49 protein-coding genes (2 of these 49 running past the window's edge) are annotated in these 57671 nt (G+C 38.3%); 26 read left to right on the forward strand and 23 right to left on the reverse strand.

Annotated features, from left to right (window positions below):
* The 22 genes from EGN73_RS03765 to EGN73_RS03870 form a co-directional block, all read left to right on the forward strand.
* A protein-coding gene (locus tag EGN73_RS03765; RefSeq protein ID WP_219287144.1) for a leucine-rich repeat domain-containing protein crosses the window boundary here: on the forward strand, positions 1–1046 show its 3' portion. Its footprint begins 232 nt before the window's first position; 1046 of the gene's 1278 nt are visible here — the last part of the coding sequence; the start codon falls outside the window, past its left edge; its stop codon occupies positions 1044–1046.
* Between the two features lie 12 nt (positions 1047–1058).
* Complete coding sequence (locus EGN73_RS03770) at positions 1059–1280, forward strand: hypothetical protein (RefSeq protein WP_219287145.1); 222 nt, start codon at positions 1059–1061, stop codon at positions 1278–1280.
* 566 nt (positions 1281–1846) lie between these two features.
* A complete protein-coding gene (locus EGN73_RS03775) occupies positions 1847–2395 on the forward strand; it encodes a DinB family protein (protein WP_219287146.1) in 549 nt (182 codons plus the stop codon).
* 80 nt (positions 2396–2475) lie between these two features.
* The gene (locus tag EGN73_RS03780) at positions 2476–2643 is read left to right on the forward strand and encodes a hypothetical protein (protein ID WP_016254637.1); all 168 of its coding nucleotides are present in this window, start codon (positions 2476–2478) and stop codon (positions 2641–2643) included.
* A 697-nt stretch (positions 2644–3340) separates the two neighbouring features.
* Positions 3341–3796 (forward strand): DUF6326 family protein, encoded by a 456-nt coding sequence (locus EGN73_RS03785; protein ID WP_219287147.1) that lies wholly within the window; start codon positions 3341–3343, stop codon positions 3794–3796.
* A gap of 624 nt (positions 3797–4420) precedes the next feature.
* Positions 4421–4612, forward strand: a complete 192-nt coding sequence (locus EGN73_RS03790; protein WP_219287148.1) for a hypothetical protein — start codon at positions 4421–4423, stop codon at positions 4610–4612.
* A 21-nt stretch (positions 4613–4633) separates the two neighbouring features.
* Positions 4634–5146: a GNAT family N-acetyltransferase gene (locus EGN73_RS03795; RefSeq protein WP_219287149.1), complete on the forward strand. Its 513-nt coding sequence runs from the start codon at positions 4634–4636 to the stop codon at positions 5144–5146.
* A 651-nt stretch (positions 5147–5797) separates the two neighbouring features.
* The gene (locus EGN73_RS03800) at positions 5798–6178 is read left to right on the forward strand and encodes a hypothetical protein (protein ID WP_219287150.1); all 381 of its coding nucleotides are present in this window, start codon (positions 5798–5800) and stop codon (positions 6176–6178) included.
* Between the two features lie 470 nt (positions 6179–6648).
* Positions 6649–8505, forward strand: a complete 1857-nt coding sequence (locus tag EGN73_RS03805; protein ID WP_219287151.1) for a transglutaminase-like domain-containing protein — start codon at positions 6649–6651, stop codon at positions 8503–8505.
* 57 nt (positions 8506–8562) lie between these two features.
* Positions 8563–9048 carry an RNA polymerase sigma factor gene (locus tag EGN73_RS03810; RefSeq protein WP_219287152.1) on the forward strand — a complete coding sequence of 162 codons (486 nt, stop codon included), beginning with the start codon at positions 8563–8565 and terminating at the stop codon, positions 9046–9048.
* The gene (locus EGN73_RS03815) at positions 9038–9604 is read left to right on the forward strand and encodes a hypothetical protein (protein ID WP_219287153.1); all 567 of its coding nucleotides are present in this window, start codon (positions 9038–9040) and stop codon (positions 9602–9604) included. Before EGN73_RS03810 ends, EGN73_RS03815 begins: the two co-directional genes overlap by 11 nt.
* A gap of 133 nt (positions 9605–9737) precedes the next feature.
* Positions 9738–10451 (forward strand): Crp/Fnr family transcriptional regulator, encoded by a 714-nt coding sequence (locus EGN73_RS03820; protein ID WP_219287154.1) that lies wholly within the window; start codon positions 9738–9740, stop codon positions 10449–10451.
* 189 nt (positions 10452–10640) lie between these two features.
* Positions 10641–11909 carry an alginate export family protein gene (locus tag EGN73_RS03825; RefSeq protein WP_219287155.1) on the forward strand — a complete coding sequence of 423 codons (1269 nt, stop codon included), beginning with the start codon at positions 10641–10643 and terminating at the stop codon, positions 11907–11909.
* Between the two features lie 37 nt (positions 11910–11946).
* Positions 11947–13332 carry a CmpA/NrtA family ABC transporter substrate-binding protein gene (locus EGN73_RS03830; RefSeq protein WP_219287156.1) on the forward strand — a complete coding sequence of 462 codons (1386 nt, stop codon included), beginning with the start codon at positions 11947–11949 and terminating at the stop codon, positions 13330–13332.
* Positions 13333–13435: 103 nt separating this feature from the next.
* Entirely contained in the window at positions 13436–14527 is a 1092-nt protein-coding gene (locus EGN73_RS03835) for an ABC transporter permease (protein ID WP_219287157.1), read from the forward strand.
* Positions 14528–15409, forward strand: a complete 882-nt coding sequence (locus tag EGN73_RS03840; RefSeq protein WP_246611463.1) for an ABC transporter ATP-binding protein — start codon at positions 14528–14530, stop codon at positions 15407–15409.
* Positions 15410–15419: 10 nt separating this feature from the next.
* Positions 15420–16235, forward strand: a complete 816-nt coding sequence (locus tag EGN73_RS03845) for an ABC transporter ATP-binding protein (RefSeq protein ID WP_219287158.1) — start codon at positions 15420–15422, stop codon at positions 16233–16235.
* 248 nt (positions 16236–16483) lie between these two features.
* Positions 16484–16906, forward strand: coding sequence for a 3-hydroxyacyl-ACP dehydratase FabZ family protein (locus tag EGN73_RS03850; protein WP_219287159.1), 423 nt, complete (start codon positions 16484–16486; stop codon positions 16904–16906).
* Positions 16907–17118: 212 nt separating this feature from the next.
* Positions 17119–18213 carry an MBL fold metallo-hydrolase gene (locus EGN73_RS03855; RefSeq protein ID WP_219287160.1) on the forward strand — a complete coding sequence of 365 codons (1095 nt, stop codon included), beginning with the start codon at positions 17119–17121 and terminating at the stop codon, positions 18211–18213.
* 2 nt (positions 18214–18215) lie between these two features.
* Positions 18216–19022 (forward strand): helix-turn-helix domain-containing protein, encoded by an 807-nt coding sequence (locus EGN73_RS03860; protein WP_246611464.1) that lies wholly within the window; start codon positions 18216–18218, stop codon positions 19020–19022.
* 324 nt (positions 19023–19346) lie between these two features.
* Positions 19347–19580 (forward strand): HTH domain-containing protein, encoded by a 234-nt coding sequence (locus EGN73_RS22810; protein ID WP_219287161.1) that lies wholly within the window; start codon positions 19347–19349, stop codon positions 19578–19580.
* Positions 19581–19694: 114 nt separating this feature from the next.
* Positions 19695–21752, forward strand: coding sequence for a hypothetical protein (locus EGN73_RS03870; protein WP_219287162.1), 2058 nt, complete (start codon positions 19695–19697; stop codon positions 21750–21752).
* A gap of 91 nt (positions 21753–21843) precedes the next feature.
* Here EGN73_RS03870 and EGN73_RS03875 read toward each other — a convergent pair whose 3' ends face one another.
* The 19 genes from EGN73_RS03875 to EGN73_RS03965 form a co-directional block, all read right to left on the reverse strand.
* Positions 21844–23691, reverse strand: a complete 1848-nt coding sequence (locus EGN73_RS03875; RefSeq protein ID WP_219287163.1) for an O-antigen ligase family protein — start codon at positions 23689–23691, stop codon at positions 21844–21846.
* A gap of 185 nt (positions 23692–23876) precedes the next feature.
* A complete protein-coding gene (locus EGN73_RS03880; protein ID WP_219287164.1) occupies positions 23877–24446 on the reverse strand; it encodes a hypothetical protein in 570 nt (189 codons plus the stop codon).
* Complete coding sequence (locus EGN73_RS03885) at positions 24443–25489, reverse strand: BF3164 family lipoprotein (RefSeq protein WP_219287165.1); 1047 nt, start codon at positions 25487–25489, stop codon at positions 24443–24445. Before EGN73_RS03885 ends, EGN73_RS03880 begins: the two co-directional genes overlap by 4 nt.
* Before the next feature lie 165 nt (positions 25490–25654).
* Positions 25655–25942, reverse strand: a complete 288-nt coding sequence (locus EGN73_RS03890) for a hypothetical protein (protein WP_219287166.1) — start codon at positions 25940–25942, stop codon at positions 25655–25657.
* A gap of 336 nt (positions 25943–26278) precedes the next feature.
* Complete coding sequence (locus EGN73_RS03895) at positions 26279–27772, reverse strand: hypothetical protein (protein ID WP_219287167.1); 1494 nt, start codon at positions 27770–27772, stop codon at positions 26279–26281.
* A gap of 7 nt (positions 27773–27779) precedes the next feature.
* Entirely contained in the window at positions 27780–28949 is a 1170-nt protein-coding gene (locus tag EGN73_RS03900; RefSeq protein ID WP_219287168.1) for a hypothetical protein, read from the reverse strand.
* A gap of 71 nt (positions 28950–29020) precedes the next feature.
* Entirely contained in the window at positions 29021–29338 is a 318-nt protein-coding gene (locus EGN73_RS03905) for a hypothetical protein (protein WP_219287169.1), read from the reverse strand.
* 334 nt (positions 29339–29672) lie between these two features.
* Entirely contained in the window at positions 29673–30827 is a 1155-nt protein-coding gene (locus EGN73_RS03910; RefSeq protein ID WP_219287170.1) for a hypothetical protein, read from the reverse strand.
* On the reverse strand, positions 30824–31945 hold the full coding sequence (locus tag EGN73_RS03915) for a DUF4221 family protein (RefSeq protein ID WP_219287171.1): 1122 nt from the start codon (positions 31943–31945) through the stop codon (positions 30824–30826). Before EGN73_RS03915 ends, EGN73_RS03910 begins: the two co-directional genes overlap by 4 nt.
* A gap of 233 nt (positions 31946–32178) precedes the next feature.
* Positions 32179–32487, reverse strand: a complete 309-nt coding sequence (locus EGN73_RS03920; RefSeq protein ID WP_219287172.1) for a hypothetical protein — start codon at positions 32485–32487, stop codon at positions 32179–32181.
* Between the two features lie 725 nt (positions 32488–33212).
* Entirely contained in the window at positions 33213–34433 is a 1221-nt protein-coding gene (locus EGN73_RS03925) for a 6-bladed beta-propeller (protein ID WP_219287173.1), read from the reverse strand.
* Between the two features lie 216 nt (positions 34434–34649).
* Positions 34650–35012, reverse strand: coding sequence for a hypothetical protein (locus tag EGN73_RS03930; RefSeq protein ID WP_219287174.1), 363 nt, complete (start codon positions 35010–35012; stop codon positions 34650–34652).
* 1 nt (position 35013) lies between these two features.
* Positions 35014–36216 (reverse strand): 6-bladed beta-propeller, encoded by a 1203-nt coding sequence (locus EGN73_RS03935; RefSeq protein ID WP_219287175.1) that lies wholly within the window; start codon positions 36214–36216, stop codon positions 35014–35016.
* Positions 36217–36298: 82 nt separating this feature from the next.
* Positions 36299–36571: a hypothetical protein gene (locus EGN73_RS03940; protein ID WP_219287176.1), complete on the reverse strand. Its 273-nt coding sequence runs from the start codon at positions 36569–36571 to the stop codon at positions 36299–36301.
* Between the two features lie 1009 nt (positions 36572–37580).
* Positions 37581–37817 carry an HTH domain-containing protein gene (locus tag EGN73_RS03945; RefSeq protein ID WP_219287177.1) on the reverse strand — a complete coding sequence of 79 codons (237 nt, stop codon included), beginning with the start codon at positions 37815–37817 and terminating at the stop codon, positions 37581–37583.
* A 562-nt stretch (positions 37818–38379) separates the two neighbouring features.
* A complete protein-coding gene (locus EGN73_RS03950; RefSeq protein ID WP_219287178.1) occupies positions 38380–38733 on the reverse strand; it encodes a hypothetical protein in 354 nt (117 codons plus the stop codon).
* A 56-nt stretch (positions 38734–38789) separates the two neighbouring features.
* Complete coding sequence (locus tag EGN73_RS03955; RefSeq protein ID WP_219287179.1) at positions 38790–40577, reverse strand: O-antigen ligase family protein; 1788 nt, start codon at positions 40575–40577, stop codon at positions 38790–38792.
* A 265-nt stretch (positions 40578–40842) separates the two neighbouring features.
* Entirely contained in the window at positions 40843–41892 is a 1050-nt protein-coding gene (locus tag EGN73_RS03960; protein ID WP_219287180.1) for a BF3164 family lipoprotein, read from the reverse strand.
* A 1248-nt stretch (positions 41893–43140) separates the two neighbouring features.
* Positions 43141–44406: a 6-bladed beta-propeller gene (locus tag EGN73_RS03965; protein WP_219287181.1), complete on the reverse strand. Its 1266-nt coding sequence runs from the start codon at positions 44404–44406 to the stop codon at positions 43141–43143.
* Between the two features lie 369 nt (positions 44407–44775).
* Here EGN73_RS03965 and EGN73_RS03970 point away from each other — a divergent pair, with 369 nt between their 5' ends.
* Positions 44776–44952 (forward strand): hypothetical protein, encoded by a 177-nt coding sequence (locus EGN73_RS03970; RefSeq protein ID WP_219287182.1) that lies wholly within the window; start codon positions 44776–44778, stop codon positions 44950–44952.
* Between the two features lie 260 nt (positions 44953–45212).
* On the opposite strand, the gene EGN73_RS03975 is transcribed toward EGN73_RS03970, so the two are convergent.
* The 4 genes from EGN73_RS03975 to EGN73_RS03990 all read right to left on the reverse strand — a co-directional run bounded on the left by EGN73_RS03975 (position 45213) and on the right by EGN73_RS03990 (position 51201).
* Positions 45213–46376, reverse strand: a complete 1164-nt coding sequence (locus EGN73_RS03975) for a 6-bladed beta-propeller (RefSeq protein WP_219287183.1) — start codon at positions 46374–46376, stop codon at positions 45213–45215.
* Positions 46377–46393: 17 nt separating this feature from the next.
* The gene (locus EGN73_RS03980; protein WP_219287184.1) at positions 46394–46717 is read right to left on the reverse strand and encodes a hypothetical protein; all 324 of its coding nucleotides are present in this window, start codon (positions 46715–46717) and stop codon (positions 46394–46396) included.
* 830 nt (positions 46718–47547) lie between these two features.
* Positions 47548–48789 (reverse strand): DUF4374 domain-containing protein, encoded by a 1242-nt coding sequence (locus EGN73_RS03985; protein WP_219287185.1) that lies wholly within the window; start codon positions 48787–48789, stop codon positions 47548–47550.
* A gap of 36 nt (positions 48790–48825) precedes the next feature.
* Positions 48826–51201 (reverse strand): TonB-dependent receptor, encoded by a 2376-nt coding sequence (locus tag EGN73_RS03990; protein WP_219287186.1) that lies wholly within the window; start codon positions 51199–51201, stop codon positions 48826–48828.
* 502 nt (positions 51202–51703) lie between these two features.
* Between EGN73_RS03990 and EGN73_RS03995 the strand changes: the two genes are divergently transcribed.
* The 3 genes from EGN73_RS03995 to EGN73_RS04005 form a co-directional block, all read left to right on the forward strand.
* Positions 51704–54133, forward strand: coding sequence for a TonB-dependent receptor (locus tag EGN73_RS03995; protein WP_219287187.1), 2430 nt, complete (start codon positions 51704–51706; stop codon positions 54131–54133).
* A gap of 68 nt (positions 54134–54201) precedes the next feature.
* Positions 54202–56577 (forward strand): TonB-dependent receptor, encoded by a 2376-nt coding sequence (locus EGN73_RS04000; RefSeq protein ID WP_219287188.1) that lies wholly within the window; start codon positions 54202–54204, stop codon positions 56575–56577.
* 164 nt (positions 56578–56741) lie between these two features.
* Positions 56742–57671 carry the 5' end (the start) of a TonB-dependent receptor gene (locus EGN73_RS04005; protein ID WP_219287189.1) on the forward strand. 1425 nt of this gene lie beyond the right edge of the window, so only the first 930 of its 2355 coding nucleotides appear in the window; it begins with the start codon at positions 56742–56744; its stop codon lies off the right edge, out of view.

Raw genomic sequence — 57671 nt, forward strand, 5'->3', positions numbered from 1 at the left:
TTCCAAACTTGACAAAGTTGCCAGAGTCGATAGGTAAATTAGAAAACCTTAGAAATCTTTCTATAACAACTGAAAATTCTTTATTAGAAATTCCTGAAAGTATTGGAAACCTTTCCAAGTTACAATCTCTGATAATTTGGGGTGGAAATTTTGGGCATTTCCCAGAAAGTTTAGGGAAACTTTCAAGCCTTCGTCACCTTCAAATCTGGGAATCAAATCTAGTTGGATTACCTCAGAGCATTGAATATTTAAAAACACTTAGGGAATTGGGAATTTACAGGTCAAATTTGGAAAGTTTACCTTCTCAAATGGGTGGGATGGAAAACCTCCAACAGCTAATTATTCACGAATGCAAATTGGAATCTGTACCAGCTGAATTTGGATTGTTGAAAAGCCTTAAAAGTGCTGACTTTTGGAAAAATACAATAGCCTCTTTTCCTATTGACCTATCTGGAATGGAATCTCTTGAGCGCCTGGATTTATCAAATAATAATTTGATTGAATTCGGAGCAGACCTCAGTCCGCTACCCAATTTAAAGACAATTATTTTGAACCATAATAACCTTTCGCAGTACCCTGTTGGCATTAAAGATTCCAAAGCCCTAATCGAAATTGCATTGGCATACAATCCAATTCCGGAAATTCCCCAAAACATCTTGACAAATACAGAATTACGAAATATTGTTCTTTCGGGAACCGCAATTAATACATTGCCGGATTTGAGTTCATTGTCCCGCTTGATATCCCTAAGTCTAAATGATATCGAGGGCTTGGAATTGAATGACCATATCTTTGAAAATAAGAATTTGGGATCTCTTTATATCAATAATATTGGTTTAAAAGAACTCAGCCCTAAGATTGGGGAGCTTTCAAAACTCAATACACTATGGGCAACTAATAACAAATTGACCACATTACCTGAATCCATCCAAAATCTTCAAAACATACAAACATTGGTTCTGGAGAACAATAACTTTGATTGTGAAGAAATAAATCGGATAAGGTCACTTGTGAATACTCAAGTGGCTTACGCTTCTTGTAATTAGTAATTAATATTTTTGTTACCCTTTATTTCTAAATTAGAGGTAGGTCAACAAATCATCTATAATGACTTGAAGGACGAGTTTGATGAACTAGGTGAACTAACGGGGGGCTTGAATAAAAAGAATTGGCTGCTGCAACTTCAAGGGAAACTGATTTCAATTGGTTTAGGTAATTTAAGTGAAGAAGTAGTAAAAATCATAGAGGAGACATTTGGAGGCAACCAAATAACACAATGATTTATTTAATCTGGACGATACTTCTTTCACCAATTTTATGGTTGGTCAGTCTTGTTATTTTAAGTAAATGGAGACATTTCTGGAAATTCTTCTGGATCAATGTTGTAATCATTTTAATTTATCTCATAGTTCTCATTAACCCTGAAATTTCTAGCTTTGGTCACGATGAATACGGCTTAAAAAGGTTTGTCCATATAATAATGGCATTCTTCTTACACATTATTCTCGGTGGAATTTTTGCCTTCTATAAGGGAAGAGGCTTAAATGAAAGCCCGTAATTAACGTACTGGTTTCATAATAAGGAATAGCTAAAATGCTTCAGGCGATTCGTTGCACTGGATTTCATCTGCTGCAAGACTGGTATATTCAGGTCTTATTTCATTGGAGGATTCTTTTACAATCTCACTTTGGTTTTCCAGGATATTTCCATAATTTAATTTATTCTGATTTGATAAATCCTTAACTTTAAGGATACATTACTACATGTAGCCGCTGGTTTTTCACCTCTTTATTTGATCCCTGCTTTAGTCAGGAAGGCGGCCAATCCTTAATATTCCCCAGTCGAAATGAAACACCTCATTGCTTACCTACCGTTATTTTTGCTATTGTTCAGTTGTGAACCAAAAGGCCATTCTGAAAACGAAAGAGCTGAAGCTTTTTTTGACCATAGAACTGCCATTTTGGAAACCTCTGAGCGATCAAAGGATTACACCTTGACCATTTTAGACCAAACCCCTGATAGCCTTTTTGGATACAGGCCAACCGAGGAGATGTTTTATTTTTCACAGCATTTTATTCATAGTGCCGAATTTGCCTGCGATGTATTGGGAGGCACCCTTGGTTTTGAAAGTCCCTACAAGGATTACCGTCCTGCCCCAAACCTTTCAAAGGAAGACACCAAAGCCGAAATATTGCGAATGTATGCCTTCATTGAAGAAATTGTAAACGAAATGTCTCCTGGGGATTTTGAAAAAGAGGTGGAATTTGGAGGTGAAAGCATGGCCGCTTGGAGGGTGTTTCAGATCGTGGAAAACCACAAAGTCCACCACAGAGGATACAGTATCGTGTACCTGAGACTCAACGGCATAGCCGTAAAAGGATATCTTGGAGCTTAAAAGGAGCAAGGCTGTGGCTTTGGGAGTTTCTCTATTGCTCAAATAATCTTTCAAATATTCCTCAATCTTTAATTTGAAGTATGTGTAAAGAAAAATTAATCACGGGGATAAAAGTCGCTCAACAAATGAGTAAGGCAAGGAATATTCTAAATAGTCAGGTAATTCCAAGAGAAGAGTTATTCCAAATTCGTAAAAAAGAGGGCAAATTAAGTCAGGAGCTTATTACAGCTTTAAAGACAAATGCCTGATTTTACAATTATAATATGATCCAATGGAGCAGGCAAATAAACCTTTGCAAATTGAAAAAGAAAAGTTGGTACTTATGATGGTTAAAGCTCCCCCATATTTCGGTCACAGGTTGCCTGAAATTTGAAAACCAATCTGGTTAAAATTAATAATCCGAACATTATCTGACCCGAATTTCTTGATCTAGGATCATTTATAATATTCTGCAGCATAGACTTTCCAGAATTTGACCTCAATTCGGCCCATACTGTAAGCTCCTCCCCATCTCCCCTACCTCAAAGCTACAGCTAAGCTACATCAAAGCCGGGGATACTGGGACTTTTGGGTGGAGAGTTAATATTGGGAGGTGAATATCTTGAAACCCTATAACCGAATCTAAAAAATGCTGATTGCTTATTTTTCAAAAATCCAGATACATATATAATCAATTCACCTGTGCGTACCTGCACAGTGGTTTGAGCAGTTTCGAACAGTGTTTGTCAGAGACCCGAGTGATTGGTATTCTCAAAGGCTTTCTCTTGCCTTGGCACCAAAATAGATATCCTATATCAAAATAATGATTCAAACCCTCCAAAAAATGAATTGGCAACGTTTTCTTCACATCAAATACTTAAAATGACTTTACATTGCAAAAAAAGCGGAACATGCCAAATTCTGTTTTTTATAATCGACCAAAAAACAAAAACCAAACTACAGCACATGACACAGATCAAACCTAAGAATTCTTACCAATTAGAAAACGATAAAATTAATATTAAAATAAAGCTGGCTGCACTTTGGACAACTTTAATGTTTCTTTATATCTATGCTGATTATTTTCAACTTAAAACTCCGGGGACAATTGAAAATATAATGAACCTTAAGACGCCAGTTGGACCTACTACTCCAGGCTTATTGATTATTTTCTCAGTCCTTTTAATTATTCCTTCTTTAATGATTTTTCTTTCTATTTTTTTTAAGCCACAATTAAGTAAGTGGCTTAATATCATATTCAGTTTAATCTATGGAGCCATTTCTATTCTCATTATTGTTTCTGGAATGGGTGATAAATGGCAAGCATTTTTTGTGCTCTATAATGTAATTGAAGTTTTTATTTTTATTATGATAATTTGGCAAGCCTGGAATTGGCCAAAGACGGAAAAATACGAAAAGTAGCCAGGTAGATGGGAAACACTCAAGACAATCAGCACGAGGCTTCTTTCTGATTTATTTAGGCTAAATTACCAAGTAAAGGGCTCAACTAGATTTGGAGGGAGGAATGTATAGGTTTGAAAGTGTAGCTTTGGCTGTGTCTGATGAGATTTGAAACATTTACGATTTATCATCAGCTATTGATGAATTAGAGAAGTAAATTAGCTTTTAGTAAATAGTGTACGAATAATTCCAAGCTGTAGGGTTTTGTTAGCTTGGTCCTGTAGATACGTTCTTTTGTTTAAGCCATGCAGCGTCCAAAAAAATCTATCAGAAAAAAAGAAGAACACAGGCAAACTTTCCCAATGAAAAAAGTGAAATAAAGAGCGGACGCACCGTCGAGGACTTATTTATGTAACATGTAGCTTTTAAAGGCATTTATAATTTCAATAGCCAAAAGAGGGCTTCAGGTGATTCATTGCATCTTATTTCACCTATTGTTGGACTGGTTTCGCCCGGTCCTACTTCTTTAGTGGAGCCTTGGGATCCAAGTGACAAGATAAGGTATATACTTCCAAGATCTGACATTGACCTTCCATGAATCTTTCACACTTCTACTTTTTCTTGATTTGATAAACCTTCCATTTAGTGCCAAAAGCTCCGGAATCAGGGGCTTTAAAGATTTGTATCGGTGATATTACCCTTTACAGGGTATTTTTTGGGAAAGAGGAAATGGGTAGGTTTGGGAATTCAGATATAGACGCCATCATGGCATCTATCACTCCGAATCGGTATGCGAGACGCTTTAGTGGCGTGAAAGAAAATGTTGTATACCTTTAACCATTACACAGGCAACGAATTATGAACATTAGACGAGCCGACAAACGAACCGACTACGACAAAATTTGGGACATTTTTAAAAATGTAATCTCAACTGGCGATACTTATGTTTTTGACCCTAACACGTCAAAAGACAGTTTGCTTAAACACTGGTTTGCTGACTATATGGACACATTTGTAGTGATAGACAATGACGAAATTTTAGGGACATACATTATCAAACCCAACCAAATTGATTTGGGCGACCATATCGCTAATTGCAGCTATATGGTAAATCCAAAACATCACGGACAGGGAACGGGCAAACTACTTTGTGAACACTCCATAAGATACGCAAAGGACAAAGGATATTTAGGCATACAATTCAACATTGTGGTAAGCACAAATGAAGCCGCTGTTAAATTGTGGCAGAAATTCGGGTTTGACATAATCGGCACCACACCAAAAGGGTTTCGCCACAAGGATTTCGGCCTTGTTGATACTTACATAATGTTTAAAGACTTACAAACGAATGAAAAGAAAAGCGGCATATAACATTTAGGCAATTAGGGAAAATCCATTATAAATAATCCCACATAGATACATTGATGGATCAGGGATTATTATAGATAATGTATTTGGTTTTTTAATGGCAACTACCGATTTACGGGACAAGTTATGAATGCATAGCATTTGTCTAGTGACTGTCGTATGTACCTATGGCGTATTAGCTGACATCCGCAGGGTGAAGGGCTTGCTAAGTGAATAGTATGCTGACTGGTGAATTTTTGGAAGTGGTTGTTTTAGTTTTTCTGGATTCGATAAATCTTCCATTGAGTGCCAAAAGATCCGGAATATCTCCCCTCCTATTTTAGGGGGTCAATATCAGCCGCAATATCCAGCATTAGTCAGAATTAGAAAATCCAGTCGCATATTCTAGAATATTTACTGTTCCGCTATGCTCAACATTAAAAGAGCTTTCACTTCTCCTCCACTCAAAGGTCAATAGCTTGAATTATGTTTCATATCATTTAAAGCAGCTTTAAGCTGACCTTATAACTATAAAAGTTGTAGTAACAAATTATTCTTAATATCATTGTAGTAAGCTTAAAGCTGGCATTTGAACAATGAGAAATAAAAACATACTCAACTCAATCAAACTTTAACCTATTTTATAAGGTTTTCAGAGATAAAAACAAATATCATATGCTTCTTGAATTAAAAATCATAAAAAAACTAGGACCAATTAACAGTTTTATTATTTCTTTATTTTTGGCAGCTACACTAATTATTTCTGCAACATCTTGTGTCCAAAATGAAACTGAACCATTGTTAGGAGATATATTAGTTGAAGTAACAAGAACTAATAGTGATTTAGAAGGTGTTGGTTACAGAGTATATTCTGAAGCATATCTTTCCGCAACGTCTAATTTCCCTCCTTTATTAACAGGAACCATATCCAACAGAAGAATAGAAATAAAAGGAATTAATCCAGGTAATTATATATTAGAATTGAATGCTGGAACAAGGTGGAGAATATTTCTTCAAGCAACAGCAGGACAAGAACGACGTTTTGTTATAAATTAGATGGTAATAAGATAAAAGAAAAATAAAGTACGATTGCCTAATAATGGTACTGTCTTAAATACCAAGAAATTTTTAAAGCTTTTTAAAAAAATTACAATAGCGAAAATAGGGCTTCAGGTGATACTTTGCAGATAAGCATATTGATTTTTAGCTGATACTCCAATCATTCCCTCCCCTTCTCCCCTACCTCAAAGCTAAACCAAAGCCGGGGATACTGGGACTTTTGGGTGGGGAGTTAACATTGGGAGAGATATATCCGACACGCTTTACCTGATCTTAAATGTTTTCATAGATTCCTGGATTTAAGACACATAATCCTGTAAATCAACGCAATAAATATATTTTTGGGTATCCCACGTGTATAAAGAGATAAAATTGTCAAGAAAAAAATTTGAATTTGCTGTAAGGATTAGGTTCCTCCTATCACTAATGAAATAAAACAAAATCTAAAACATTTTAATCAAAGTGATATGAAAAACATAAATCTACAAATTCTATTGTTTTTTTCTCTTTTAGTGTTCAATCCAGCCAAGGGGCAAATGAGTGAAAGATGGTATGAAGTGTCCATCGCAGGAAGCCCTGTAGGCTATATGCTCGAAAAGAACGAAGTATCTGGCGACGAAAACACTTCCTTTATAGATATGAATATCAGTATTGGGAGATTGGGCAGCAGCGTCAATATGGAAACCCGGACTACTCAAGTTGAGACGGGAGGGAAACTCAAATCCATATATTCTGAATTGTATTTTTCCAATGAGAAGAAAGTGGAATCTGTACAGGTGCTGGAAGACCATCTGATAATCGGAACCCAAGGAAGTTCCCGTACAATACCACTTGACACTGAGCTTACAGGAACCAAACTATTGGAGGATTTAATCATTGATCAAATAATGAACGGCCAGGAAAGCATTAAATACACCATTTATTTAGTGGAAATGGGGATGTTTATGAATGGGCAAATTGATTTTAAAGGTACTGAAAAGATAAAAGTCAATGGGTCGGAATTTGATGCCATTTTGTTGGAGGAACGTTTCAAAGAATTGCCTTATGTAAAAAAGAAGTGGCTTAACCGGGAGGGAAAGCTCCTGAAAAGTGAAGAGCCCAATCCTTTTGGTGAAATGATTGTCACTTGGAGTACCAAAGAAAAGGCATTGAGCGCATTGAATAACAGTGTTGACCTTCCTGAAGAACAATATGGTAACTCTATGGCATATTCAAATTACAGGTTGTCCCAGCCTCGCAACATTTCCTCAATAAAGCTTAAGATTACCCATAAAAGACCTGAATTTGGATTTCCTGATTTTTCAGGGGACTACCAACATGTTGTAAGCAGTTCTGATGAGGAAATTGTCCTACAAATAAATAAAGGTGAATTTGGAGATAAGAGATCCAAACAAGCTGATCTTAATGAGTATTTAGCCCCTAATGCCTATACGGATAATAGCGATGAATTGATAATTGAAAAGACCAGGGAGGCAATAGGGAATGAAAAAGATGATTGGAAAAAAGCCGTTTTGATTACAGAATGGGTAAGGGAAAACATGAGCTTCGATGCAGGTATTGCCCTGGCAGATTCCAGAGAGGTAATCAGAGATCTGAAAGGTACATGCGTGAGTTATGCCATACTTACGACTACCATGAGTAAGGCTGCCGGTTTGCCTGCCCGCTTCCTGATGGGCTATGTATATGTAGATGGAGCTTGGGGTGGTCATGCTTGGTCTGAGGTCAACATAAATGGGCAATGGATTCCTATTGATGCAGCCATTCCAAACGATACCAATATAGCAGATCCGGCACGTTTCTTTATGGTCCGCTCTTCACTGAAAGACGGTATAGGATCAGCCAATATTGCCGGTATGCAGTTATATGGAAATATCGGTGTAAAAATATTGGAGTATAGTTTTGAAGCCGAAAAACATATAGCCTCAGAAAAAGCCTACATTTTGGATAAGGGTACATACACTAACCCTGGGATTCATTTCAAAATGAAGCAAATATTAGGGTATCACTTTTCTGATTTAGATAAGTTTTATCCAGAAAATACCATTTTGAAGCAAATTAACGGTTCCTCAGAAATTGCTGTAAATCATTGGACTTATGGTACAGTAGAGGATGCCCAAGGCAGCATTAAAAGAATACACAGGCTCGCCGAAAATGGCAATAGCCCAAAAGCTTTTAAAACAAAAGAGTATGAAGGCTTAAAACTTACAGGAACTGATTCAACTATGGCTATTTTGAAAGTGAATTCAAAATCATTTTTCACCTTGACAGCTACAGGGCCAAATCATCAAGAGCTTTTGTTAAAAGCACTGGAGGCAATTAATTAATCAGATAAGGAAAAGCTAAAAACACCTATTCGGCAATTGGATAGGTGTTATATTTCTATGAGTTTGCAAGATAGGTTTTTAGAAGAAATTAAGTCCAATCATCGGATCATCCGTAAGGTCTGTTTGGTATATGCCAGGACCAAAGATGATCAGGAAGACTTGTTTCAAGAATGTTTGTACAATGCCTGGAAAGCATTTCCCGGATTTAGAGGAGATGCGAAATTTTCATCCTGGCTCTATAGGGTTTCGCTCAATACGGCATTGTACCATAAACGAAAAAGCCAATCTGCTTATTTGGAAGTAGATTTTGATTTGGCGCAGTATCCATTCGTTGAACAAAAGGAAGAGGACAGCATGGCACAGCTATATCAGGCCATAGCAGTACTCAATGCAGTTGAGAAATCTATTATTTTACTTTACTTGGAAGATTTGTCGTATAGAGAAATAGGTGAGATAACTGGCTTTTCAGAAACCAATGTTGGAGCCAAATTGAGCCGAATTAAAGGAAAACTTAAAACTATTATCATCAAAAATGGATCTTGATCAATTAAAAGACGTCTGGAAAAAAGCTGAGCTACAAGCTGCAACAGATTCTGAGGAAGAGCTAAGACTTAAGTTGCAGAAAGTAACAAGTACGGAAAGTAAACTTAGAAAATATTTCCGCTTTGAAATTACTATTGCCTTATGTGCCATTGTTTTGATTTTGGCAATCATTTACTTCTCCGATGATTTAGAACCCTTCATTTACAAGTTATTTTCAATTGTTTTCTTAGGTAGTATACCAGTAACAATCAGACTGTATCTGAGTATGAAGCGGATTATTGGCATTAAATACACTGCTCAATTGAAGGAAAGTATTACCGCAGCCAGAGACCACCTTAAAACTACTATTACACTTTATTATGCATCGATAATGGTTACTGTAACCGCATTAGTTATAATGAGTTGGTTTGACAATTTCTTTTTGCAACTTCCTTTAGCATGGAAGGTTGGTGTCATGGGCTACCTTTTCATTTTTCTTATAGGTTCAATAAGGTTAGTAAATAAGTATTACGGAAGCAGACTTAAAGAACTTCAAGCTTTATTGAGAGATATGTAATTGGAATCGAAAAATGCCCCGGGCGTATTTGGGTGTCTATTAACCTAAGTTTACCAACATTATTTTTATCCGATCGGAAATTGTTTTTACGTAATTAAATACGTATTATTACGTAATTTTAGTTGTTTCAATTATGAATTCCTATAAGCCACATTGTAATAGCTGTTACAATGAACAGTGTGTGATCAAAAAAAACAGGCTGAACGGCAACATGCCGGAATACCTTGAGAATAAAAACACAATGCATTGTAAAAAGGGGCAAAACTTTATTTTAGAGGGAGCTCCGGTCCAAGGTTTGTATTTTGTCCATAGCGGTAAGGTCAAGGTTGCCAAAACAGGATTCAACGGAAAGGAACAAATTGTCCGATTTGCCAAAGATGGAGAGATCATAGGCCACAGGGGGTTTGGAGTAGGAAATTTTTATCAGATCTCTGCGGTAGCCATGGAAGATACGGTATTGTGCCATTTTTCTACCACGCTGCTTCATGAAATGCTCCAAAACACACCTGCGCTCACTTTTGACCTGATGTTGTTTTATGCAGAGGAACTTAACCGGTCCGAGACCAAGGTCAGAAAATTTGCACAAATGACCGTAAGAGAAAGGGTGATTGATTCCCTATTATATATCTACCGGAAATTCGGCCAAAGCAAGAACCTATTTGAAATACAGTTGACGAGAAAGGAAATCGCAGATTTTGCCGGAACTACTGAAGAGCAGGTAATCCGGATTATTTCTGCTTTGAAAAAGGAAAAGCTGATCTTCACACAAGGCAAAAAAATTGGCATTGAAAACGTAGGAATACTGAAAAAAGAAATAGCAGAGCATCATTTTTTCCTTGATAGTTAAACTTCCAAAATTGAACTGAGAGCCACTTTTTTAGCAAACCCTGCGTTATAGCAGGTTTTTTTATGGGGTAAAAGACGGAATTAACCTGTGTAAATCCATGAGACACTTAATCTACAGTACGTAGATTTGTGCAACATGTAAGTAATATTACTTACTAAATTTTATCTCAAACCATCCAACCTATACACCATGAAAAAATTACTTTACTTATCTATGCTGCTTGTTGGCCTTATAGGGAATAAGGTATCTGCACAAGTAACAATTTCTGCGGAGGTGAGACCCCGTACCGAATTCAGAAACGGTTTCAAGACTCTGAGGGAAAAGTCTTACGACCCTGTCTTGTTTACAGAGCAAAGGTCCAGGATATACATGGATTATGCTTCAGAGAATTTCAGAATGATGGTGTCTTTTCAGGACATTAGAATTTGGGGCGAAAGCCCACAGATTTTCAAAACAGAATTAGGGAAAACATTTATAAATGAAGCCTGGGGCCAATACTATTTCAATCCCGAGTTTTCACTTAAGGTTGGTCGCCAGATGATTTCCTATGACAATGAGCGGATCTTGGGTGGCCTGGAATGGGCCCAACAGGGTCGAAGACATGATGCTGTATTGTTTATTTATGAAAAAGCTGAATCTAGGACCAAGCTTCATGTCGGTGCAGCCTACAACCAGGACAGCGATGTGCCGGAACCCAGGTTTTATCAGGCACCCGGAGCATCATTTTATAATGTAGCAGGCAATTATAAGACCTTCCAGTATGCTTGGTACAATAAATTGATGGATAATGGTAGCCTTTCCCTCATTGCGATGAATGTAGGCATTCAAAATGCCGACTCCACAGTTTCTTTTAAGCAGACATGGGGTGCCCATGGATTTCAAAACATAGCCGGTGTCAAATTCGGGGGAGATTTTTTCTACCAGACAGGAAAGCAGGGATCGAGGGATGTCCGGGCCATGCTGGCCGGCATCAATGCTACTGTAATAACAAAATTGACCCCCCTGACATTGGGAGTTGAATACATCTCAGGGGACAAAGACCCAACGGATTCAAGAATTACTGCCTTTAGTCCTGATTTTGGTACCAACCATGCCCACAACGGCTTTATGGATTACTTTTTTGTCGGACCAGAAAACGCCTCTGTAGGAGTCACTGATTTTTATTTAAAATCAAGCTTTCCACTCGCCGGTGGTGTCCTGAACCTCAATATTCATGAGTTTTTGACTGGATCAAGCCAGTTTGACCAAGAAGGGGTCAAACTGAACAGGACCATGGGGACAGAGGTAGATTTGGTATTTGTAAAACAGCTTAAAGGTGGTGTCACCTGGCATTTGGGTTATTCCCAGATGTTTGCCACCGAAACCATGATGGCGCTGAGAGGTGGTGATAAAAGTCTCATTCATAATTGGGCCTGGACTATGATCACCTTCAAGCCAACGCTTTTTTCAACCAAATAACCCTAGACTTTCAACATCATAATTTAATCATAAACCTATGAACATCACGAAATTTATTGCTGTCCACTGCTCACTTATAGCCATTGGCGTATCACTCTGGAGTTGTGGCCCAGGTCAGACCCAAGGTTCAAATGAAGTACAGCAGACATCAGACTCCAAAACCATACTATTGGACATCGAAAAGCCCCAGTTGACCTTTGGATTTATCAAATTGACCGATATGGCACCATTGGCCATAGCCAAGGAATTGGGTTACTTTGAGGATGAGGGACTTTTTGTATCGGTAGAGGCCCAGTCCAACTGGAAGAATATCCTGGACCGGGTAATTGATGGTCAATTGGACGGCGCCCACATGTTGGCAGGACAGCCCATTGCGGCAGGTGCAGGTTTTGGTAGACAAGCTGAGCTGGTGACACCTTTCTCCATGGACCTCAACGGTAACGGGATCACGGTCTCCAACGATGTATGGAGCAAGATGAAACCACACATTCCTACCAACAGTGATGGAAAACCCGCCCATCCTATCAAGGCTGATGCCCTGGCACCGGTAATCAAGGAATACAGGGAATCCGGCAAAGCTTTCAAAATGGGAGTGGTGTTTCCGGTTTCTACCCACAATTATGAAATCAGATATTGGTTAGCTGCTGGCGGGATCAATCCGGGCTTCTATACGGCTGATAATATCCAGGGACAAGTGGATGCTGATGTTTTACTTTCTGTCACGCCTCCACCTCAGATGCCGGCCACACTGGAAGCAGGTACCATCTACGGATACTGTGTAGGTGAGCCCTGGAACCAGCAGGCGGTATTCAAAGGCATAGGTGTTCCGGTTGCCACCAACCACGACATCTGGCAAAACAACCCCGAAAAGGTATTTGTAATGACCAAAAGCTTCGTGGAGCAATATCCCAATACCGCAATTGCGGTAACCAAAGCTTTGATCAGGGCCGGAAAATGGCTGGACACTCCGGGCAACAGGCCCTCTGCGGTTGGCATACTTTCCAAGCCTGAGTACGTAGGGGCAGATTCCGTGGTCATCGCCAATTCCATGACAGGAACATTTGAGTACGAAAAAGGCGACAAAAGACCCTCCCCGGATTTCAACGTGTTCTTCCGCTACCACGCCACCTATCCTTTCTATTCGGATGGAATCTGGTTCCTTACCCAGATGAGAAGGTGGGGGCAGATACCGGAAAGCAAACCGGCAGATTGGTATTCACAGACCATCAAGGACATCTACAGACCGGATATCTGGATGCAAGCCGCTGAAATTTTGGTCAAAGAAGGCTATTTGGATGCCTCCGAGGTACCCGCTACTGATGGGTACAAGGCACCGACGGCAGAATTTATTGACGGGATCACTTATGATGGTAAAGACCCAATAGGATACATCAATGGTTTCAAAATAGGTAATAAAGACTAGACTGTAGGGAGGTTAGTCGGGGTGCGGGCAGGGTTTCTGTACGTCCCCACTTTCCCAAAAGCATAACAAAGAATATATCATTAAAGATAAAAAGAGAGAGAAAATGAAAGAGAAAACCATTCGCACATTGAAGTCCATAGGGCTGGGCTTTTTGGAGCCTTTGATCCGGGCAGTAAGTGGTGAGGAGCCCAAGAAGAACCTGGGTACATTTGTTAAGGGAACCATGTTTCCTATTGCTTCCATATTTCTGTTCATTGCCATATGGCATTTTTCGGCGACGGCCCTTTTTAATAAAGAGGCAAATGTAAAAATTGAGAAGGCCAGAACAGAACAGGGAGAAGAAGCGGCATTGGCCATGAAAGCCTGTATCGTTTCCGGTGATGTGAGCTGTCAGCCCAATACGCTCCCCTCTCCTGTACAGGTACTGGCTGCTTATAAGACCTTGTGGAGAGACCATGTTGAAATCTCCCAAAAGAAGGATGAGTTCAAGGAAAAAGTCGCTTCTACCAATGCCAAAAGGGCAGATCAGGGCCTTGGTCCGATCAAATACACCGGTAGGCCGTCCTTTTTGGACCAGATTATTACCAGTTTAAAGACAGTGGCTGCCGGATTTCTATTGGCACTGTTGGTTGCCGTACCTATTGGTATCATCATCGGATTGAGTGATACCCTCCGCAATTCCTTCAACTGGCTGATACAGATCCTCAAACCCGTATCTCCGGTAGTTTGGCTCTTGTTGGTCTTTATGATAGTCAAGACCGTCATCACAGATCCCAATATGGACAAGTCTTTTATCATCTCCTTCATCAGTGTGGGACTTTGTGCCATGTGGGCTACTTTGATCAATACCAGTATGGGAGTGTCCTCCGTGGACAAGGATTATATCAACGTGTCCAAAGTACTGAACCTGAGCATTGGCCAGAATATTTTCAAAATCATCCTTCCTGCCTCTTTTCCTTTGATATTTACAGGCTTGAGGATCACGGTATCGGTAGCATGGATGGTATTGATCGCCATAGAGCTATTGGCCCAAAGTCCGGGATTGGGCTCATTTGTATGGGAGGAATTCCAAAATGGTGCGAATGACTCTAATGCCAAGATTATCGTAGCCATGTTTATCATCGGTATCATCGGATTTTTGCTGGACAGGATCATGCTTACGGTACAGAACTTAATGACCTTCAAAAAAGCATAGATGATGGCACTACTTGAAATAAAGAATGTATCAAAATCCTATGGCAGTGGGTCTTCCAAAGTGGATGTATTGACGGATATCAACCTTTCGGTGAATGAAGGTGAGTTTGTGGCCATCGTAGGTTTCTCGGGAAGCGGCAAGACCACCCTGATCAATATGATTAGTGGCCTGCAATTTCCCGATAAGGGAGTGGTATTGCTTCACGGAAACCCTATCACCGGACCGGGACCGGACAGAGGTGTGATTTTTCAGAACTACTCCCTTTTGCCCTGGCTGACGGTATATAAAAATATCAAGTTGGCGGTGGACGAGGTGTTTCCGAAAATGACCCGTAAAGACAAGGATAAGCATATTAAAAAATACATAGCCATGGTGAACCTCAGCCATGCCATAGAAAAGATGCCTTCAGAACTATCCGGAGGCATGAGACAGCGTGTGTCTGTAGCCAGGGCCTTGGCCATGGATCCGGAAGTGCTCTTGATGGATGAACCATTGAGTGCCCTGGATGCACTTACCCGAGGCACCTTACAAGAAGAAATAGTCAAAATCTGGAGCCAGGACAAAAAGACGGCAATACTCATCACCAACGATGTGGATGAGGGAATCCTTATGGCTGATAGGATTATTCCACTTACGCCAGGCCCCAATGCCACGCTCGGACCAGAGTTTAAAATAAACTTTGAGCGTCCCAGGATTTTGACAGAAATCAACAGGGATCCTGAATACAAGCGGTTGAGAAATGAAATCCTGGATTACCTCATGGAGGTAGGTGCTACCAGGAGACAAGTCAGTGACCAGAAATACCTCCTGCCAAACATACAGCCTACATTACCAAGCAAAAGCTTGTTTGGAAAAAGAAAAAAATTGGTATCCAACTCCTAAAACCTAAAAAATGGAAGCTTTATTGAAAGAAGAACATTATACCCCTCATTTGGAGGGCAAGCCTAATATGTTGGTCTGCAAAAACCTGAAAAAGGTCTACCCTACCCCAAAAGGGGAATATGTAGTATTGGACGACCTGCAGCTCAAGATCAGACAAGGGGAGTTTGTCTCTATCATCGGACATTCGGGCTGTGGAAAATCCACTTTACTGACCATGATCGCAGGTCTAAATCCTATCAGTGGTGGCAACATCCAGGTAGATGGCGCTCCAATTATTGGTGCAGGGCCAGACAGGGCTGTGGTATTTCAGTCCCCCAGCTTATTACCTTGGTTGACAGCATTGGAAAATGTCATGATCGGTGTGAAACAGGTTTTTCCAAAAGCCACAAAGGCTGAAAAAATAGAAATCTGCAAATACTACCTGGACAAGGTAGGCCTGGGAAATGATTTTGATAAAAGGGCCACTTCCCTTTCACAAGGGATGCAGCAGCGGGTGGGGATTGCCAGGGCATTTGCCCTCAAGCCAAAAATACTGTTATTGGATGAACCCTTCGGCATGTTGGATTCGCTGACCAGAGGGGAGCTTCAGGATGTCTTGCTGGAGATCTGGCAAAAAGAGAAGATTACAGCAGTGGCCATCACCCACGATGTGGACGAGTCCATATTCCTGGCAGACCGGGTCATCATGATGACCAGCGGACCTCATGCCAAAATCGGTGACGAACTGTTCATTCCCTTCAAAAGACCCAGGAACCGAAGGGATGTATTGGAACATCCGGAATATTATGATTACAGGGGCTATTTGATTGATTTTCTCAATCACTAATTATACAAATTTATTTCCAGAAGCATCAATTTCCAGCATAAATACCATTAGCTGAATGGGTTACTATTTATAGCATTTTCAGGATGAAAAACTAACTTCATAAAAGGCAATTCGATTATCTCACTATTGAGGATGCAATATATAGTTATGTGCAAGAAAACGGATACACATCTTTTTTTATTAACTTTATCGAATATAGCTTGTAGAGAAACCTGTTTTTTCATTGGTACAGCATTAAACCTTAAGACATGAAGCCGGAAAAAATTAAAATAGCTGAATTAATACCACATAGAGAGCCGTTTTTGTTTGTAGAAGACATCCTTTCAGCAAATGAAGATGAAATTATTGGTATTAAAACATTCGATAAGGGAGACGATTGGTTAAGAGGAAGTTTTCCTGGTTCAGGTATTGTTCCTGGAATGATTCTGTTGGAATCCATGGCCCAATGCGGAGGAGCGGGAATTAAATTAATGGAATTGGCAGATGGTATTTTTGCGCTGACAACCATAGAATACCTCACTTTTTATGCAGCCGCAGAATTTGACCAGGAAATTAAATATGTTATCCAAAACCTCAGAATCAGCCGAAGCCTCATTAGGCAAAGTGGTATTGCTTACATGAATGGCACAAAGCTATTTGAGGCAAAATGGATGAGTGTCAAGGTAGCTTGAAATTATAAAGGTATTTTTTTTCAATTTTAGAAACTTACATTAAATAACCCCGATGAGACCTAATGCAAGACAAACTTGGTTCTAAAAATATTCTGAAAGCTATACATGACCCTCACAACAAACAAATTTGAACTTTTCAACAAAGTTTGGTATTGTGGCATGATATATCTTTGCTGGAGATGAATCAATTCCTGAATATTTTAAAAAGTGTTATGATCTTATTTTTGAGTAGTCTCCTTCTCCTGGCAGTAGGTGGTTTGCTATTTTTGCAGCATCCCAGGTTTGGCAAGGCCCCTAGTGGCGATCGCCTGGAAAAAATCCGGCAATCTCCACAATTCAAAAACGGTAAATTTGAAAACTTCAGTCCCACGCCCATGCTTTCGGAAGGTTATTCCATGGCAGGGATTATTATTGACCAATATTTCAAAAGCCATCCCAATCGGGAACCAAAAGCAATAATCCCTTCTACTAAAACCGATCTTTTAACATTATCTCCTGAAGAAAATGTACTGGTTTGGTTTGGACATTCCTCCTATTTTATGCAGTTGGAAGGCAAGCGGTTTTTGGTGGATCCTGTATTGAGTGGAAATGCTTCTCCTATACCAGGCAGTCTAAAAGCGTTTCAGGGAACAGATCAATATGCAGTTTCAGATTTTCCGCAAATCGACTACCTCCTGATCAGCCACGACCATTATGATCACCTGGATTACAGTACTATCTTGGGCTTAAGAGAAAAGGTAAACACAGTACTTTGCGGCCTTGGTGTTGGTTCCCATTTTGAACACTGGGGTTATTCCCCATCTGTGATTATAGAAAAAGATTGGGATGAGACTGTAGAATTTGGAGAATTGAAAATCCATACCACCAAGGCCAGGCATTTTTCCGGCAGGAGCATGAGAAGAAACAACACCCTCTGGCTTTCTTATGTGATAGAGACTGCTAAGCTCAAAATATTTGTGGGAGGCGATAGCGGTTACGATAGCCATTTGACGGAAATCGGGCAACTCCATGGGCCATTCGATCTGGCAATCCTGGAAAATGGGCAGTACAATGTAGCTTGGGATAAAATTCATTTTATGCCCCACCAGGTTATTGCAGCGGCTTCCGACCTTCAGGCTAAGCGGGTGCTACCTGTTCATTCCAGCAAGTTTAGACTTGCCATGCATCCTTGGAATGAGCCTCTGAGAGAGGTGAGCAGGTTTGCTTTGGAGCAGGGAATTCCTTTGATTACCCCACTTATCGGTGAAAAGGTGAATATTGATGATGAAACCCAAACTTTTAGACCGTGGTGGACCGAGGTAAAATAAACTTGAGCGGGATCCAAATAGCCACAGCTGACATCAAATCCTGTTATATCGGTCCTGAAATTTCCGATGAGCAATTTATCCCGGAACATATTTTCTTTTTCCTTGCAAAAGGGTTTGTAGAAGGTTATGATGGGCACAACAAATACAGCTTGCATTCCGGTGACTACTGCCTGCTTAGAAAAAACAATTTGGCCAGGTATGCGAAACAAAAGGAAAATGATCAATTTGAAAAAGTTGTGGTTGTTTTTGACGAGCCTTTTCTGAAAGATTTCCAGAGCAAGCATGCTTTTAATACTGGGCCAAGCTATACCGAAGGCACATTTGTATTCTTTGAAAAGTCAGACCTGGTCCCCAACTTTATTCTGTCTTTGGCATCCTATTACCAAAAGGACGGGAAAATTGCCAAAAGCTTTTCTGATGTCAAAAGGGAGGAACTGCTATTGATTCTTTTGCAGCTCGATCCCGGCCTTGCCAATGTTCTTTTTGATTTCAGTACTCCCCAAAAAATTGATCTGAAGGCATTTATGCTTCAGCATTACCGATTCAATGTCAGCCTGGATCGCTTAGCCTTTCTTACCGGCCGAAGCCTTTCCACATTCAAAAGAGAGTTCAAGCAATTGTTCAAGGATACCCCCAGCCATTGGATCCAACAAATGAGGTTACAGGAGGCCTTTTTCCAGATCCGGCAAAAGAAAAGGAAACCCACTGAAGTCTATCTGGATCTGGGATTTGAAGACCTCTCCCATTTTTCCTTTGCATTCAAGAAGAAATTTGGCGTGGCGCCATCTAAAGTAGGAATCAATCATTAGCAAAGAGAAATAGGAATCAGTTGAGAAGAATCTGTCAAATTTAATGACGAAATGGATAAAGTGGTTTTGATGTCTTCTTATTTTATATATCGTACAGTTTCTTTTAGGTGTTTTTCTTAAAGTTTAGGTTAACGTAACTGCATTTTCAAATATAGTATCACCTTCGGTTAATATGACACAATATAACTAAATATCAATTTGGTAAATTTAAATTGAATTAAATATCAGAATTTTTGAATAAGAAATTTACCCTTTCCTTATTCATCAAAGGCAATTGATATCCATCTAAGAAAAGTATTGTAAAAACTATTTAAACGATACACTATGTCCGCTCAATATTTTCAGAGGTTTCAATATTTGGATGAATTGATTAGAAAAAAAGCCACGGGCCCTCCAAAACAATTGGCAAGAAGGTTTGGTGTTTCAGAAAGGACCGTATATGAGTATATAAATGTACTGCGTGATTTAGGAGCTGAAATTTCCTATTGCAACACCTCTGAATCTTATTATTATAAACAGCGGGGTGAATTCTGTTTTCAGTTCAGAAAAATCAAATAGCAGAATAGATAAACGAGGTTCAAAAATCATTAAGTTGTTTAAAATACATGAAATAAATTCAATCTATTTTTAGCTTACAGTTGATCCAAATACTTATTATAAAATTTGATCTTAATGGCCAAAAAACACAATATAAAAAGCATAGGCTTGCTCTTTTTGATGTCACTTTGCCTGATGTCATGCTCTGAGTCCTATTCCGATCAAGATCTGGAATTAGCTGTAAAATCAGCAGGAAAAAATCGTGGTGAAATAGAAAGGGTTTTATATCATTATTCGCAAGAAAAGGAGGATAGCTTAAAATATGTAGCAGCAAGACTTCTGATCATCAATATGACAAAACAGCAAGGAATTGGTTATTACAGTGAGGAATATGAAAATTTCACTAAGCATGTTTATGATTCATTGGAAAATCATGGTGAAGACATGTTCCTTTCCAAAAACCAAGATGTAAACAAAATGTTGAGAACCAATGTGTTTAATGACATCTGGGATCACTATGCTGCAAAACTTGGTGATCCAAGAGGGTATCGTTTTTCATACCAAGCAGACATTCAAAACATCAGTGCGGAAATGTTGATCGAGAACATTGATTATGCATTTAAAGCCTGGGAGTTACCATGGTCAAGGAAATATTCATTTGATGAATTTTGTAAATTCATTCTACCATATAGATATGCTGATGAACCTCTCTCGCATTGGAGAAAACTGTATTGGGAAGAGCTGGAGTTTATTGTTGACTCATTGAAATCTGAAACTGACCCTATAACTGTAACAGCCTTGATTAATGAGCAATTTAAAAAATATTATACTTGGGGCAATGAGAAATTGAACGGGGTATCAAGAGGAAGGATTAAGCCGATGAATTTATTGAGGGGAGGCATTACAGGAAATTGTCATGACCAAGTTGGTATAGGATATTCTGCGATGAGGGCACTTGGTATTGCGACGTCTGAAGTAATTATTCCAAATTGGGGGTATGCTGGCACTTCTGGACATACCTTTAATGTCGTACTAGATCCTCATAAAAAAAGATGGGTGGATTTTCATGCAGGAGACATTAATCCAATTGATAACGAAGTGACATTAATGCCAAAGGTTTTCTTACTTGATAATTTTGCCTTGGGAAACACCTCAAACCAATTATCCAATTTTGAAAACCTCACTGATCTAACATCCCAATTTACCAAAACTGTTGATATTAATCTTGATTTGGAAACATCTGATAAGTACCCTGAATATGCTTATTTATGTGTGTTCAACAATTTTAGTTGGCAACCTATAATGTGGGGGGAGATCAAGGAAAACAAGGTAACTTTTAATAATATGGGAGTTGACAAGGTCTATCTTCCTGCAGTATATATTGAAAATCAACTAGTACCAATACACCCTCCTATCCAAGTTGATTCAACAACAAAAACCACAATACTAGAACCCTCTGACTCAAAATTTATCTCAACCAGATTATTTCGAAAATACTTTCTCCAGGAAAAAACAAAAATAGAACGGTCCAAAGATTTGGTCGGAGGGAAATTCCAAGTAGCTAACAAGAAGGATTTTTCTGATGCCAAAACCATTTTTACAATTCCAGACTTTGCTTCCTATATTCCAATTGAAAAATGCACTGAAGAAGTAAATGGCCGGTATGTTCGCTTCCTGTTTCCACCTGTAGATAGGGATTTTAAAAATGGGCCTGCCTACTTGGCTTTCTATCCATCTGATGTTGAAGCATCAAACCCTCTAAAAGGAAAATATATTGCTTCAGAACAGATAAATACAGAGAATTTAGATGCAATTTTTGATGATGATTTGCTTACATATGTTGTTTTGTTACCTAATGAATCAAGCTTACTCCCTAAAATCAGAAACCATATACCAATAACTGATAAAAACAATTCCCTTTGGGTTGGTATGGATCTGGGAACCCCAACCAAAATCAACCGTGTAGGGTTTTGCCCCAGAAATGACAAAAACAACATTTACCCAGGATTACACTATGAACTTTTTTATTGGGATAAAAAATGGATATCGCTTGGAAGAAAGCAGGCCACAGACCATTTTCTTAACTTTGATGATATCCCTTACAACAGTTTGATGTTATTAAAATGTCATAGCGAAGGTGTAGAGGAAAGAATTTTTACTTTGGATCACGAAAAAAAACAAAGATGGTGGTGATTTAATACCACACATCTCTTTACCTATGTACATAAATCAAAACCTATATTTATTATATTCCAAATCACTTTAGACCATTTTAAAGCACCTTTCATTTTGGATCCAATATCATCTTCATCTCGTTTTTGATCTCTTCCACTGCCTGTGACGGTACCTTGGGTTCTTTTTCTATTAAATATTGGGCTATGGGAATCAATTTATCATTTTCCCCTATCTCTTCATATAATTTAGCCAATAGATAGCGTGCATAAAATCGGTCAGGAAGCATATCTACAGCCAGCTTGTAAGCCTCTTCAGCCTCTTTGTACAGCCCTAAAGCCCTGTAACTGTCACCCAAAGTCGTCTGGATGATGGTATTTCCTGCATAGTATTTGGCACGTTCCAATGTGATTACAGCCTCCTTGTGACCTCCCTGTACTGAAAGTGCTTTGCCGTAATTGGTAAGAAAATCCCCTTCCTTATTAAAGTAAGGATATGCATTCTGATATTTTTCGATTACCGTCCCAATAGTACCTCCATTGTATAGCCTCAATGCCTCTTTCCAATCCTTAGAAGCCTGATATAATCCCTTCAATTTCACTCCAGCAAAAGCAGTCAGGGAAAGCAAGAACAAACTTAATCCCCATGCAATTAAGGGATTGGGACGTTTTATTCTCCGGGTGTAAATTAAGTCGGACTCCCCTGCAGCTATCGCAAAATACAACACGGCGCTGAGCTTGATGGGAAGGATGTGGGAAGGGTAGGAAAACATTCCGAATACCAGTATGGAAATGATTCCTGCCTGCGAGATCCTCAAAGATGCGCTTGGCTTACCTTTACCAGTCCGGAACAAAAAAAGTATCAGCAGGAAAACCAACAACAGGCCTATTATCCCTTGCTCTGCCAAAAGCTGCAAACCTTCATTGAAGGCATACACCACATCATCGGCCAGATAAATGGAAGGGTCTTTGGGATTTGCCTGGAAGTAGGCTGCCTGTGCTTCCATGTAGCCCGCCTTGAAGCGGTCAAAGCCCAGACCAACCCAAGGGTTCTCTTTGACCATACCCCAAGATGCTTTCCACATCAGTAACCTGCCATCGGCAGAGTCTCTCTTAAACCGATAGATACTTCCAAATAAACTTAACAAGACTATTACTAAGAGAAAAGCCGCTAAGTATTTTTTGACAGGGCGGTCTATGAAGTCCATCCTTAAGTAATTTCTCCAATGATAGCGATGATACAGTAAAAAAACAGCCGAAATCAACACGGCCAACCAGGCTGCACGGGACTGGGCGGCGGGCAATACAAGCAATATCCCTCCACAGGTCGCTAAGGCAAAGTATTTTAGAATACTTTGCAATTGTTTGTATTCATCCAGTAATAATAACTTGTCAACAAACAGATATATGCCCAACGCAGCAGGAAACAGCGCTGCCAGATAGCCCGAATAAGGCCCCGGGTTAAAAAAACTACCTGTCAGTGGAAAACCCGAATGCTGGGTGGGGTAAACCCCATACAGTTGCAGTTGCCCATAAACCAATTGTATCATTGCGCCAATTATCAGCAAAACCAACAACAGAAAGTGATTTTCTTTTTTGAAGAATATCCTGACTGCCAGATAAAACATCACCAAACCAATCAGGTCGAACAGACGATAGGATTGGCTGGCGGTTTCCTGAAGGAAAAAGGCATTGATTACAGCCCAGGCAATGACCAAAAAAAGCAGGCAATCCAAAGCCTTGATCTGAAAAACCCAGGCCTTGTCTTTTCGTATTAAAAATGCAGCGAGCGGAAATGCCACTCCCATCATCAATGCCAAAAGCAGCATACTTTGTCCCAACTGTAAAAAAGGAATATAAGCCCAACCTTCTATCCTAAACAAAGGGAGAAAAGCCAAAGCAATACCGAAGATCGCAATGAAAACAAATTGACTGGTTGTATGGAAAATTGATTTTTGCAATTTTTATTAGAATTGATTGTGAAAATATTTGAAATTCAAATTACATGAAGACAATAATCTTCGCTTCCAAAAGTCATACTATTATCCTACATCATCATTGTAGCTTCCCCTCACCTAGAAGTGGTTTTCTAAACCTTCTTATAATACTAAATGGCTTTAAGTAAACTGTAGTTTGGTTGTTCAAATCAAGGTTTGATTTGATCGCTTAATAACTCAAGAAAAGCTTTATCTTTTATTGGATTTCCTTTAAATAAAACTTCAAATCTTGAATTGATTAAAATAGTGTTAATTCCGTTTTCCAACAATTCATTGTTTAGTAATCTGAACTCGTCATTGGTGTCGAAATAAAATTCTCCTTTAGGAAGTGAATCCCCTTCGTTTTCAACTACAAATTTAAAAAAGTGGAACTCATCTTGTGCTCTTGCGATGAAGAAAAACGGAATTTTGAATTCTTGGAATTTTGGTTCATTTTCGATCCAAAAATCCAATTCTTGAATACATGTCACACATGAAGCATTAATGAATATAACCATGGATTTGGAGCTGTTTCTAATTCTTGTAGCAACATCCAATTGTGGCTCATAAATCGTCCTATAAAGTATTAAAGAGTCAGGTAGTATTACTGAATCAATAAGAATATCTAGAGATTGGATATCATTTAATTGATTGACTTCATACCTCTTAGGTTTGCAAAACCAGATGAATAAAGATAAAAGAAGAAGAAATGTCAGGAGGGAATTGAAGCTTTTAATCATAGATCTATATAGATGATTTCCCCCTTATCAACATCAAAAGAATAGATTCTTTTACTATCAGAAGAAACACTAAAACTCATTATTTTCCTATCCAAATTTATTTTACTAATCGGCTCCCCATTCCAATTATAAACCAAAATGGTATTGGCCATAAATGAGTCGGTAATCTTGTCGTGTTCACCCGAGAAGGAAATGTAGATGAAGTCGTCCGTTACAGCCAAATCAGTATATGTATGCTGTAAATCCCCCCCTCTTTCCAAATGAAATTTCCCATTTTCTCCTTGTGTTAATGCAAAATCATTGTCAATATTTTCCGGCCCTTGTATCAAAATACTTTCAAAATCGGCCAAATCAAAAATTTCAATGGACTCATGCCATCTATAGGCAGTTACTAATTTTTTTTCATCAGGTTTTACCGCTATTTTCGCTTGAAAATAATCCCGGAGTAATTCGTTTGGAATATCATCCGAAATTTTAGTGAATGAGCCAAATTCCTGAATAATTTCCCCGGTGAGCTTATCAATTCTTTGAAATTTATTCATTGAAGTTAGTAAACCATTCCCTATAAACTCATCTTCGTTGAATATATCTATATCATTAAAATAATCGTTAAACTTCACTTCATACCTGTTTTCACCACCATTGACGTTAGATAAATCATAAGATACAACTTTTGATATAGACTTATCCATTACCCAAAGCACCTGATTTTTTATCCCCGAAGAAAATGGAGCAAATGTTTCATAAGGTCCACTGCCCTTTCCTATAAAACTTTCCTTGAAATCCTTTGATTTAAAATCATAGAAATGGAAAATTTTATTGTTCCACCCTTTCAAATCAAAAACAAATAGCCCTGAATCAACCTCAAAGATTTTATAGGGTGTTCCTTCAAATTCCAAAAGCTTATCAAACTTGTAATCATTTGATTTGGGAAAAGAAGCAACTCTTTTACTGTTTTCGTTGATAATTACCTCCCTTTCCTTTTTCTGAACACAAGAATTCAACACTAAAATTAGAATCGTAATCAATTTTATTTTTTCCATTTTTTTTACTTTCTACGGTTTTATCTTTTAGTGCACAGAGGATCAAAACATTTTAAAGATTCTTTTCCAATGCAAGTGGGTTTCTTTAGAATGTTGATTTTTAGTTAATAAAAATGGTGCAAAGTGGAAAAATATTAACATTCCAAATCACCAATAGTTTTACTTTTAATATCCACAACTTGCAGGTTCCATAATAGATTTTTCACGACAATTTAATATTTGGAATCCACCGGAGAAACAAGAATCGTATGGATTTCCTGTATGTCTACAGTTTTTAGCTACAGTTTCACCTTGTGCAATCGCCTTATTCCCCAACTCAATCAAAGTAATAGATGGAAGGATTTTGTCCTTTTCGAATTCCAAACTGACCATGATGTTAAATACCAGCATCACTCCAAATACTCCTGCAGCTACCCAGCGTAGCCATTTGCTTGTTTTTAGATAGTTTTTCATGTTATTGTTAGTTTTATTATAAATAAATGTTGAAACAAAAATATGTTCGGCCACTGCAAAAAAACTTCAGTGGGTCATTTTTTTGATTTTTTTTATTGTGCGCAATCCGGTTGGCACTATGGCCTACTAATTTTAAAGCAAAAATTGAGAACTATTGAGAAAAATTTATATCTCAGAAAATATAGGATAGAATAGAAATTTTCACCTAAAAATATGCGTATCCGCAGTAAAACACATAGGTTTGTTGGATTTGCAACAAGATTCTTGACAAAGTATTATGCCTTTTTAAATCACTTAATGTCTTATTCCATGAATGAAAAAAAGAGTCGAAGATGGTTATTGAGAATTCTTAATCTCTACCCAAACTCCCCTAAGTTGTTCTACTACATTTTTAATAATTCGGGACTCTTTCTCTAGGACTTCAGATTTAGTATTTGCTTCGGGGTATAAACTGTACAGCTGATTAAATTCATCATCTGACAAATAATGAAATCTTTTTTCTGAGTTGGCAACATATTGTTTTTCAATATCAACCTTACTACTTAGGTCAGATTTAATCCTGGAATACTTTTCTTGAAGTACTGTCCCGTTTTTCGCCCAGTAATTTGCATCATAAGGAACCATGCTTTCCAGGCCGATTCTCGACATTGCTTTTCTCAGATTCCCTAAATCTTCCTTATTAACCTGCTTATAGTTTTTAAGATACATCTTTTCGATAATGGAAGACTCATTACTCAGCTCAAACGGTCTGGGACGAAACAAATTTCTTTCTCCAAAAAACTTGGCTTCCAAACCTATCTCCATGGGTAAAATTGTAGCATTCTGTCTATCATAAGCCACCGATAGAACCCCACTGATCTCCCTGCTTCGGCCACCTCTCTTCAATGGGAAATTCAAATACCTATAACTCGAGAAAATATACATCAACCTCTCTACCATCTCACCGCTACTATTCAAATAAAGCACCCCTTCACCTACCAAAAACAAAGGGAGTTTATCATCTGCTTTGAATTGGTCTTTGACAGTAAAATAAATCACATCTATTTCATTCTCAACACCATATTTGAAATCATAGTATTTCATACTTTTTTCATTCAAGGGCCCTGACAGCTCCAAAGCTCTGTAAATCTCTCTCACATAAAAAGGAGAAATCAGATAATCCTTATCTCTATTAACCTGAGTATTAATTCTACTGGCAATAGTGTCTCCAGCCAAATCCCAATGGAAACTTCTCCTGACTTCCATCGGAACCAAATGATTATAAGTATCTCCAGAAGAATTATCGTGTGCAAAATCCCACGGCTTCCACTTGTTATTTCCAGAAAGTAGTGACAGTCCATCTGCTTCATAAAAATCTAAAATTCTTCCTTTTTGACTGACCATAAAATACCCTGAAAAAGCCCCTAGATGAGGAGAAGAAATATATTCAGAACTTATCCGCTTTGAAAGCTGCTTTACATGGTCCCTGGGATCCTTAAAAAACTTAATTTCAAAAGTCTGTAAAGCTACGTCTTCATATTCCAAAATAATTTTTGTCAATCGGTTTTCTGTAACTTGGAACACAGTATCAGAATAGAATAGGCTCTTTATCTGAAAAGGTCTCCCCACAGGAAGTGTAACTACACCAACACTATCTGCCAAGGCTTTTACTTCATCCAATTGATTGTATATCGGCAAAAATGGAACAGCAATCAAGCTTTTCCCATCTTTGAAAAAAAATTGGACACTTCCTTTATCCTTTTCTCCCTCTTGAGAAAACAGTGGCGTGACTGCAATAAAAGTTAATAAGAATAAAATTTGAATTTTAACTGATTGATTGAGTGCTTTCATTATGGTATCAATTTTCCGGTAACTCAAACCTTAAAAGTTTTATTGAATCTTCCTCTTTGTCTGGCCTATACTTAAACTCACCGTAATAATAGGGTGCTTTATATCCTACAAAGAGAAAGTCTTTTGGAACCTCTACATCTCCTATCAGTGTATCATCTCGATAAATCTGCAAACCGTCTACATGTGGATTGGATTTGGTATATCCCCTAAACAAAAGCCCCGTCTCCCTGACATAATCTACTGAATGATAATAGCCATAACGATCCCTGTCCAATTTCCATACAGCTTCATAATCTTCTACATCTTCGGCTTTGAAATTTTCATAAGCTATGTTCATTTCCTTGCCAGCCACGCCAAAAGCATAATACACTTCACCAGAACCACTTAACTTATACAAAATACTGTCTGCCTCATATCCTTGGATGTAATTATCAGCATCTAAATATGAAAATGGAGCCCCAGTCAAAGTAGACAGAAATTTGTACTGATGATATATGGGTGAATACCCTCCATGAATAGATACTTTAGGGTCATCTGGATTGACTTTGCCTAAAACGCAAGCTTCCTGATAAAACTTTTCATGCCAGAGGTAATTAAAATCCGGATGAGGAATAGTGATTGAAAATACTAAGTTGCCTTGGTAGTCATGTCCCAGTTTCAAATGTTCAATAAAAACTTCATAATGACCTACATAGTGTGCCTTTGGATTGTTTAGCAGTTCATTATAAGGTGTATTTTCATGATAAAAGTCGAATTGCCCCCTTTTCACTATTTCCCAATTTTTATTGATAAAAAAATATTGATAACTACCACCTAATATTACCAGATATTCATCCATGATCGTAGTTTCCAGGATAATATTATTAATTGAATTTGGACCATCACCTCTACCCAAATTGGTCGATCGATGAACTAGATCATCTGAAAACACATGTGCTGAAACCAACTTCCTGTCTAAGAGTGTTAGGCTATCATTGAAAATAACCCAGGTTCCAAGTCCCGAGAAAAAAATATTATTATTGATCAGAGTATCTATTTTGATGCTATGGATCGAGATTTCTTTTTTTGGAGTGAACTCAACAGATTTCCCCAAATAGGTCACATCCTTATCTTCTTGGCAATTTGTACAAATGACCAGAGTCACTGACAAAAACAAATAAACACTTTTGTAATTCATAAATGCTTTGAATACGTTCTGATACAAGGAGGATTGAAAATTTTCAATCCTCCAGAATTAAAAATTAATGTCTAACAATTACTACTCCATGAATTACAGTTACCTGTCCCTCCGGAAAATTCAGCACATTTTCTATTGAAGCTAATGTAATTTCCACCACTACAAACTGCTCCATGACACCGACATTTCAGTGATCCGGTATCTGGTGGCCAAGGATTTTCAATTGTTTGGGCCATCGCCTTATTCCCCAACTCAATCAAAGTAATAGACGGAAGGATTTTGTCCTTGTCAAATTCCAAACTCACCATGATGTTAAATACCAACATGAATCCAAATGCTCCGGCAGCCACCCAGCGTAGCCACTTGCTTGTTTTTAGATAGTTTTTCATGTTATTGTTAGTTTTGTTATAAATAAATGTTGGAACAAAAATATATTCGGCCACTGCAAAAAAACTTCAGTGGGTCATTTTTTGATGTTTTTTATGATTATTCTATCTGTTGAATCAATTTTATCATTCGAATCTACCCCCCTTTTTAAGTCCCCAAAATTAAACTTTGGAAAAGTTCACTTTACCCTACTATCTAAACGTCATTGTTATTAGATTTTGGAATAATAAAAGTAACTTGATTTTGAGTACGTATTTGAATGAGGTATTTGGAACCTCAGTTCTTGAAAGTTTCCTTTTACAGCATGAATGTTGCTATATAAATTAAATAGCTATCTTAATTTTTATGGATTAGCCCTTTTGATTGGAGGTTTTCGAAAGCGTTGATCTGACCCTGCATATCATTTTCGAAAAAACTTTGAAGTACTTCTGACCATTCTATTTGGACATTTAATTTTTGCAATGCATGCGCATCTTTGACATAGAGCATGGTGGGGTTTAGAATGAATTCGGCCAAACCTTCGAATGTCTTTGGATTGATGAGCAGATTTTGAGTCGAACAGACCACCATCACCTTGCCTGAAAACCCTGTCAACAAATCATAATGGATGCCCACAAATTGAAATGGATTGGTTAAATAAACTTCCCAAGGCTCTTGGCTATTGATTTTCAACCATTGTATTACCTTTGGGGCAGATCTGGACACAGAGTGGTCATATAGGTAGTTTCGGCTATGTTCAAAAAGCCGGATTTTCACAGCAATATCCTGTAATTGATCTTCATTAATATCGGGAATAAAATATTGCCAAGTTTTAAATTGAAAAATCTTGTTTTGCAGTGCAGCTTTCTTCCTCCTAGAATCATCGTATGGTTGATCTAATCCGGCATACATCATAAACTTTAGCCATTTTCCCAAAGTATAAGTTTCTTGCAATCCATCAATTGGAAATTCAAATGGCCTAAAACCCATATTCCTCTGCAAATCAAAAAGGAGTGGATTAACGACAACCACCTTTCCAACATTCTTTGGAAAGAGGCTAAGATAATGTAGTGCTATGTAGGAAGCACTTGGGTAAGCGAACAAATGAATCTGCTTTTCCCCCAATGACTCCTTCCTCCAACATGCAAGGTCATTTGCATGCTGGTCTATGTTTAACCATTTATAGGCATTAGACCAATTGTTTTGACCAGAATACTTGACAAGGCGGCTTATCTCCTTACTGCCTTTTCTGCCATGAAAAAGTACGATATTGAACCTCTGGGATAAGTCCGGTGGAATCATCGTGTTATTCAAACAATCATCCAAGGCATCAGAAATTATAACCACCGTTTCTTTGTCAGGGTCAAAACCATTGACAAAAGAATAGCCCACTTTAATCTTTATACTCTTGGTATCATGGTGATCAACAGGAACCATAATAAATCTAACCTCTGTCCCAAAAACAGGATTTAAATAAAAGAATAAAACGGTTAGGGTCAATATTGCCTTCAATGATTTTGGAGATCTGGAGTTAGTATATGAAATACAATTTCATTTTCTGATACACTGCTGTTCTTCGGATGTGCAACATTGAGGTAAAGCCCATCTTTCCAAACAAACCAATTATTTATCTGATAAGTATAATCCGGAAGCCTATAATCAAGTAAATGGTTGAGATTACCGTCAAATACCGACAATGACAATCCTTTCTCAATAAAAGAAACTTCTTTTCCTTCTTTGGGAGCCTCCCAATTTGCTCTATAGATCACATTTCTCCATGGATCAGGTATGGAGGTCAAATAGTGCCTATTGTTAATACCGTGCAAATCAATCTCACTTTCGTCAATTAATGGAGAAAAATCATCCTCTAGGTTACTATCTGAAATTTTACTGTTTTTATCCAAGCTGTAAATATTAGGATCGTATTGAAAGTTAAAAATAAATTTTTCATTCATTTTATCCTGGAAACCCAAATAAGTAATGAAGCCCATACGACCATTATTCTTCTTATATACATCACTATGATAAATTGGTAAACTTTTAAACTCCTTTTTTTCTATATTAAATTCACTTACCAGAGGAGATTCTTGTTTTTCTAAATTGGAGCTATTGTGAAATGTGATGTAAAAAAGAATTGAATGGCTATCAGGAAAATACTTTAATTTGAAATAGTGGTTCACGTTTGGCTCTCCTTTACTTTCAAACCCAAACAAATCATAAAGTTGAAAAGTGGAATACACCTCTCCTTTTAAGTTGCCCAAATGTAATTTACCTCTTTCAAAAAGAAAAACCGAATCTTTCGAGTGTAGAAAAAATCCCTGCACAGCACCAATAGCATTTGGCCCCTCTTTTTCCAACTTGATTTGTTCTACTGCCTGGAGTTTTTCGAGGTCAAAAAAATCCAGGGAATGCATCCTCTGGTTGTATCCCACCAGCATGGTGGTCTCCTCTGTGGTATAAGGATGCCAATCCATATAACTACTTAGATAGTTTTCATCAATTTCTATCACCTTTTTTTTAAATGATAATTCAAGCTCATCAAGATTTGATACATCAAGAGTATGGGATTCTTTACATGAAACTAAAGAAACAATAATAAATGGGATTAATAAACTCTTATTTACTCTCATAATTTAGTAGAAAAGGCTGTCTCATAAATCTTCTTCCAAGCTTAATTACCAAATCAAAGTATTGAAACCGAAAATAATCCATTTTTGACTTCGGTTCTTTGTGGCTTATTAAATCGATTAAGAAAGGCCACAAAAGGCATTAAGGCACAAAGTTCAGCCCATTCGAAATCCAAAGAATGTTCTGATTAAAATCCAGAAATTTAGACTTAGGAGACAGCCTCTATTTGTTTGATTTAACAACTGGAAAAGGAATTACAAACTTGACTATTTACATCCCCGAGACCACAACCACTCATAGACCACGTCGATTGGCACCAAATTCTAGTGCAAGGGAAATTAAAACCTCCAGCAGAAAAAGAACAGTTTCCTCCACTCTCCCCCTGAGCCATCGCCTTATTCCCCAGTTCAATCAGCGTAATAGATGGAACAACCTTGTCCTTGTCGAATTCCAAACTGACCATGATGTTCAGTACCAGCATCAGACCGAATGCTCCGGCAGCTACCCAGCGCAGCCATTTGCTTGTTTTTAGATAGTTTTTCATTTTATTATAAATAAATGTTAGAACAAAAATATATTCGGCCACTGCAAAAAAACTTCAGTGAGTCATTTTTTTGATTGAGTGCAATCCGGTTGGCACTAGGCATACTAATTTTAAAGCAAAAATTGAGATTAATAGAGAAAAATTTATATCACAGAAAATAAAGGATAAAATATAAATTTTCACCTTTAAATATGCGTATCCGCAGTTATGCACATAGGTTTGTTGGATTTGCAACAAAATACTTGACAAAGTATTATGCCTTATTAAATCACTGAATGTCTTAAACCATGGGTGAAAAATTGGGTCAAATATGGTTATTGAGAATTCTTAATCTCTACCCAAATTTTTCTAAGTTGTTCAACTACAATTTTTATAAATTGAGACTGGGTTGTTAGCTCAAATTGTACTCAATCCCTGCCCCTTACCTCAAAGCTAAAGCTAAGCTACATCAAAGCAGGGAATACTGGGACTTTTGGGTGGGGAGTTAACATTGGAAGAGGATTATCCGAAATTCTATATCTGAGTTGATATTCTTTTTAAAATTTCTGGATTTGGATTTTCCTAATTTAAATTACCCTATCCTGTTTAGGTAATCACCGGCAAGTTCCAGTGCATGCTGAGTGTCCGAAGACCTCACACTACAACTTATCATAATAAACGCCAAAGAAATTACAGTTGCTAACCTAATAGCATCAATATTCATCTTCGGAGTTTCAAGTTGGTAATCAAAAAGTTTCAATAGCTTTCAATTTGTAAAACAACAAAACCGGATTATCCGAGGCTTCAGTTTCTTCAAAAAGTTCAATTAAATTTCCTGGCAAATCAAACTCATTTATATCTCTTTTATCAATACTGGCTACAACCTCAGATGAAATAACAGAAATCAAGATATCTTTTTCTGCAATTTGGTGAGTTGGATTAAAGAAGCCGAGTGCTCCAATATCATTGATATACTTAGCGCCATAGACAGTGCCATTACTATTTTTATCATAAAAAATATAGGATAGTCTTCCATTGTGATTTACGTTAAATAGAATGGTATTTTCAAGTTCCAATCCATTAGATACCATAAATGCAAATTCCGGCGACTTGTACTTTTTTAAAAATTTGTCAAGACCCATGGAAAAATCCAAATCCTCAGGTAATGCCAATTGTCCGAAATCCAATTCATACCTTGGATATAACAATGAATCACAAACAATCTCATAAATGGTAGAGGTAAAAGGCTGAAAATAAGACAACTGACCAGAAAACCTTCTTAATGTCTGACCTGTGAAATAGACTCCTCTTTCCTTGTCTGCATTATAGGCCCCTCCTGTTGCAATTACTTTCCATTCCCTGTCCACTATAGCCAATTGATTATTTCTTATTTCTGGTAGGTGGTCGTTGTAGGTTTTTCCCAAGGTTACAGCAATGGTAGAATCCGTCAAAAAGTCAAAATCCTCTAATCGAAAACCTATAAACTTTTCCCTGAGGAATGTTCCATCCATTGAGTAATATAATATTTTGGATAATTTGTCATCGAAAATTGCCAGTTCGTCATGAAAAATATCCAAAGCAAAAGTACTTGCCTTTAGGAATTCGGCAGGACCATCTCCCGTACCCAGTTTAGAGTATTGAAACGTGCCTGAATCATCAAACACATAAACCCCTCCCTTTTTGTCGTCCAGCAAAAAATACTTGTCCCCATGTGATCTGATCTTAGGGACCATATCTGTCATCAAATCATCTGGTACTTCCCCAAGCTTCAGGTAGCTTACTTCTTCAATGACACTAGATAGCTTGAAAACAGCATCCAAGTCTTTGGGGAGTGTGATTTTATGGGCTTTTACAGATGTATCCACCTTAAGACTGTTTACTTCCTGATCTACTGTTTCACTTAGCAGCTTATTTCTGAATTGATAAATTGTCTCCTGTTTATCTTTGTGCCTACAAGATGAAAGCAAGCAAAGTTTAAAAGACGAAACAAGGATCAGGAGCCAAACAATATTTTTTTGACTTATGTATTTTTGTTGTTTTTTAGTATAGCAATGGTCCAGTTGCAGCATTTTGTTTTTAAAATTTAATTTTGAAAATTAAACAGGTGTAATTTGTCTTTTATAAAATTATTAAAAGAAAAATAATGACTAGCCATCAGCAGACAGCTAGTCAATCTAATTCACCTAGACTATACAATTGTGTGATACACAAGCAAAATCTGGCCCATCTAAGCATTTTTCAGTAAAACCATTAAATGTATCACATATTGTATTTCCACCCCACCCTCCGCAAATTTCTTTAGTACAAGGTTCGTTGGTCATTACTCTTTGCCAAAGAGAATCACATCCGAAAATCAAATTACCGCAATCATTATCCCCTCCGCTTTCACTTTGAGCCATCGCCCTATTCCCCAACTCAATCAAAGAAATAGACGGAAGGATTTTGTCCTTGTCAAATTCCAAACTGACCATGATGTTAAAAACCAACATCAATCCAAATGCACCGGCGGCTACCCAGCGTAGCCTCTTGCTTGTTTTAAATATCACATCAATCCATTTGAAACTCTTCCCTTAATCTCATGAGCATAATAACCGGGTTATCTTCAGCATTTATGATTCCAACTCCATCAACATCTGTATTAATTTCGTCTTGGTCAACCACTAACTCCGGTAAAATTATGTGGATCAATTTGTCCCCATCTACAGGGTTATGTTTTATCGAGTAGGAAAAAGAACAAATATATACATTTGAAGGAAATCCATTTATGTCATTGATGATTTCATTCGTATGAATAATCTTTTTGGAACCTTTTAAATCAATGTAATGGTGGAACTTCCTATTTAATCCATCCATGAAATAATAGGTGAAAGAGACAATGTTTTGTTCATAAATATTGAGAACAGGAAAAAATGCCAATCCACTTGTATTTTGTTCCAAATATTCCTTTTGTTTATCAGTACTCTCTAATTTTATGGAATTATCAATACCATATTTCCCGAAATCAACAGAGAATTCAGGAAATGCCTCCATACCTTGTAGATTAAAAAATGTGTTTTTATACATTAATGATACAAAAATTTTTCCTGCTTTGTTTTTAATAAAGCTTTCTGTGTTGAAGGAAAATGTACTTCCATTTGTAGTTATTGATTTAGAGAAAAGAGATTTTTGGTCCCCTATTTCATTCATTATTATAATATCGGCATTTGTTCTTTCACCATTTACGATGTTTTCATTTTGTTGGGTAGAAAAATAGTATAGGTCATTTTCTTTTTTCCATGAATTTGCGGAAGGGAAAGGAAGACTCCTTTCATCCAAAAGCTCAAAACTAATATTTGAATACCTTAAAATTCTCGATTTTTCCCCTAAATAATCTACTACTTCCAATGTTTTCTCATCTTCACTTACAAATACAGGTCCCAATTGACGATATTCATCAGGACCATCGCCTCTTTTGGCAAGTTTTGTAACAAAAGATCCCTGCTTATCAAAAATGAATAAAGCATTCTGACCATTGTCTACTGCATAAATATATTGATTCCCAAGAATAATTTCTCCAACCCTCACCATCATACTTTCTTCACTATTTTCAAGTTTAATGTAATCAATAGAGTCAACTAATTCAGATAACATAAAACTTTGCTTTGCTTCATTAGGGTTAATGGAAATCACTTTAAATCCTCCGCTCTGTTTAGTTTCGCATCCAATAGATATTAATAGAGAAACAAAAATTAGTAATGCCATTTTTTTCATGTTGAATAGTTTTATCTACCAAATAGGATAAGCATTTTTCTCCAGCCAAAACCTGAGAAAAATGCCCAAAGATTTACGATGCTTACCAGCAAGTACAACCCCCTGAATTGCATTGAGGTGTTTTTCCTGCTGGGCAACAAGATGAGCATTCCCATTGACGCTTTTCAGCAAAGTAATGGGTGTAGGTACAAGAACCTCCCAGGCAATTATCCACCCCTCCACTATCCCCCTGAGCCATCGCCTTATTCCCCAGTTCAATCAGCGTAATAGATGGAACAACTTTGTCCTTGTCGAATTCCAAACTGACCATGATGTTCAGTACCAGCATCAGACCGAATGCTCCTGCAGGTACCAAGCGTAGCCACTTGCCTGTTTTTAGTTAGTTTTTCATTTTATTGTTAGTTTTATTATAAATAAATGTTGGAACAAAAATATATTCGGCCACTGCAAAAAAACTTCAGTGGGTCATTTTTTTGATTGAGTGCAATCCGGTTGGCACTAGGCATACTAATTTTAAAGCAAAAATTGAGATTAATAGAGAAAAATTTATATCACAGAAAATAAAGGATAAAATATAAATTTTCACCTTTAAATATGCGTATCCGCAGTTATGCACATAGGTTTGTTGGATTTGCAACAAAATTCTTGACAAAGTATTATGCCTTATTAAATCACTGAATGTCTTACACCATGGGTGAAAAATTGGGTCAAATATGGTTATTGAGAATTCTTAATCTCTACCCAAATTTTTCTAAGTTGTTCAACTACAATTTTTATAAATTGAGACTGGGTTGTTAGCTCAAATTGTACTCAATCCCTGCCCCTTACCTCAAAGCTAAAGCTAAGCTACATCAAAGCAGGGAATACTGGGACTTTTGGGTGGGGAGTTAACATTGGAAGAGGATTATCCGAAATTCTATATCTGAGTTGATATTCTTTTTAAAATTTCTGGATTTGGATTTTCCTAATTTAAATTACCCTACCCTGTGTAGGTAAACATTTAAATGGTGTTTTTATAAGTTCAATACCAACTTCAAATAAAACAAAAAATAGTTTTTAAAAAGGTATTGATTGGACTGAAAGGGATTTTGATAACTATTGGAAGCTAGTCTTGCACCTTCGGTCAAGGAATAACTCCTTCTATTGGAAATTGGAATCACTTTGGAAAACAGAATAAATAATAGTTAAAGGTAATCAGCCCCCAATAGACCAAAATGCCGCTTAACTTGAATGGTTTATGCTATTTAGAATAACATTTTTAATGCTGTAACTTCAAACATCTTAAAATCCCGGTGTGTTGTCTAAGCTCGCTACTTTACTTCCCTTCAATTATCAGATTTAAAGGCATTTTTGTCGGATATTAATCAAGAATTAATTAGACGAAATTTGAAATTAAATCTTCCCAATTTCTCATAAACATAGGACTCAGACTGTTGACAATAACAAATTTCAGCTCCTAAGTCTTTCAGTGTATTGATATAGTCGTAAACCGTCCTTTCCGAAACATCAAATTTTTTTGCCAGTGCTTTAGGAGATCCTGTAGCTTTTCTCCTAATCAACTCATCCAGATACTCAAGTTTTTTAAAATAATCTACACGCATAATACTTTAATTTGAACAGTTAAGTAATGGTTAAGATATACTTATTAAGCCTACAAAAGATGAAAATCAGAGAACGCTGAAACGGTTTGGAATCTTGATCTTAAGGAAAGGAAACCAGCAGTGAAACTTCGATCACTTTCAGTTCCACACCCTGACTCATAAATTCATAAACCAAAGCATTAACATCTCTCCAAAGACAACACCTAATCTCTTGCAATTTAAGTTTAGGGAACTATAAACTTAAACCATAAGACCGAAAAAAGAAAAAATACTATTGATTAATTTTCTTAAAATGAAAAACTTATATTCTTTTTTTGCGCTTAAATAAAGAATAAATCACAAATCAAGGATGGATATTATAAAATTTATATTCAGAATATGTTTTTTTTTTGTTTATGAACAGTTCGATTAGATGAAATAACTGACTTACAGGAGTTTATAAAAATTTCTTATTTCCTGTTTATACTACACAATTTAAAAATTACTCTTCAATAAATGGATTCAACAAATAAAATACATCATCATGCCCCGCAATCACCATCTTGTCATTAGATAGCTAAAATCACCACCAGACCTGGTTTAAGCTATCGTCTAAAGTAAAAATTCTTTCTATAAAATCTCCGCTTCGTGATTGATTGGATATCAAAATTAATGTGGAATCACGTTTATCCCTATGGACACCATATACAAATTCATAGTCTTTATTTAGATTATCTATTGCCGGACCATGTAATGTATATTGAAAAATCATATTTGAAATTAAAAAATCAGCCGCCAGAAGCTTAAGAGAATCGGGATTTTCTACCCTATAATAATTAAATATTTTCTCAATCTCGTCCTTATTACTTCCAGCATATTTTAAAGCCATTTTAGTTTCTGAAGGAATTGATTCACAAGACATTACCGATAAATCCAAAACAATATTGTAGTCTGATTGAAATAACCTTTAAAACTTTTTATAATGATTTTGTTTCAATAAATATTAAAAGTTCTGTTCTGCTTATCTTCCAAGACCTTTTCCATTTCCATCTTGATTTCACTTACTGCATTGGACGGTACCTTAGGTTCTTTTTCTACTAAATATCGGGCTATAGGAATCAATTTATCATCTTCCCCTGTCTCGTCATATAATTTAGCCAATAGATAGCGTGCATAAAATCGGTCAGGAAGCATATCTACAGCCAGCTTGTAAGCCTCTTCAGCCTCTTTGTACAACCCTAAAGCCCTGTAACTGTCACCCAAAGTCCTCTGGATGATGGTATTTCCTGCATAGTATTTGGCACGTTCCAATGTGATTACAGCCTCCTTGTGACCTCCCTGTACTGAAAGTGCTTTGCCGTAATTGGTAAGAAAATCCCCTTCCTTATCAAAGTAAGGATATGCATTCTGATATTTTTCGATTACCGTCCCATTAGTACCTCCATTGTATAGCCTCAATGCCTCTTTCCAATCCTTAGAAGCCTGATATAATCCCTTCAATTTCACTCCAGCAAAAGCAGTCAGGGAAAGCAGGAACAAACTTAATCCCCATGCAATTAAGGGATTGGGACGTTTTATTCTCCGGGTATAAATTAAGTCGGACTCCCCTGCAGCTATCGCAAAATAAAACACGGCGCTGAGCTTGATGGGAAGGATGTGGGAAGGGTAGGAAAACATTCCGAATACCATTATGGAAATGATTCCTGCCTGCGAGATCCTCAAAGATGCGCATGGCTTACCTTTACCAATCCGGAACAAAAAAAGTATCAGCAGGAAAACCAACAACAGGCCTATAATCCCCTGCTCGGCCAAAAGTTGCAATCCTTCATTGAATGTATACACCACATCATCGGCCAGATAAATGGAAGGGTCTTTGGGATTTGCCTGGAAGTAGGCTGCCTGTGCTTCCATGTAGCCCGCCTTGAAGCGGTCAAAACCCAAACCAGCCCATGGATTCTCTTTGATCATCTCCCAAGAAGCCTTCCAGATCAACACCCTGCCATCAGCCGAGTCCTTCTTCAATAGATACATACTACCCAATAGTCCTATCAAAACTATCGCCAAGAGAAAAGCAACTATGTATTTTTTGACTGGACGATCGATGAACCCCATCAGGTAATTTCCCCAATGATAGCGATGATACAGTAAAAAAACAGCCGAAATCAACACGGCCAACCAGGCCGCACGGGATTGGGCAGCAGGCAATACAAGCAATATTCCTCCACAGGTTGCTAAGGCAAAGTATTTGAGAATACTTTGCAATTGTTTGTATTCATCCAGTAATAATAACTTTTCAACAAACAGGTATATGCCCAACGCAGCAGGAAACACCGCTGCCAGATAGCCCGAATAAGGCCCCGGGTTAAAAAAACTACCTGTCAGTGGAAAACCCGAATGCAGGGAGGGGTAAACCCCATACAGTTGCAGTTGCCCATAAACCAACTGTATCATTGCGCCAATTATCAGCAAAACCAACAACAGAAAGTGATTTTCTTTTTTGAAGAATATCCTGACTGCCAGATAAAACATCACCAAACCAATCAGGTCGAACAGACGATAGGATTGGCTGGCGGTTTCCTGAAGGAAAAAGGCATTGATGATAGTCCAGACAATGATTAAAAACAGGAAGCAATCCAAAATATTGAAACCAATGATCCCGACTCGATTTTTTCTAAATAAAAAAAGAGCAAAAACCCAACATGTCCCCATCAATGCCAAAAGAAAAAAACTTTGCCCCAACTGCATAAAAGGAGTAAGAACCATTCTTTCTACCCTTACCATAGGAAGCAAAATTAAAGCAAAAACTAAGATTGCTTTAAAAACAACTTTACTGATAGTATGAATTATTGCTTTTTGCAATGCCTAATTAGATTTATTGCACAAACTTTTCTTTAGAATTATTAAGCCTTTTTAAATCACATAATTTCATAAACTATGTAAGAAAAGCCGCAGGCTGCTACTATCAATGCTTAATTCCTACCCAAATTTTTCTAAGTTGTTCTTGGGTCAAATTTTCTTCTAGTCGGATGGATACAAATCTCTTTGCCTAGAACCTGTATGCCACAACATTTGGCTCTGAATCGTAGGTAATACCATAAAAAATTCTATTCTCTTCATCCACGGTAAATGAAAGTAGAGTAAAATCAAGGTCATATGCACTTATTAAGTTTCCTTCATAGTCAAAAACCAATACACTTTCATAAGAATTTCCTTGCATAATTTGGCGCATAGTTTTTCCGGAATACAAAACATAGAAATTATTGGATTCCGCTGAAACAGAAGTATAAAAGAAGGGATTGTCGTTTGAGGTCTGAGGCATAGGGTATCCAGCAGAATAGTCAATTTTAAAATCAGGCATAAACTGCTCTGGTCCTCTTATCGAAATTATCTTCCCTGATTTTTTGTCAAGTATCTCTATATAGTCTCTTTGAACACCTACTTTAATAAATTTGTCTTTGGTTGGATTCGAAGTCAAAACCCCATTATGAATCGATGAAATAATACTTACAGGTACGTCATTCTTATCGTACATTTCCTTCCATGTACCATAGGTATTGGTAACTTCATTGTTTAGAATATTAAATTCCACAAACTTTTCGTCTAAATCCGTCCTTACAGTCATGACGGTGGTGTCAGATGACCATGCCAGCTCTACGGCAAGAAAAAAATCATCACGCTGACTAATTATTTCATTGGAAAGGGGTGAATCATCAAAAACATTATATCTGGCCAGTCTCTTTGTCTCGACATCATATGCCCAAAATGCACCTGACTCATCATCATGTAAGAATCTATGAACCATTGTAATTTCTCCCGGCCCAACTCCGTTCACTCCGATTCTTTTATAGTACTTATTGCTTGAACTTTTTATAGCATGCAACAAAGTATCGTTACCTTTCTCGCCAACAATCAAAAATTCGCCCTCAAAAAAAATGTGCCTTGGGTTCAGCAATTGCTCGTATTTATATTTGGTACCTTTCAGTTTAATAGGTTCCGGAATATCTTCCTCATTAAAAGTGATTATAAAATCATCACTGTTTACCTTTAAGCTACAGCTGAAAAGTATTATTAATAACGGTATACATATATATTTCATGGATGTATCAGTTGGGAAGTAATAGATATAATTTGTTTATTATATTTTGGATTATATAAATAAAATTGAGTTGGAAAGAATCTGGAGATTTGTTAATCTCCAGATTCTTTGGCACATGTCTTTGGCAGAAATTGAAATCAGTTATGATTAGGGATGAACTGTGTCACAAGTTGAGTGGCCCCCAAACCATCTTGAATCTGCAAAAACCATCCCGATGGGATGTTGGCAGGGCGAATATAACCAATGACAACAAGCTCCTCCATGACTATTCTCTCCCTGGGCCATCGCCTTATTCCCCAATTCAATCAGCGTAATAGACGGAAGGATTTTGACCTTGTCGAATTCCAAACTCACCATCACGTTCAATACCAGCATGAATCCAAATGCTCCGGCAGCTACCCAGCGTAGCCACTTGCCTGTTTTTAGTTAGTTTTTCATTTTATTGTTAGTTTTGTTATAAATAAATGATAAAACAAATATATGTTCGGCCACTGCAAAAAAACTTCAGTGGGTCATTTTTTTGATTGAGTGCAATCCGGTTGGCACTAGGCATACTAATTTTAAAGCAAAAATTGAGATTAATAGAGAAAAATTTATATCACAGAAAATAAAGGATAAAATATAAATTTTCACCTTTAAATATGCGTATCCGCAGTTATGCACATAGGTTTGTTGGATTTGCAACAAAATTCTTGACAAAGTATTATGCCTTATTAAATCACTGAATGTCTTACACCATGGGTGAAAAATTGGGTCAAATATGGTTATTGAGAATTCTTAATCTCTACCCAAATTTTTCTAAGTTGTTCAACTACAATTTTTATAAATTGAGACTGGGTTGTTAGCTCAAATTGTACTCAATCCCTGCCCCTTACCTCAAAGCTAAAGCTAAGCTACATCAAAGCAGGGAATACTGGGACTTTTGGGTGGGGAGTTAACATTGGAAGAGGATTATCCGAAATTCTATATCTGAGTTGATATTCTTTTTAAAATTTCTGGATTTGGATTTTCCTAATTTAAATTACCCTACCTTGTATAGGTAATCACCTGCAAGTTCCAGTGCATGCTGAGTGTCCGAAGACCTCACACTACAACTTATCATGAGAAATGTTAAAGATATAACAACCACTATCTTAACGGTACCTATAATCTTTTTTGCAGTTTCAATTTCAACCATAATTCCCATTCTTAGGTATCGAACTGCTTCCTACCCCTAATATGATGAAAAAAGACATAGCAATTAGAAATTTATTTTTCCAAACTTTCAATTGACGTTTTCATTTTATAGATAATGAGAACAGGATTATCATCATTTTGGAGCCCGGCAGATCGTAACTTTTGAAGATAAGGCGATAACCCTACTTCCATTTGGTCCAATCTTAAGTTTATTATTGACGGTTCCATTGAAACAATAAAATAACCTGGATTGGTGCTGTTCCCTAAAATGGAAGTATAGGAGTATAGTCCATCCATGTCATTGATTATGTTACGGACTGGTTTAGCCGAATAGGTTTCTTTGTCGACCAATAACATCCCCCCACTTCCCTTTCCCTCTTCAGTATTGATCAAAAAATATCCCTCCGAGTCTATGAATTCATCTGTGATAACGATATAACCCCTAGCCTGAATTTCAGGGATAATCTCATCAAAACGCAAAGACCTGCCCTTCCAATCCGTAATATAATCCTTATTTAGATCGAAAGTCTTTTGTCCGATTATTTCCCCTGTCATATTTACTTCCGAAAGCGAATTGCTATATATATCCTTAAAGTAAAAACTTTCTTCATTGTGTGATTTATAAATGTATTGCGGCTTAATCCCCGAAACCTTGAACCCATTGTTGGGTAACGGGATTTTTTCCATTTCTCTTCCATCTTTATAATTTAGAATTCCTAAAATATTTCTTCCCTCACCATCCTTTAAAGTCATATAAAGATTGCCTTTGAATACGATCAAATCTGAAACACTCTCTCCCGACAGGAAATATTCTCCCAGGAACTCCCCATTTAAATCGTAGTTGATTATTTTTCCCAACAACGAACAATAGACCAGTATGGATTCTTCCTGCTCTGAATACGCTATGGAAGCCGGGAACAAATACTCTCCTGGACCTTCCCCAAGGGGATGTATGACACCAAGTTGACTCCCATCAATGGCATGCAAAAAAATGGATTTAGTTTTTGCATTATCCAGGATCACCAAGTGATTTTCTGTCACTATCAAATTATTGATTTCCCCGATAATTTCTTTAGTCTCCAGCGGGATAATTTGGAACGACTCAAAGATTTCGCTAGCAGAGATGTCAATAACTTCTTTATCCAGTGTATATACATCCTGGAATTGCAAGTCTGATTTTCTATTACTACAGCTACTTAAGATTATAATCATCCATAAAGTAAATGGATAAAGTGGCCAGCAAATACTATCTAGGCTGTAATTCCTATTTTTAAGCGGTTTGGAGTAGGGCTCAAAGTTAGTGTTGTTTTCGTTGGAGAATCTATCTTGATTCCGCATGGATATATTTATGTAAGTCATAGTCTAATTTAGGGCCTGCTGAAAAACGCCAATTATAGCGGAAACGGGTCAGCTTGAATGGTTAACCCGTTTATTTGTGCGAAAGGTTTTTCAATTGGTGCAAACTATTGAGATGTAACAGGTCATTTTCTATGCATCTGAAAATTTCAAAATCCGGATTTTTCAGCTAGCCCTAATTTAACAAAAAGGAACCATCGGACCGATTTATAAAACAACCAACTTATAGATAGACCATTTAAGTTGGATCAATTACATGAAGGTTCATTGGTTGCGGGAGGGCAACAAGATCCTGATAACGGTTGGCAAGTCCACCAATAAACTCTAACGATCCTTGGCATCGGGTCATTTATGGCACATAATTTACTCTTCTCAACAGGGGTGGAATTGGCTGTTTCCCAACTAGCACAGTTTCCACTTTCACTCTGGGCCATAGCCTTATTTCCCAACTCGATCAAAGTAAGTGACGGAAGGATTTTGTCCTTGTCAAATTCCAAACTGACCATGATGTTTAATACCTTCCGATAGCTATAGAGACAATCCAAAAGCTCCGGCTACCCAGCATAGCCTCTTGCTTGTTTTTAGATAGTTTTTCATGTTATTGTTAGTTTTATTATAAATAAATGTTGGAACAAAAATATATTCGGCCACTGCAAAAAAACTTCAGTGAGTCATTTTTTGATTTTTCGCCTGCAGTTTGATATACGATAGGCATCATATCGACAACTATACCTACAATACCCCGTGAACTTGTCAATTAACCCAAGAAGAAAATGTTGATGCTGTCATCACTTCAAATGGTATTTGACAATAACGAACGACATTTCTTCCTTTGATAATCTGGATAGTCCTCCATCAAATACCGCGTGCTCGTCCAGTTTATCATTTTGAAGTTCTCTAAATTCTTCCGGGAAGTGGAAGCAGTAGACTTGATTGTCATTCAAATACTTGATATTCATATAATTTAGACCTCCATCAAGATCATTTTCAAATTCTGCCACTGTAACTGTTTTATTGGTCTTTACATTCAAAAGTAAATTCACCCATCCACGATCAATATATCTTGAGATAAGGAATTCCCCATCGTAAAACAGATTCGGCGCATGGTAATTATAGTTTTCCAAATAATTCCTATCATTTAGCAAATCTGGACCTTTTTCGCTAAAATCTTTAAGTGGAAATTTTCTGTTTCCAAACTCCAACACAATTTTTTTTCTTAATGTGAAATCTTCAAACAAATAAATTGTATCCGAAAAATGGTTTGAAAACACAAGTTCATTCCCAAACAAGCTCAGAATGTTCCTCTCAGCAAAAAAAGGGATATTTTTTGACTTCATTCTTTGACTTAAAATTGGTACAGATCCCTTCATATCCGATTTATACAAAATGCCATCAGCAATTCTATTTTCTACCAACTCTTCTGCCATATTGCTAGGCAAATAAAAAACATATTCGCCTTCTGAAGCTGAAATGAACTTATATGCACCTGTAACTGGAATTTCTGATTCGCTGATAAAATTCCCAAGAAAATCAAATTTTAATATTTTGTTGGGGGCTAGTATGGTTATATTTTCATCTTTCCGGTCTATGCTAAAATCAGTCAATTGCAAATACTCTCCCGGACCTTCACCCAGAGCATTGACACTTCCAAGACAGTTCCCCAACGAATCCAAAATCAAAACCTGATTGGACTGATAAAAATCTCCAACAAATATTTGACCATCCGATATTTCAACCTTGTCAAATTGACCGATTCCATAACCTTGCGGAAGCCGGACAGGCAAGTACGAGATTGAATCAAAAATGTCGCTGATCAACACAACATTATTCTGTTTGGTTAAATCCAACACTTCAACTTCTGCCTCTTGTTCAACATCAATTTTATTATCATAATTACATGCAACAAAAAGGAAAAACATCAGATTAACCCTATACTTTTTTAACAGACACATTACATATTTTTTTTTGATCAATAACCACAGGCTAGGCTACATGGTGTCTGCATCCAGGTTTCACAAGAAAATCCACCGGTGTATCTGCATTTAGTTACTGTGAAAATACAATTCTGATAATAGTTTTGACAATAATCGGTTTCTCTATAGAAATTTTGGTTTCCTCCACCTGTCTCCCCTTGAGCCATCGCCTTATTCCCCAATTCAATCAGCGTAATGGATGGAAAGACTTTGTCCGTGTCGAACTCCAAACTGACCATGATGTTCAGTAACAGCATCACAGCAAATACACTAGCTTTCACCAAGCGTAGCCAATTGCTTGCTTTTAGATAGTTTTTCATGCTACTGTTAGCTTTGTTATCAATAAATGTTGGAACAAAAATATATTCGGGCACTGCAAAAAAACTTCAGTGAGTCGTTTATTTTGCTTGTGTGCAATCTCACTGGTACTTTGGTATTTAAAGTAAGAATTGAGATCTATTGAGAAAGATTTATATCTCAGAAAATAAAGGATGGAATAGAAATTTTCACCTTAAAATATGCGTATCCGCAGTAAAGCACATAGGTTTGTTGGATTTACAACAAAATACTTGATAAAGTATTATGCCTTATTAAATCACTTAATGTCATCAACCATGGATGCAAAGCCATATGCAGCTATGATCAATGCTTAATTTCTACCCAAATTTTTCTAAATTGAAACTGGGTTGTTAGCTCAAATTGTACTCAATCCCTGCCCATTACCTCAAAGCTACAGCTAAGCTACATCAAAGCCGGGGATACTGGGACTTTTGGGTGGAGAGTCAACTTTGGAACAAGATTTTGGCACTTTGCGTCATTATGAAATCTCCCACTCTCTTTAGGGCGTGCTGAAAAACGCCAACTGAAGAATAAATTCTTTAAATTTTGATGAATATCCCGTTTGACAAGTATTCCCTTTTTAAGCAGGTGCACGCTTATTCAATGATCTAGCTTGATTTTCGTACTCCCTAAAATTTCAAAATCCGAAATTTTAAGGCTAGTCTCAGGCATACCATCCCTGCCTGGCGACTTGACAGGTTCTTCATTGGGTTCATTCGAAATATAAGCATACATCTTCATTCGCCCTCTTTGAATCCGGCATACCTGAGACTTTTTCAGAAAGCCCTAACTATTTACAACTTGTATGATATCAATTACTCTTTTCCAACCTTCTGATCGCAGTGATTGTCCCTCCCTGCACCTCCAAACCTTTAATGGCTGTGTTGTTTTCAGCATCGATGTGGTAAACGTGACTGCCTTCTGTAGTAGTAATTCCGATATAAGCTGATTTACCATCCTTTGGTGAATAATTATTGGTGGTGACACTCGTTATCTCATCAGCACTTGGAACGCCAGTAACCCACTGTATGCTTTTGGCATTCACATCCGCTATTGCGAAATACTCACCCGGACCCCAAGTGGCTTTTGGTTTCCCCAGGGTCAGGACAAATTTGCCACTTCCAATGTATATCCAAGAATGTAGGTAATACCCACCGGTAAGCTCTTCCACATCCATAAAAAAGTCCTGATCAAATTCCTCCTGACCTGCCCTTATCCTTACAATTGCAGAAGGTTTGGTTGAATTCAACTCACTATTGCTTGAAGTATTGGCCGGGGAGAAGGCATAAACATCACCACTTTCCACTACTGCCAATCCTTCCATGAAATACCTTCCTATAGAACTGATCCTATCATCGGTGATGATTTTTTCAAGTTCCATGGATGGATAGGAATATATGGCTATCCAAGCCCTGTCCGGGTCATTTGTCCCGAATGCATCACCACAGCATCCCTTCGCACTCATAAAAGGTGCATAAACTTTATTTCCAACTTGTGTAACCCAGGTAAAGAAGCCCATCTCATCATCTGATTTCAATGCTTTCAAATCGATCTGCCCTTCATCCACAATCTGAAGCAGCTCTGTGTCCATCCTATACCAAGATGCCATCGGGGTATCGATGTTTCTGGGAATCCTGACCATCAGCAGATCATCTTTGACTATAGCAAAAGCCTGAACCGTCTCTGCCTGAAAATCCGAGAGCTTCTGCAGATTTCCTGTAGCATCCAAGGTGTAGGTAGTAACAGCCCCTGGATTCCCCTGCCCGTACAGCAGGGAAAAGAATTTATTTTGGTGCGACACATAGTACCTGTAGGTACCGTCCTGCTCAATTCCATTACCCTGGGTACTTACTGTCCCATCTGTAAGGTCATCTACTGTAAGCAGGTAATCTGCCACTCCATCCGAAGCTATTGGTGTAGACGTTACTACATAGCGATAATCAAGGCCATTGGAAGGATTTTCAGGCCCCGGAGCCTCATTGCTTTCACAGGAGTAAATTACAGGCAAGATGGCACACATTGCCCAGGCGGAAAATTTGATTTTTGTTTTCATAATTCAGTATTTAAATAATTGGTAATTGATTGCTGATCACAGGAAGAAGTACCTTACTTTTCCTGTAAAATTTCTTCCGGGTTTTTGAAGGCTAAAATTGTCGTAAAGCAGGCTGTCCATCAGGTTGCGGCACTCTATGGTAAACTGATACCGGCTTCTTTTCCCAAATGTGTAGGAACTTTCCATTTCAATGGAAATCTGTTTTGGCACAGTCAATTTATCACTTCCCAGGCTGGGCCAGTACAGGTAGAATTCATGTACATAGAGTAAGTTGACACCGATATTCCATCGGTCACCCTGAAGCTTCACGTTGTCCAGGCCATAGGAAGCATCCACATTGCCGAATAAATATGGCATATTGGGTATTCTATCTTTGTAGAGGATACTGACGGTTTGCTGCCCTCCCTCATACTTGGTGTTGTTCCGTAAATCCTGATAAGTCATGGTCAGACCAGCCTGCCATTGATCTTTCAAGAACAACCTGAGATCTGCTTCCACACCTTTGGTGAGTACATTTCCCAAGTTTTCCATGACCTGCATCACCTGGTTGTTGTTCAATCTGGCACGGATAAAATCCCTTGAATCCCTATAGAAAAAATTCCCTGAAAGGTTTAACCTTTTGCTTTGCTTGCTGTCAGACCAGTAGTTGAGCCCCAAATTGTAGTTGTAACTGCTTTCCGGCCTGAGGTCTATATTGGCAGAAAGGTTGATCAAATCCCCGAACAACTCTTCGGTTTCCGGCAAGCGGTAACTCCTTTCAAAGCTCCCTTTGATCTGCAGTCTTTCTTTGAGAAAATGTGTGAGCGCTGCTCCATACCCCAATTTGCTGAATGAATTATCCATATCCAGATAGGCAACATCTCCCCATTGTCCCGAGGGGTTATAGGACTGGGTGTAGTGGGTCCCTTGATTATAGGACTTTAAAAATACCGAAGCTCCCCATTTTTCATGGTCTCTAAGCTGATAGCCGAGGCCCATGATATTTTTTGTATTGGTCCGGGGCTGATCATACCTTGCATCATCGGGAAACAGTTCGTCACTCCCTTCTCTATTGAAGGTATTGAAGACATGGTTGAAGGTAAGGCTTTGTTTTTCGTCCAGATGATAGTGAAGTGTGGTATTTGTCAGACCATTGTTGTTTCGGAATTTGTACAATGTCCTTGACCTTTCCCCTCCGGGACCATCATAGGTTTTGTATTGTCCAAACCAGTTATACCTTCTGTTCAATGTGTCAATATTCTGCTCTGAGCCCAAGTTATAATTGGCATTGAAGCTCAAGTCAAGCCTGGAAGAGAACAGGCCTTTCTTTTCATACCGCAGTGTTGGCATGACAATCGTACCCCTTCTGTGCCAAGAACCAAACACAGTCACCATTCTGGCTCCGGTCTGGATTTCAGCGTAGTTTTTGCCTAAAGTTGCTCCGAAAAGCAGCTTATCTGCAAATGGCTTGTTGACCCAGCCCACTTGGGCAATTAGGGTCTCATTATGATAAGTATCATGGAATCTCTTTACCCATTGGTCAGGAAAATACTGACCTGTATTGATGTCTGCTACATCTACATTTACCCAGTAGTTGTTATCGGAATAGTTTTGAAAAGCATTGACCTGAGCCACAAACCCACCTTTGCCAACATGAACAGCATTCACAGCAGTTCTATGGGTATTGAAGGATCCGAAGGAATAAGAAATATCCAAATGACTCTTTTCATAGGTCTGGGTAACGATATTAATCGCTCCACCGAGCGCATCAGCCCCCAATCCAACAGGCACCACCCCTTTATAAATCTCAATGTGTTTGGCCAGATTGACAGGGATGTTGTTCAGCTGAAAAGAAGAACCCATATTGTCCATGGGGATACCATCCATAAAAACTTTCACCTGCCTCCCTGAGAAACCATTGAGGGATAGGTTCATCCCTGATCCTACACCTCCATTTTCCCTGATCCTCACACCAGAGACACGGTCCAGGGCATGGGCCAAATCCAAGGTAGTATGGTGCAAACTCTTTCCATCAACAACATCCACAGGAAAAGCAGTCTCCCTGAGTTCTCTGACCTGGTTTTTACCATTGACCACTACTTCCTGAAGGCTCATTTCGGATTCCTCAAGCACTACTTCCAAAAAGGGTGAAAAACCAGTACCCGTGGATATACTTAACTCTTGTGATCGGTATCCTAAATGGGAGATTTTTAAGGAATAAATCAGATCTTCCGGTAATACCAGGGAAAATAAACCCTCTTGATTACTTAAAACCCCTGTACCCAATTCCTTAACATAAATCCCCACCCCCTCCATAGGATAGGACTTGGAATCCAGAATCCTACCTTCCAGTATTACTGTACTCTGCGCCTGGCCTGCCAAAATATTTAGGCTGTAGATTGCCAGGGCTATGCATAATTTCTTAATTTGCATGGCTTGTTAAATGTGACGTTTAGGAAGTAAATACCAAGGTCTTGTAGTTGGCGCTACGAGACCTTTTTTATTCTATTCACTTATTTTTATTTAGATTGATTTTAATTAAGAGCAAATCTATGTGATTAATATTTTCTTCAATCAAATTTTGTAAAAAAAACAGATTGATTTTTTCAATAGAAAATAACAAAGCATATCAATATCTATCTATATCAAATTAAAATTCCATTAGAATACTTTTTAGAGAATCAGTCAACAAAAAGTTAAATAAGCCTTCAAAACCCCAATTATTTTGAATTTGATTCAGTTTTCAGTCCGGTAAAGACTATTAAACTCACTGTACGAGAAAATTCTAATAACCGATTCAGATTATCTGTATCGCATTTTATTAATAGAATTCAGAATCTCATAGAAAAATATTATTTAAAATAATTCTAAATAACCTATGATACTCTGTTCAATCCTCCTACTTTTGTATTAATTTAGATTTAATCCAAATAATATGAAAGCAACTATACTTATTTACCGTAATTTTAAAAGCTTACTAACATTTGCTTTTCTGATGCTGACATTGTCATTGGTTCAAAACGCATTATTTGCACAAAATCAATCGGCTGTAAAGGGTAAGGTAAAAAACGAAAATGGGGAGGCCCTCAGTTATGTAAGCGTCCTTGTGAAAGACACCCCACAAGGGACAGTGACAGATACCGATGGTTTTTTCCAAATCTCTAACCTAAAAAAAGGATCTTATCGGCTGGTTTTTTCCCACGTAGGGTACATTACCCAAGAGATTGACATACAGTTATATGAGCAGCAAATTTTAACGATTTCAGAAGTTGTTTTAATAAACAATGAAGACAACCTGCTCGAGTTCACTGTGTCAGATAATCGAATCAATCCATTTGATGGCAAAGAGTCTGAATACGCTGCCCGAATGCCCCTTGACAATCTGGAAAATCCACAAGTCTATAATGTGGTGACCAAAGAACTGATGAAGGATCAGCTTATTGTTGGTTTTGATGATGCGCTTAAGAATGCTCCTGGAGTTCACAAGCTATGGAGCTCTACAGGCAGAGGGGGTGATGGTGCAGGATATTACTCCATGAGGGGTTTCAGTGTACAGCCCCGTCTGATGAACGGAATCGCAGGAATTTCAAACGGGAGCCCGGATCCTGCCAATTTAGAGGCAATAGAAACCATCAAAGGACCTTCGGGAACACTGTTTGGCGGAAGCCTTGTATCCTTTGGTGGCCTGATCAATGTGGTCACCAAAAAACCATTTGAAGATTTTGGCGGAGAAGCTTCCATTACTACTGGCTCTTATGGTTTAAGCAGGATCACAGCAGATGTAAACACCCCTATTGATCAAAAAGGAAAAGCACACTTCAGAGTCAATACCGCCTACCATCAGGAAAAGAGTTTTCAGGATGCAGGATTCAGAAAAAGCTTCTTTGTGGCTCCTTCCCTTTCCTACCAGGTCAATGACCGTTTGTCCTTCAATATCAACACTGAGATTTTTGATTCGGAAAGTACCAACCCTTTAATGTTGTTCCTCAACCGAAGCAGGGAGCTGCTGGTGCGGACTCCAAAAGATCTGGGAGTTGGCTATAACCGTTCATTTACCAGTGATGACATCACCATCAAAACCCCAACTGTAAACATTTATGGGCAGGCCAATTACAAAATCTCAAATAAGTGGCTATCCCAGACCAATGTATCCAGAAGTGTTCGCCAAGCAAATGGCTATTACCAATATGTCATGTTTATCCAACCGGGAGATTCTCTTCTGAACAGGTATATAAGCCTACAAAATTCTACCAATATCGTAACCGATATACAGCAGAATTTTATAGGTGACTTCAAGATTTCCGGTATGAGAAACAGACTGGTTGCCGGTATAGATATTTTCCACAACCAGACATTCAACAACAATTCCGCCTACATTCTCTTCGATACGGTCAGTACCGCCAGGATAGATCCAAGATACACACAACTTACCCGTACTGCAGTAGACGCACGCCTTGCCCAAAATCCAAATCCTGCGAAGAATGAAACCAATATATATACCTACAGTGCCTATTTTTCAGATGTCCTCAACATTACTGAGCGTTTGATGACCATGTTCAGTTTGCGCATCGATAGGTTTGTCAGCGAAGGCACTTACAATCAAATTACTGACATCACATCCGGAGCATATAACCAAACAGCCCTCTCTCCAAAATTGGGAGCTGTTTATCAGATATTGAATAAGAAAGCCTCTCTATTTGGAAACTATATGAACGGATTCCAGAATGTGGCACCGACAACCCAACCTGATGGTACTATTGATGTCTTCGATCCCCAGCATGCCAATCAATGGGAAGTCGGTTTGAAGACAGAGCTGTTTGACGGAAGGGTCACAGGGAATATCAGCTACTATGATATCTATGTGAAAAATGTAACCCGACCTGACCCAGACAGGGTTGGTTTCACGGTGCAGGATGGTAACATTTCCAGTAAAGGAATAGAAGCAGAGCTAATTGCAAACCCTATTTCCGGACTCAACATCATAGCTGGATATGGATATAATCAAAGTAAAAATGACAGGACTGCGGAAAATATCAATGGCAGAAGACCAGTAGCTGCCGGGCCGGAACATCTAGCCAATTTTTGGATCAGCTATAGGTTTGATCATAGCAAATTGAAAGGATTTGGTCTGGGTACGGGAGCCAATTTCGCCTCCGAAAACCTGATCACCAATTCCAGTGCCACAGGAACATTTGCCCTGCCTGCCTACAAAGTTTTGGGAGCGACGCTCTTCTATGACAGCCATGCTTATAGGCTTGGACTGAAAGTGGACAACTTGACCAATCAGGAGTATTGGGGAGGATGGACAACAGTTGAACCTCAGATGCCAAGAAGGCTATTGGCAACCTTGGCAATGAAATTTTAACATAAGAAGGAGGCTTTAATTTCTAAAGCCTAAAATCCTGACAAAAACCTTTTTCTAATTACAAACACATGAAAACCACATACTACCTCATATTCCTTAGTCTGCTATTGGGAAGCCAACAATTGTATGCACAAGTCAAAGTCCTGACTATAACAGGAACTGTAAAGGAATCAGCCAATAAAACATCGATTCCTTATGCGACTGTCATGCTCAGGGATAAGGCTGACGACCAAATGATAGACGGAACCACCACTGATGATGATGGATATTTTGAGTTGCATTCCGATCACAGGGATTTCTATATCGAACTGAGTTTTATGGGATATCTCAGCAAAAAAATCACTGATTTTGAAGAGGATGGTGCTGTTTTAAATTTGGGCGACATATTCATTGAAGAAGATAGCCAAACTTTGGATGAAGTGGTGATTCAGGGTGAAAGATCCCGTACAGAGTTTCAATTGGACAAGCGGGTTTTCAATCTGGGGCAGGACATCAGCAGTACCGGGGCAAGTGCTTTGGATATACTCAACAATATCCCTTCGGTGAGTGTCAATATAGAAGGACAGATCAGCCTCAGGGGAAGTCAAGGTGTCCGTATCCTGATCAATGGAAAACCATCTGTATTGGCAAGTGAGCAGGGTAATATGATGGGTACCATCACTGCCGACATGATTGAAAGAATAGAAGTCATTACCAATCCTTCCGCCAAATACGAGGCGGAAGGGACTTCTGGCATTATCAATATCATACTCAAAAAAGAAGGGGAAAAAAACTTAAATGGCTCCATTACCCTCAACACAGGAATCCCTAACAACCATAGTCTTGGGCTTAGCCTCAACAAAAGAACTGATAAACTCAACCTATTTGCCCAATTGGGAGTGGGCTACCGTACATTCCCCCATCACAATAAGACAAGGAGTAAGGACATCGCAAACAACTCAGAACTGCATACACTAAGCGACAGGGACTTTAATGAAGAGTTTTATAACCTGATACTTGGCACAGACTACCGGATCAACAAGTCAACGGTCATCAGTCTATCAGGCCAGTTTGCTTATGAAAAGGAAACTACTGATTCCAACAATGACTATACCCTCAAAAACCTGGAAGGTTCGGTCACAGATGTCTGGTCCAGAAATGAAGATTCCTATGCCGACAATCCCAAATGGCAGGGGGAGTTTCAGGTCAAGAAGGATTTTGACGAGTCGGGAGACCACAGCCTTTTGGCAAGCGCCACAGGGGCATTCTTCCGCAAAGATCAGGTCTCAGATTTTCAGAACATTACCCAAATTGGCAACAGACCAGATGCCCTGCAAAAACTGAATACTGACTATAAAGAAGGCATCTACACCTTTAAATTGGACTACACCAGACCATTTTCATCCTATTACGAATGGGAAACAGGTACGCAGTATGTCATCAACGGAGTTTCCAATGACTTTGCTGTCCTTGATCAGCATGAAGACGAGTGGATTCCTGATCCAAATTTCACAAATGTATTTGTCTTCGATCAGAATGTCTTGGGACTGTACAGTACCCTGTCCAGGGAGAAAGACAAATGGGGGGCAAAACTTGGGTTAAGGTTTGAATATACCGCTTTGGACACACGTCTTGAAGAAACCCAAGAGAGTAACAGACAACGCTATGGGGATTTCTTCCCAACGGTGCATACTTCCTACAAATTTTCAGACAAGTACTCTTTGCAGGCAGGCTATTCGGCAAGGATTTTCCGACCAGGGCTTTGGGAACTGAACCCTTTCTTTGCTTTGCAGGACAATTTCAACATCTATACAGGCAATCCAAACTTAGTGCCTGAATACACTGATTCTTATGAGGTTACATCAATCTACCACTTGGACAAAGTATCATTCAATATAGGAGTATATCAGCGTATTACTACCAATGTAATAGAAGAAGTCTTGACAGTGGAAGACAATATAAGCATCAGAAAACCGGATAATGTAGGTCGAAGCCGAACGACAGGCTTGGAATTCAACAGCAAATACACCCCATGGGATTGGGCGACTATCGATATTGACCTAAACTACAATGCTTTTTCCAGAAAAGGTACTTATAACCAGGAGACTTTTGGATTCTCCGGTGACCGCTGGACTTCAAGGGCTATGGGAAAAGTAAAATTACCGGCAAACTTCGACTTTGAAGCTGCCTGGACCTATGAATCCGCCTATGAAACACTTCAACTTGATATACTGGACAATTACTTCTTAGACTTAGGCTTGCGCAAAAAACTCCTTAAGGGAAAGGCAGTAGCCAACTTAAGTGTAAGAGATGTATTTGCGACCAGAAGGTTTAGGGCTGTTTCATCCCGGGAAGATTTTGAATTCAACCGACTTGGTATGGCAGGCCGATTTATCACTTTAGGTATCAGCTATGGTATAGGCAAAGGAGATGCGATGGAATTCTCAGGACAAAAACGGTTCTAAGCGCTAAATGAATTTTAAGAACCTCTACCATAACCTTCACTTACAATGCCTCTTGGTCAGGCCCTTTTCAGCATATATGGTGAGAACCTGAACAGCTATTTGGATGGACACTGTAAGCCCAAAAACCAATGTTCCACTATTAAAAACCTCTAAACCAAATAATTATGAATACGATAATTTGCAGTCTGAAGACAGCAGGTATGAAACCCTTTGCTTTCTGCCTGACAATTTTGATCAATTTTGTATGGATATCAAGTAGCCAAGCCCAACAAAATCCTGCCACCATCCAGGGAAAGGTAATTACTGAGACAGGCCTGCCCCTTCCCTTTGCCAATGTTTACCTCAAAGACAAAAATAAAGGGGCACTTACCGATGAGGAGGGTCACTTTACCATTGACCAAGTAACAGCGGGGAAATACATTTTAGTTATCTCCCATTTGGGTTATGCAACAAAAGAAATACAGCTCAAACTGGAAAATGGACAGACCCTGTACGTCCCAGCTGTGAGCCTTTTGGAAAACGGAAGTGACCTGTTGGAATTTACCTTGACAGACGGGCGTATCAATGAATTTGCAAACAAGGAGACAGACTATGTAGCCCGGATGCCACTCAAAAACCTGGAAAATCCACAGGTGTACAGCATTGTCAATAAGGAATTGATGGAGGAGCAGATTATGACAGACATCAAAGAACCATTGCGCTCTGCTCCCGGGGTGGTTCCTGCAGATTATATCACCGGCATGTTCAGTATCGTATCCAGGGGGTTTAGGGTCTGGAGTTACGCCAGAAATGGGCTTGCAACCTCAGTTTGGCGATCGGGAACTGAGATTGCAAATCTGGAGAGAATAGAACTGATCAAAGGTCCTTCGGGAACACTTTTCGGATCAAATGTATCTTCATTTGGAGGAGCCATCAACCTGGTTACCAAAAAGCCACATTCCGAATTTAAGGGCCAAGTAGGTTATGGTCTGGGAAGTTTTGGCCTGAGCAGGTTCAATGTGGATGTAAATTCCCCACTCAATAAGGAAAAGACCTTACTGTTCCGCCTGAATGCTGTACACCATCAACAAAACAGCTTCAATGAATTTGGAAGA

It is taken from the genome of Arthrospiribacter ruber (assembly GCF_019343195.1).
In the GTDB taxonomy this organism is placed as follows: domain Bacteria; phylum Bacteroidota; class Bacteroidia; order Cytophagales; family Cyclobacteriaceae; genus Arthrospiribacter; species Arthrospiribacter ruber.

What these genes read in the sequence shown, in the direction of transcription:
- EGN73_RS03775 (WP_219287146.1), top strand. Translation starts at nt 1,847, where the DNA reads ATGAAACACCTCATTGCTTACCTACCGTTATTTTTGCTATTGTTCAGT.
- EGN73_RS03780 (WP_016254637.1), top strand. Translation starts at nt 2,476, where the DNA reads ATGTGTAAAGAAAAATTAATCACGGGGATAAAAGTCGCTCAACAAATG.
- EGN73_RS03785 (WP_219287147.1), top strand. Translation starts at nt 3,341, where the DNA reads ATGACACAGATCAAACCTAAGAATTCTTACCAATTAGAAAACGATAAA.
- EGN73_RS03795 (WP_219287149.1), top strand. Translation starts at nt 4,634, where the DNA reads ATGAACATTAGACGAGCCGACAAACGAACCGACTACGACAAAATTTGG.
- EGN73_RS03800 (WP_219287150.1), top strand. Translation starts at nt 5,798, where the DNA reads ATGCTTCTTGAATTAAAAATCATAAAAAAACTAGGACCAATTAACAGT.
- EGN73_RS03805 (WP_219287151.1), top strand. Translation starts at nt 6,649, where the DNA reads ATGAAAAACATAAATCTACAAATTCTATTGTTTTTTTCTCTTTTAGTG.
- EGN73_RS03810 (WP_219287152.1), top strand. Translation starts at nt 8,563, where the DNA reads ATGAGTTTGCAAGATAGGTTTTTAGAAGAAATTAAGTCCAATCATCGG.
- EGN73_RS03815 (WP_219287153.1), top strand. Translation starts at nt 9,038, where the DNA reads ATGGATCTTGATCAATTAAAAGACGTCTGGAAAAAAGCTGAGCTACAA.
- EGN73_RS03820 (WP_219287154.1), top strand. Translation starts at nt 9,738, where the DNA reads ATGAATTCCTATAAGCCACATTGTAATAGCTGTTACAATGAACAGTGT.
- EGN73_RS03825 (WP_219287155.1), top strand. Translation starts at nt 10,641, where the DNA reads ATGAAAAAATTACTTTACTTATCTATGCTGCTTGTTGGCCTTATAGGG.
- EGN73_RS03830 (WP_219287156.1), top strand. Translation starts at nt 11,947, where the DNA reads ATGAACATCACGAAATTTATTGCTGTCCACTGCTCACTTATAGCCATT.
- EGN73_RS03835 (WP_219287157.1), top strand. Translation starts at nt 13,436, where the DNA reads ATGAAAGAGAAAACCATTCGCACATTGAAGTCCATAGGGCTGGGCTTT.
- EGN73_RS03840 (WP_246611463.1), top strand. Translation starts at nt 14,528, where the DNA reads ATGATGGCACTACTTGAAATAAAGAATGTATCAAAATCCTATGGCAGT.
- EGN73_RS03845 (WP_219287158.1), top strand. Translation starts at nt 15,420, where the DNA reads ATGGAAGCTTTATTGAAAGAAGAACATTATACCCCTCATTTGGAGGGC.
- EGN73_RS03850 (WP_219287159.1), top strand. Translation starts at nt 16,484, where the DNA reads ATGAAGCCGGAAAAAATTAAAATAGCTGAATTAATACCACATAGAGAG.
- EGN73_RS03855 (WP_219287160.1), top strand. Translation starts at nt 17,119, where the DNA reads ATGATCTTATTTTTGAGTAGTCTCCTTCTCCTGGCAGTAGGTGGTTTG.
- EGN73_RS22810 (WP_219287161.1), top strand. Translation starts at nt 19,347, where the DNA reads ATGTCCGCTCAATATTTTCAGAGGTTTCAATATTTGGATGAATTGATT.
- EGN73_RS03870 (WP_219287162.1), top strand. Translation starts at nt 19,695, where the DNA reads ATGGCCAAAAAACACAATATAAAAAGCATAGGCTTGCTCTTTTTGATG.
- EGN73_RS03880 (WP_219287164.1), bottom strand. Translation starts at nt 24,446, where the DNA reads ATGATTAAAAGCTTCAATTCCCTCCTGACATTTCTTCTTCTTTTATCT.
- EGN73_RS03885 (WP_219287165.1), bottom strand. Translation starts at nt 25,489, where the DNA reads ATGGAAAAAATAAAATTGATTACGATTCTAATTTTAGTGTTGAATTCT.
- EGN73_RS03890 (WP_219287166.1), bottom strand. Translation starts at nt 25,942, where the DNA reads ATGAAAAACTATCTAAAAACAAGCAAATGGCTACGCTGGGTAGCTGCA.
- EGN73_RS03895 (WP_219287167.1), bottom strand. Translation starts at nt 27,772, where the DNA reads ATGAAAGCACTCAATCAATCAGTTAAAATTCAAATTTTATTCTTATTA.
- EGN73_RS03900 (WP_219287168.1), bottom strand. Translation starts at nt 28,949, where the DNA reads ATGAATTACAAAAGTGTTTATTTGTTTTTGTCAGTGACTCTGGTCATT.
- EGN73_RS03905 (WP_219287169.1), bottom strand. Translation starts at nt 29,338, where the DNA reads ATGAAAAACTATCTAAAAACAAGCAAGTGGCTACGCTGGGTGGCTGCC.
- EGN73_RS03915 (WP_219287171.1), bottom strand. Translation starts at nt 31,945, where the DNA reads ATGAGAGTAAATAAGAGTTTATTAATCCCATTTATTATTGTTTCTTTA.
- EGN73_RS03920 (WP_219287172.1), bottom strand. Translation starts at nt 32,487, where the DNA reads ATGAAAAACTATCTAAAAACAAGCAAATGGCTGCGCTGGGTAGCTGCC.
- EGN73_RS03935 (WP_219287175.1), bottom strand. Translation starts at nt 36,216, where the DNA reads ATGAAAAAAATGGCATTACTAATTTTTGTTTCTCTATTAATATCTATT.
- EGN73_RS03945 (WP_219287177.1), bottom strand. Translation starts at nt 37,817, where the DNA reads ATGCGTGTAGATTATTTTAAAAAACTTGAGTATCTGGATGAGTTGATT.
- EGN73_RS03955 (WP_219287179.1), bottom strand. Translation starts at nt 40,577, where the DNA reads ATGGTAAGGGTAGAAAGAATGGTTCTTACTCCTTTTATGCAGTTGGGG.
- EGN73_RS03960 (WP_219287180.1), bottom strand. Translation starts at nt 41,892, where the DNA reads ATGAAATATATATGTATACCGTTATTAATAATACTTTTCAGCTGTAGC.
- EGN73_RS03965 (WP_219287181.1), bottom strand. Translation starts at nt 44,406, where the DNA reads ATGCGGAATCAAGATAGATTCTCCAACGAAAACAACACTAACTTTGAG.
- EGN73_RS03970 (WP_219287182.1), top strand. Translation starts at nt 44,776, where the DNA reads ATGGCACATAATTTACTCTTCTCAACAGGGGTGGAATTGGCTGTTTCC.
- EGN73_RS03975 (WP_219287183.1), bottom strand. Translation starts at nt 46,376, where the DNA reads ATGTGTCTGTTAAAAAAGTATAGGGTTAATCTGATGTTTTTCCTTTTT.
- EGN73_RS03980 (WP_219287184.1), bottom strand. Translation starts at nt 46,717, where the DNA reads ATGAAAAACTATCTAAAAGCAAGCAATTGGCTACGCTTGGTGAAAGCT.
- EGN73_RS03985 (WP_219287185.1), bottom strand. Translation starts at nt 48,789, where the DNA reads ATGAAAACAAAAATCAAATTTTCCGCCTGGGCAATGTGTGCCATCTTG.
- EGN73_RS03990 (WP_219287186.1), bottom strand. Translation starts at nt 51,201, where the DNA reads ATGCAAATTAAGAAATTATGCATAGCCCTGGCAATCTACAGCCTAAAT.
- EGN73_RS03995 (WP_219287187.1), top strand. Translation starts at nt 51,704, where the DNA reads ATGAAAGCAACTATACTTATTTACCGTAATTTTAAAAGCTTACTAACA.
- EGN73_RS04000 (WP_219287188.1), top strand. Translation starts at nt 54,202, where the DNA reads ATGAAAACCACATACTACCTCATATTCCTTAGTCTGCTATTGGGAAGC.